Raw genomic sequence first — 51754 nt, 5'->3', positions numbered from 1 at the left:
CTCTGTTGTCCCCATTCTGAAGCTAGATTCTCACGCGTTACTCACCCGTCCGCCACTAGGTATTGCTACCCCGTTCGACTTGCATGTGTTAAGCAGACCGCCAGCGTTCATCCTGAGCCAGGATCAAACTCTCCATTTGATACTATTGACTCTTTTCGCTTCTAGCTACGCTAGAAACTTTATTAATTTCTTTGACGAGCTTGGCTTTTTTTGGCTTTCAAACTATACTTTTTTCTAGGTTCGGGCGCTCTGGAGTGCTTCACTTTCGCTCGGCTTCCTCTCGACCGCTTTACTAATCTACCAACCTCACAATGGTTTGTCAACTCTTTGGCAAAACTTTTTTTGGGAAAGGCTAGAACTGTTTACTCACAAGGGTTTTAAGGGGTAGTAATGCTGCGAGTTGGCTCAGGCATTAGGCGGAAACCTGAATTTTTTGATTACCTGCTAGGCCAAAGGCGTTATGAATGATTTGTAAGGCGGTTACTCCTTGGTCTTGGGCGACTACGCAACTGAGTTTAATTTCTGAGGTGGCGATCATTTGGATGTTGATTTGGTTTTTGGCTAGGGCTTCAAACATTTGGGCGGCTACTCCGGGTTGTCCTTCCATGCCTGTGCCGACGGCGCTGACTTTGGCGATCGCATAATCCACCACAACCTCCCCGCAACCCCATTCAGTCACAACTTCTTGTAAAGTGGCTTTGGCTGCTTCGGCATCGCCTCGATGCACGGTAAAGGCAATATCTCGGCGGGGAAGCCCGTCAATTATTCGACAGCGTTGGGATTGAATGATCATATCCACACTTATATTTTGGCTGGCGAGTTGCTTAAATAGGCGTGCTGCCATGCCTGGTCGATCGGGAATGTGTCGAATGGCTATGCGTGCTTGATTCAGATCTAGGGCGACTCCTCGCACTGGTGGTAAGGGGTATTCGTCGGTATTATCTTGGGTGATTAGTTTTCTATTGATCCATGCTGGAGAAGTGTTCACATCAAAGGTTTTGCAGAGAGCAGAGATTGCCCGATCGCATTCTCCCGCCTCAACTACACAACTGACTTTCACCTCTGAGGTAGAAATCATCAAGATATTGATTTCTGCTTCTGCTAAGGTGGCGAACATTTCGGCGGCAATTCCCGGTCTTCCGATCATGCCTGCACCAGCTATACTGACTTTGGCGATTTGTGGATCTACCATGACTTCGGCTTCGTCTGGTGCGGGTGTAGGATGAGTGCGTAAGACGGGTGCGATCGCAGCTGTTACGGCTTCAGCCTTTTTCACTACATTTTTGCTGACAGTGAAGGCGATATCATTACTATTACCTTCGTGAATTGACTGAATAATCAAGTCAACATCTAAATCTTGGTGGGCTATTTCCCCAAACAAACGCGCCGCTACACCAGGACGATCGGGTACGCGCAACAAGCCTACTTTTGCTTGATCGGTATCAAACTCTACGGCATCGACAGCTTTTACTAATTCCAAACCTTCTAAGGAGCGAGCTTGGTATGCTGGAGAAACTACCTTTGTACCGGGTTCATCTGTCCAACTCGATCGCACTACTAAAGGTACTCCATAGTTCCGGGCAATTTCTACTGCACGGGGATGCAATACTTTTGCGCCCAAGCTAGCTAACTCCAACATCTCATCAGAGGTGATTTCTGTCATTAGTTGGGCATCTGGTACTAAACGGGGATCTGCCGTTAAAATGCCGGGAACATCTGTATAAATTTCGCAAAAGTCAGCCCGCAAAGCTGCTGCTAAAGCAACGGCAGAAGTATCCGATCCGCCACGTCCCAAGGTGGTAATTTCCAAGTCTGCTACGCTGGTAATGCCTTGGAATCCTGCGACTACTACCACTTTACCTTCTTCTAAATGCCGCGAAAGTCTTTCGGTTTCAATTCGCAAAATTCGGGCGCGGGTGTGTTGTGCTTCGGTGACTATTCCTACTTGAGCACCTGTGAGCGAGATTGCTGGTTGCCCCATCTCCTGCAATGCCATACTGAGAAGGGCTATGGAAACTTGCTCGCCAGTGGAAAGGAGCATATCCATTTCCCGACGACTTGGGTTAGTGGAAATTTCATTAGCTAGCTTAACTAAACCATCGGTAGTTTTTCCCATTGCTGAGACTACTACTACCACCGAATTACCAGCTTTAGATGTATCTATAACTCGTTGGGCTACTGCTTTGATGCGTTCTACTGAGCCAACTGAGGTGCCGCCGTACTTCTGGACAATTAGAGCCATGACCGATTTTCCCCTTGAGCCTCTGGTTAATTTTGACCCGTTGAAAAGGGATTTTTAGAGGCTTTACATTATATAATGAACTTTTTGAATTTATCAGAGTTTAGTAAAAGTATGAGTTAAACTTTACACTCCTTTAATTACTATATGCTGTGTGGGTATTGTGTAACATAAGTAGCAAATTAGTGATTTATGAAGGATTTTTTAGAGATATAGCAAAATGTTTGTCAGGCAAAATAACGTTTATGCAAGACAGCTATTTACTGAGATTAAAGAGGGAGATAGAAAAGATGTGTACACGGTTGAAAAAGATCGATCGCACATTCCCCCCTCCATCAAACTAAGTTATTTTGGATTGTGCGATCGCACTTTAACTTTCTGAAGATAGCTGAATTTCAATTAATTCATTACCTAAAAGTTCACGCCAAATTTTCCAACCAAACAGTTAAATCATCTGGGGATGAAAAATCTAACAACGCTTCTGCTAATTCCTCTAATTGAGTAATTGATAAAGCACGAATTCTCTCTTCTGTGCTGGGTGAAAGTTCTCCCACCCGTCGCCGAAGTAGGCGCAGAATTACTAACACTTCCCGTTGTAAACCTTGTTGTAAACCTTGTTGTAAACCGCGTTGAACGCCTTTTTGAAGTATTTCTTGATAAAACAAAGATTCTTGCATATTATCCTCCCGAAACAACTGACTAATCAGATTTGGTTTATGCAGTAATCCTGACATTACTGCGGTACAAACTAATATTTCTCGACGCTGTGAGGGGTCTTGAATTAATTCTACTCTTGCTGCTACTTCTTGCAACAATTCTCTTGGTGATTCGCTGCGAGTTAGAGGTGCTAAAGGTAGCAAGGCGGGATCGGCTAGAAACACTGAAGAGTCTTCTTCCCATAAGCGAATTACTCGATAAGGATGTATGGTGTTTCCGACTTGAAATCGATCGATAAAAACTAGGGGTGAGTCAATGGGTTTTAAGTAAATTACTACCTGTTCTATTTTACATCTGTATTTTCCATAAAGGCGCACCCAGTAGTTGAGCATTCGTTCGGGAATTGGTGGGTCTGAATAAGGTAATTTTTCAAATTCTAGGTGTAAGATTGTGTTCCCGAATCGTAATAAAATTAAGGAATCGGCTCTAATTGGTTCGGCGGGTAATTCGGTTTTGAGGATTTCGACTGTGGTGAATTCCTCATTGGGTAATAACCAGCGAACGAAACTGGCTGGATTTTGGGATGCGATGTATTTGCAGGTGTTGTCGTAGGCCAAGGTTTTGCTTTTTTGTGAGCGGAATTTACCGTTTTTTTAGATTATACTTGCTGGCGATAAACTTGGAAAAAAAGGGGGGTAATTTTATGTATTGCTGTGGCGATCGCACTTCCTCCCCTCCATCAAACTAATTTGTTTTGGATTGTGCGATCGCATTTTAGTTAATTTACCAAACTAAACTCTTTGATTAATCATATCTTTGCTGCTACTTTCTGTAATGATTTTAATGCTTGTAAGGAACCTTTAATTAAGTTAAATGTTGCTATTGGTTGGGTAATCATTTCTCTTGCTAAAGATAGAGGTTGTAAATTTCCCTGATTATCAATTGCTGCGTTAAGATTAGGAATATTATGTTGGGAATCATCACTGACTACTCTTAACATTGCTACGGAAATTCCTCTTTGACTCAAAATTTTTAAAGCGGGAAAACCTTCCATATCCACAACTTCGACGGGAAATTTTTCGGCTAATTCGCGTTTTTCGGAAGTTGAGTAAACAACTGAATTACTGGTTAAACTTTTAACTAAAGGAACTTTGGTTTTGAGGTGGTGGTAAAGTTGAGTGGTGAAAGAGCGATCGCACTCCAAAACCTCCCCTTCATACCTACAACTTTCATACAAAACCACATCTCCCACGCCAAATTTAGGTGAAAGACTACCACACAAACCCATAATTAAAACTTGAGATGGCGATCGGGAGAAGTCTTTTTCCAAATATTGCGTTAAAGGTTTTACACCCATAGGAATTGAGAAAACTAAAGGCGCAGAACTTGCAGCTTTTACCCCTCGACAAACAGCATTATATTCTGCACCTTTAGGAACTAAAATTATTAATTCGTTTTTAGTCATTTGTGATTTATGATTAATGGAATGGTGCGTTAGTGATAATGTAACGCACCCTACAATTTGTAAGACAGGCATCTTGCCTGTCACTAAGATGGTAAAAGTTTGAGAGTATTGTAAGCGGTTTTTGTAGCGGATAAAAGAAACTCTGGACGCAATAACTCTGGTTCAAAAACACTCATTCTTTTGTCATATTCTTGAATGCAAGTATTGAGGAATTTTTCTAAGGTTAAACTACCAGTTACAGAATTAGCACCACTGGCGGTAAAACCTTTGCCACTGCCTTTTTTCGTACCTTTAAAACTGCCCAAACGTCGCTTTAAGGCGTTGCTATATTGCCACAAAGAATTCGCACCTCGGAGAATTTTTGCACCTCTACCTTCTTGGACTTGTTTATAGGCGATCCAATTGACGAAAAAGACAATGTGACGGGCTTCTTCGTGAATTACTGGATCGAAAATGGCGAAAAATTCATCGGGGAAAAAGCCGGAGTTTCGCGCAATACCAAATAAACCAAAAGCAAAGTAGGAATCAAAGCATTCACCATAACCAAATTTGACAAATTCCGGTTCAATATTTTCCGGTACAGGTTTTGCTGGACGCATTGGAGTTTCAATTTGATAATGGTTTACCATGTATTCTATTAGTTTGGCATGGCGGGCTTCTTCTATTCCTTGTAAAGCGATCGCTTCATGAATTTTCTCATCTTCGATCGTATCAGCAAAAGCTTTCACCATTGTCCCAGCATTCCGTTCTGTAGATAACGCTTCTTCCCAAAATGGAATTCCCCGCAAGCGTTGTAAAGCCTCCTCATCCAATTTGGGCCAAGGTAACTCTTCTGGTTGATACTTTAAATGGCTATCCATGAAAGATTGGCAAAATAGCTGCTTATGCGCTTCAGAACCGATTTTCATTCCTCACACTCCGTTATTGTCTCTCTAGTCTATTCCTTTAGGTAGAGTTGTTAAACTACATGGCAGATTATTACAGATTATCAAGTGTCACGCAGGTAGGATGAGAAAAAAAGAATTGCCAGTAAGCTTATTCACTGTGGGCTAATTTCTCCTTATGCAACAGCCAACTCGCAAAGTGCAAATACGAGAACGCTTCAACATTTCCAGGGTAGCGATCGCTCATCCCCGCCTTACCATCGGCTTTTGGATCGCCGTTGTGGTAGCGGGACTTTTGGCTTTTAGTTCCCTGAAATATGCTCTTTTCCCTAACATTACTTTTCCGGTAGTGGTGGTGAGTGCTTCCTCCTCTCTCCCGCAAGCGACAGAAGTAGAAGCCAAAGTTACTTACCCGATCGAAAAGTCTGTAAAAGATATTCCCAAATTGAGAAGTACAAACTCTTCTTCTTTTCCCCGACAATCATTAGTTAATTTATCTTTTCATGTAGGGACAAATTTATCAGATGCGGAACAGGAAGTAAAAGCTGCACTTCAACCTTTAGCTTTTCCATCGGGGACGAAGCTGAATGTATATCCGATAAATTTAAATAAATCTGCTGTTGTCAGCTACGCTATTGATAGCCCAAAAAGAAATCTGACGCAGTTGACAGAAATAACCAAAAAACAGGTTGTTTCCAGTATTTCTAAATTACCCGGAGTTGAGGAAGTTAATCTGTTAGGCGGAACAACGGCGAACACCAACAAACGTGCTTCCGCAGTTAGATTTAATGGACAAGATGCACTAGCTTTCCAAGTAATCAAAAAAGGTGACGCTAACGCTTTAGAAGTAACAGCGAGTGTGGAAAAGCAAGTGGAGAATTTGCGATCGCAATTACCAGATGATGTAATTATCACTTTAGCCGCCACACAAGCAGATTATATTAAAGCTGCTACTCAAGCTACGATCGATTCCTTAATTGAAGCAATTATTTTATCTGTAATCGTAATTTTCCCCTTTTTGTGGAATTGGCGAGCTACTTTTATTTCCGCCTTGGCGATCCCAATTTCTTTGTTGGGAACTTTCATCGTTATGGCATTTTTTGGCTTTAATTTAGAAACAATTACTCTGTTAGCTTTAGCCTTAGTTATTGGCAGTATTATTGACGATGCGATCGTTGATGTGGAAAATATTACTCGCCATATTGAAATCGGTGAATCTCCGCGTACTGCTGCTTTAAATGCAACTAAAGAAATAGGTTTAACTGTAACAGCAACAACTTTAACAGCTGTGGCCGTGTTTTTGCCGATCGCTTTTATGAGAGGTGTGATCGGTCAATTTTTCCAGCCTTTCGGTATTACCGTCTCCGCTGCAATGATCGCTTCTTGGCTAGTTGCTAGAACATTATCGCCTGTTTTAGCTATTTATTGGATCAGACAACCATCGGGAAATTGGCACCGTCGCGAACAAAAAGTTTGGTTACATTTTGCTGGAAGTTATCGGCAAATATTGAAGTGGTCTTTAACTCATCGGCGGATTGTGATCGGGATAGCAACTTTAAGTTTAATTGGAGGAGTAGCGTTAATTCCATTTATTCCCAAAGGTTTTATTCCAAAACTCGATCGCGGTGAATTTAATATTACTTACACTGCGCCTTTATCAGTTTCTTCTTTACTTCCTTCTTGGCTACAAGTTCCCGGAGAAGAAAGCGATCCTTTGCAAGAATCTTTAGATGTTGCTAAACAACTGGAAGTAGTAGTATTAAAAGCGCCAGAAGTTGAAAAAGTATTTACTACTGTTGGGAGTCGTCCTCAACAACCAAATCGCGGTACTATTTACGTTAAATTAAAACCAGACCGCGAAGTTACTACCGCTGAATTTCAAGATGAAATTCGGCAAAAATTACCAGAATTACCAGGAGTTTCTACTAGCATCGAAGATATTCAATTTGTCGATACTGGCGGACAAAAACCCCTACAAATTGGATTGATTGGCGAAGATTTAGCGGCTAGCAGTAAAGCAGCCAGGGAAATTCAAGCCGAAATTACTAAAATTCCTGGTTTAGAAGATATTACTTTAACTGGTGCTACTGACGAACAAGGTGCGATTTTTCAGATTGAACGAGACGATCGACAAAGAGTAGTTTTTATTACTGCTAATTTAGGTCAAGGAATTACAATTGGTGAAGCAACTGATAAAATCCTCGCTATTGCTAAACCAATTATTCCACCTGATGTTGAGTTGAGTTTAGGAGGAGATTCAGCACGTAGCAATGAAATCTTTACCAGTTTTGGTACTACCTTAATTTTGTCGGCTCTTTGTATTTTAATATTATTAATGTTGCTGTTTAAAAGTTGGAGCGATCCTTTTGTCGTTGGGTTATCTTTGCCTTTAGCATTGGTGGGTGCTTTATTAGCATTATTCTTAACTAACAGCGACTTTGGCATGATCTCTTTAATTGGGTTTGTGTTTCTGTTAGGAATTAGCAACAAAAACGCTATTCTCTTAGTAGATTACATTAACCAATTGCGAAGAACGAAAATGGACAGAAATGAAGCAATTTTAACCGCAGGGCCAGTACGTCTTCGACCAATTATGATGACAACAGCATCGACAATTTTAGGGATGGTACCTTTAGCTTTAAATATGGGTGCAGGTTCCGAATTACGTTCGCCAATGGCAATTGCGATCGCAGGTGGTTTAGTATCATCAACTATACTTAGCCTAATCGTAGTTCCCGTAGTTTACACTTTGTTAGATGACTTTCGCTCTAAGTTTAAATTAAAATAACCAATGAGTAAAACAGCTTTTGTCACAGGCGGAACAGGTTTTATCGGTGCAAATTTGGTAAGATTACTTTTGCAGTCAGGCTATCAAGTCAAAGCCTTAGTTCGTCCAACTAGCAAATTAGATAACCTGCAAAACTTAGACATTGAAATTGTCAAAGGCGACCTCAATGATGCTGACTTAGCTGATAAAATAATTGGTTGTGAGGTATTATTTCACGTCGCCGCCCTTTACTCTCTTTGGCAATCAGATAAACAGCCACTTTATCAGCAAAATGTGTTAGGAACTAAAAATGTTTTAACCGCTGCTAGAAAAGCAAAAGTCGATCGCACCGTTTACACCAGTTCCGTCGCCGCAATAGGAGTAAAAGAAGGCTCAATAGCTGACGAAACCTACCAAAGTCCGATCGATCGGCTAATTGGCGAGTATAAAAAGTCTAAATTTTTGGCAGAACAAGAAGCACAAAATGCGGTAAAATTAGGACAAGATGTGGTAATTGTTAACCCTACTTCTCCCATTGGCCCTTGGGATATTAAACCTACTCCGACAGGTGATATAATTTTAAAATTCCTGCGGCGACAAATGCCTTTTTATTTAGATACTGGATTAAACTTTATTGATGTGGGTGATGTTGCTCAAGGACATTTGCTAGCATTAGAAAAAGGTAGGATGGGCGATCGCTATATTCTGGGAAACCAAAATCTCACCTTGAAAGAGTTATTGGATCTACTCTCTAAAATTACCGGAATACCAGCACCACAAACTACTGTTCCTTCCTTCTTACCTTTAACCGTAGCTTGGATTGATGAATATGTGTTAGCACCATTAGGTAAACCCCCCTTTGTTCCCTTAGATGGCGTGCGAATGTCTACCCAAAAAATGTACTATGATTCCTCTAAAGCTGTCCGAGAATTAGGTTTACCCCAAACCCCAATTCCCACAGCATTAAAAAATGCGATAGATTGGTTTGATAAGAATTTTGCGTTAAATTTAAAGTATAATTCCGCACGGTGACGAGGAGAAACACACTCAATGGCAATTAACTTACTGCAAGCTTTTGAAGTCGGCAAATATATTGTCAGTCAGCGTTTAAAAGGGCGCAAACAATATCCCTTGGTTTTGATGTTAGAACCCCTTTTTCGCTGTAATTTAGCTTGTCCGGGATGCGGGAAAATTCAGCACCCAACCGATATTCTTAAGCAAAACCTTACCCCCGAACAATGCTTTAAAGCTGTCGAAGAATGCGGCGCACCAGTAGTTTCTATTCCGGGCGGAGAACCACTTTTGCACCCAGAAATGGATCGAATAGTTAAGGGTTTAGTAGAACGGAAAAAATTCGTTTACCTTTGCACAAACGGGATTTTACTGGAAAAAAACTTAGATAAATTTACACCTTCACCTTACTTAACTTTCAGCGTTCATTTAGATGGTTTGAGAGAATTACATGATAAATGTGTCGATCGCAAAGGCGTATTTGACACCGCAGTAAAAGCCATTCGCGCCGCCAAAGCCAAAGGCTTCCGAGTCACAACAAACAGCACAGTTTTTGAAGGTGCAAACCCTCAAGAAATGCAAGAGTTTTTCGACTTTCTCGAAACTCTCAACATCGACGGAATGATGATTTCTCCCGGTTACAGTTACGAATGGGCACCAGATCAAGAGCACTTCTTAAAACGCGAACAAACTAAAGCCTTATTCCGGGAAATATTAGCACCCTACAAAACTGGGAAAAAGAAATGGAACTTTAACCACAACCCGCTATTTTTAGACTTTCTCACAGGTGAAAAAGACTACGAATGCACTCCTTGGGGAAGTCCGAGTTACAGCGTTTTAGGTTGGCAAAAACCCTGTTACTTGTTAAATGAAGGTCATTACGCCACCTTTCAAGAACTGCTAGATAACACAGACTGGAGTAAATACGGACATAAAAGCGGTAATCCCAAATGTGCAGATTGCATGGTACATTGCGGCTATGAACCGACAGCAGCAGTTGACGCAATGCAGCCTAACAACGTAGGACGCGCCATCACCAGTGTCTTAGGAATCTAATGTCATAAATACACCGTTTGTTGTGGCGACTTTAGTCGTACATTCCTCTATAAAAGGACTGAAGTCCTCACAACGAACCAAAGAATTTCTTACTTCATCCCCACAAGTTTACTGTCTACAAATCGTTCTTCAACTAATGCTAATTGATAAGCTTGTTTCGTCCGGCGTTCATCTAAATAAGCTAAACCTGCGCCAATAGCTTCCGCCAAAATAGTGACTAACCGAAACACAGCAACTACACTCAAAACGACTCCAGGTGAAAATGATTTGCTTAAAATCATCATCGCTGCTGCTTCAAAGACTCCCACACCTCCAGGTGCTCCCGGTAATACCAAAGCAGCTAACCAAGCTAAACTAAAACCACTCACTAAAAGTGGAATTTGACTTGGTGCAACTGGATGTAAAGCCATGAAAGTAAAGATAAAGCCGCTAGTTCTCAAAGCGACAAAAATTAGTTCGGCAATTAATAGTTTGATCGGATATCTTTCAATTCGGCAATGTTTCAAATCTACACCAGGACAGTCTTTTTTGTTGCCTTTAAATTTCCCCAACATTCCCAATGCTGGGTTTAAAAACTGAGGATGTACCATTAACATTACTCCCATCAAGGAAATAATTTGCAAACCCCAATTATTGAAATGGTCAACATTTCTGGTTCCTTCTCCCGCTAACTGACAACTGACGATCGCAGTTGTCAAAGCTGCCGCTATCATCAAAAAAGGTTCAATAATTACGCTGAGAGTAGCAATTTCTCCGGGCACACCCACTTGTTTAACGCCCCAAATTCTCCCACAATAATGCCAAACGTGCCCCGGTAAATATTTGGCAATATGAGTTTTTAAGTAAAGTTTGACTAACCAAAATGGTTTCAGTTTTTGCTTAAATTCCCCTAAAGTCCAATGCCAGACTACCCCAGACCAGGCAAAAGCTATTAAGCTAAAAGTAACACCTAATCCCAAAAACATCATTCCCAAACCATCTATTCTAATCGCTGCTACTTCTTGCCAGTGACGGCTGAATGCTTTAGCGAAAAAAAACAGCACTCCTCCCAGCATTACCCATTGCAAGTAACGCTTTGCTTTAGACCACACTTGGTTCATGATTTTTAATTGAGTTGAATTCTACAGAGTTTTGCCAATTTTTACTAACAGACCTTACCACAAATTGGAAAAAATATCCAGATTTATAGTCGATCTTTCATAACTCGTACTGCGGTTAAGCTGTTAGTGCTTAACTTTAATTCGCAGAACTTTAACTATTTGTAACTATTGATTTTTTCAGTTCATCTATCTTTAGGAATAGAAAGATAACCGAGTGAAATTTGGTCAAAATCAATACTAGACTCACCCCTTAAATGAGTACTAAGCAACAGGGAGTAAGCTTTAACATTCCTTATCAATAGGTAAAGGAATGATTAATTGGTTACTTACTATGTTTCTAAGATTAACTTATTCCTGGCTAGAATCAAGGATTTTTATAGATTCTTTAGACTAACTTAAGGACTAGCAATACTATGTATTGTTTACCTGTTTTTTAAGTATTTGCTTTTTTGTACTTCTGGAGCTTTTCATCTAACCAAATCATACCCACAGCTAAAGTTTCAGCAACAATACTGATCAAACGGTAAAGTGCGGCTGTACTTAAAACTACAGCTGTGGAGAAAGGTTGTGCTAAAAGTGCGATCGCAGTTGCTTCAAAAACCCCAATTCCTCCCGGTGCTCCTGGAACAACTAAAGCTGTCACCCAAGCAATACTAAAAGCACTCAATAACATGGGTATTTGGTTTAAATTGTAGGGAGTAAAAGCCAGTAAGATCAAACAGAAACCTAACCCTCGCAAACTCAAAAATCCCAGAGATCCCACTAAAGGTTTAACTGGATAACTATCAATTTTCCAACTCAAAGACTCGATATTTTCTGAGCCTTTTGGTTGTTTTTCAAACTTACCCAAAACTTGTAAAATTGGATTGAGAACCCAAGGATGTAAGAGCATTAAAATTGCGATCGCTCCCAAAACCTGCCAACTTAAAATCCCCGTTTCATCTAGAATTGAGCCACTAATTTGCCGCCCAATTATAATCATTAAAACCGCTGCTGCTGCTTGTAAAATTGGCTCAATCAACACACTTAAAGTAGCCGTGGAAGTAGGAACTCCCGAATCTCTTAGCTTTTTTACCCTTCCATAATAATGCCAAACATTACCCGGTAAATACTTGGCAATATTAGTTTTCAAGTAAACATTAATAATCCATAAACTGTTTCTAGGTTGTTTGAACTCCCGCAACATCCAACTCCACACCCAACCTGCCCAAGTTTGAGCTAACATCGTCACTACTAGCGCACTAATTAAAAACAACCACCCTGATTTATCAATCCGAATTTCTGCTACTTGTCGCCAATTTTCTCGCAGCATTCCCATTAAAAAAAACAGAATTGCCCCGACAATTAGCCAGCGAATAAAATATTTTATCTTATTAAAGATAAATGTATTTTTGGTAAACATCACCCGAATTGCTGCACTAATGCCAGAGATAAACTTTTTCATTTTTTTTTTCATTTTTGGTGTTATTTCCCGCTATCGAGAACCAACTTTGATTTGCGATATTTCCGCTTTGCGGATTTTTTGAGAATAGAAAGAAGCAGACTCTTGACCTTTACCGCACTCTTGAGCAAAGGTAATTAGATGATGGGCAATTAACCCAACATGAATTACACTTTCAATTTTTTTGGCTTTTAAAGCTGGATTAGCAAAATTCCAAAAAGTCTCCCGATAATTACCAAAGACACCAACCCGTAACAAAATATTTCCCAAAGCAAACAAACCTTTTTTAATATTTGTCCAGGAAGCACGTTGCGGGCTATTTGGGGGTGTAATTCGATTCGGATAAGTATGTTTCATATTGTAAGCAAATCTTTGATATAAAAACTCAGGTTCGTAAGCAGTGGTAATGCAGCGTCGCCACATTTGCACCACTTGTTCGTAAGGCATTAAAAACTCAATATTCGATTCTCGTTTTTGATCGAAGACTAATCTACCTTCTGCCTCTAACCTGCGCCACAAGGGAGTTTTCGGTAAGGCATAAAGTAAATTAATTGTCAAAACTGGGATATTAGAAAGTCGGATAAATTCTAAAATTCGATCGCCCGTCTCAGGAGTATCAGTATCCAAACCCAAAATAATCCCCGATACCACTTCCAAACCGTAACTATTCAAAATCTTCACCGCTTCTAAAATCGGCATACTCAAATTTTGCACCTTAGAAATTGAATGCAAAGCTTCCGGATCGGGCGTTTCAATTCCGCAAAATACCGTAGTAAAATAAGCCTCTCGCATCATTGCTAAAATCTTCGGACTTTGGGCTAAATTCAAAGTTGCTTCACAAGCAAATTGCACGGGATAACCATTGCGTTTTTGCCAATCAATTAAAGCAGGTAATAACTGCATTAACGCTTTGCGATCGCCCACAAAATTATCATCAACAAAATAAATTCCCCCCGGACTTCCCACCTGTAACATTGCATCTAATTCCGCCAAAACTTGTTCGGGGGATTTAATCCGCGGATTTCTGCCATAAAGTTCAGGAATATCACAGAATTCGCAACGATAAGGACAACCGCTAGAAAACTGAATATCCCCCATAAAATAATTTCTTAAATCTATCAAATGATAAGCCGGAATCGGAAACTCGCTTAAAGGCAAACGTTCCTTAGACTCAAAGCGAATTTGGCTTTTTGGACGTTCTTTATATCGATCTAAATACTCAATTAAGCGATCGGTCCCATCACCCAATTCCCCCAAATTTAAAATATCAAAATCCGGGTAATATTCTGGACAACCAGAAACCGAAGGCCCGCCCAAAACCGTAATTTTACCTGCTTGATGCGCCCGTTCATTTATATAATTAATTTCCTGCCGCTGAATGTGCATTCCACTGACAATTACCACATCCGCCCATTGAAAATCCGACTTTTTAATCGGACGAACATTTTCATCAATAAAACGAATTTCCCACTCTTGGGGCAAATAAGCCGCCACAATTAAAAGACCTTGAGGAGGCATCATCGCCTTTACTCGACGACCTGAAAGTGGATAAGCATGGTAAAAAGTACCAAATGAAGGTGCATACTTAGGAAAAGCACAAAGAATCCGGCGATGATTTTGGGGAACGTGGCGCTTTCTCCCAGCAGTCATCTCCGGCACAGGTGACTCAAAAGATTTTACTTTAGCAGTCATCTAAAATTTTCTCCTCACAAATGATGATGCTATTTAGATTGCTAGCTCAACAAAACTGCGAATGGCTTTAGTTTATCGCCTTTTTCGGCTTTTAGCTGCGGGGGCAGGGGCAGAAGGAAAAAGGAGATGGGGAGAAATTTACCCTTGTGCCTTCCGCCTTCTGCCTTTTGCACTAGCTACTACTTTTTCAAGCCAGTTACCTGCTCAATAAGGGCCATAACTGCACTACGAGTCAGCTTACTTTCACCATGAGCCAGCACATCTAAAGTCCCGTAAGCTAAAGCCAGAGGAATGCGGCAAAAATCCAAAGCTGGGCCAGCGGGTAAAGAGCGAGTGTAAGCATCAGCCAGCTTAAGATTGCGACGAGCATAAGCTTGCAGATCGTCAACACCCCAGCCATTGGGAAAATAACTTACTCCGCGAAGTAAATCTTCCTTGTAGTTGCGAAGAATGTTGACAGCTTGTAAACCCCGACCAAAACCGATCGCATAACTGCGGTTAGTTTGAGTGCCATCGTACCAAGCCCACAAATCAGAAAGCAGCAAACCCACAGCACCAGCCACGCTAAAAGTATAGCGATCGAGATCCGACTCAGTGTGAATTTCCCAGTTCCGTTCCGCCCAGTAAGCCATGCGATCGGCCATAGCCGCAGTCGCATCCCAAACACGAGGCGCAATACTTTCAGGTGCCAGCAAAGCCCATTCTTTTACCCGCAGGGAGACTTCTGGCAACAAGACATCCTGAGAGTGGAATTCCAAAGAAAAATCATCAGGAATCACCCCGTCAGCTGCACCCTGTAAACTGACGCTGATACTGCGTAACAATTTTGCCTTGACGGAATTTGCCAATTCTGGATGATCTTCAATCTCATCAATGGCACGCATACAAAGATAAGCAGAAGCTACAGCTGCTTGTAGTTCTAGCGGTAGACGACTAATTGGGATATAGAAAGTCCGGCTGGTTTCTTTAAGAATCTCCAAAGCATCTCTACGTAAATCCATTCTGTTCACTCCTCTGAATATGTATGGAGTTTAAACCAATGCCGAAAACTTACGCAGCCCAAATTGCTGGTAGTTAGGAAGCAAGCCGATCTCGAAAGGCAGGAATTGCCCGAAAATTAAGGAATTCAAGAAAAATAAAATCATGTTTTGATGACGCAATGTGACTCCCTTTATATACTTAGTGTCCCATTAGTGGGAGAAATTCCCGATCGAATTGTGCCAGCAAACTTTCTGCACTAGAGTCAAAACCAGGGGGATAAGCGCGAGAATTTACCAAAAAACCTGCTGATGCGCCCCTAGCTTAAGGTATAGGGATAAAACGCACCTAGCGGGCAAATTAGTTAATGAAATTCTCAGTTTTGGGAGAGCCAGATAGAGGCATCACAGCCATGAGAAACCCCGTCCTGTTAGGGCTGGGGTGGTTTCAGATTATCTAGATGATTACTTGCTAATTTCCCGAACTGATGGTTTACCGTCTTTCACTTCACCAACTAATACTAAATCGGTGACATTTACGAATAAACCGTTCTCTAAAACACCGGGAATATTGTTCAGAGTTTTTTCTAATTCGACAGGATTATCTATTGCATCAAACTTGACATCAATGACAAAATTTCCTTGATCGGTAACTACTGGACCGGCTTTTTTTACACCCATTCTTAATTGTGGTTTACCGCCTAGTTTTTCGATCGCACGCATCACAGGCGAGTATGCCATCGGAATCACTTCTACTGGTAACAAAAATGTCGAACCAAGTTTATCTACTAACTTGGAACTATCCACAACTACAATGAATCGATCGGCTAAACCATCAACAATTTTCTCACGAGTATGGGCTGCTCCACCGCCTTTAATTAAGTTTAAATTCGGATCGACTTCATCAGCACCATCGATCGCAATATCAATATGGTCAACTGCATCCAGCGTTGTCAAGGGAATGCCGTGTTGTCTGGCGAGTACGTCTCCTTGAAATGAGGTGGTAATGCCAACAATATCTTTGAGTTCGCCAGATTTCAGCCGTTCTCCCAAAGATGCAATCATGAAAGCGGCAGTCGATCCAGTGCCCAAACCGACAATAGAACCTGATTTTACCCGATCGGCTGCGGCTTTGCCGACCATTTGTTTCATCATTGTAGTAGCGTCCATCTCACTCATGCGGTAAACTCCTGTAATTAGTCCTTGGCGATCGGTCAATTTCCATCACAATTGACAGATCGCAATTGACTGTTTAGTGTTAACTTTACTAGGGAATGGGAATTTCTCTAAGTGTTTTATCGCTAAGAGTATCAATTCTCAGTCCTCATCCTTAGTCATTACTCCTTATTTCTACCAGATGCAATCGCAAGTAAATTCCCCAACAGCTGAAAATTTCTGCAATACTGGCAATCAACTGAAGACAGAAAAAAGACTCGATGAAGCTATTGCCAGCTATCAAGAAGCTTTGCAACTGCAACCAGATTTTGCAGAGGTACACTACCAATTAGCGGAAATTTATTTTTGGCAGCGGAAGTTCCGGGAGGCGATCGCATCTAGCAATAAAGCCATTGAACTGCAACCAGATTTTGCCCCAAGTCACAAGATTTTAGGTAATATTTTGCAAACCCAAGGCAATATGGAAGCGGCGCTAAATGCTTACGACAAAGCGTTAGAATTAAATCCTGAATTTGCCGAGGCTTATATCAATAAAGGTAGTATTTTTTCTAAGCTTGGACGCAATGACGAAGCAATTGATTGTTTGGAAAAAGCAATTGCGATTAAACCAAATATTGGGGCGGCTTATTGGAATTTAGCAAATATTTATTTGCAATTAGAAAACTTAGAAAAAGTGGTAGAGTACCGCAAGCAAGCTTTTGCATTAGAACCTAAATTGGTGAATGCGGAAACTTTAAATGATTTAGGAACCGCGATCGGAAAATTGGGTGATTTTGCCGCCGCAATTCCCTATTATCAACAAGCGATTGAATTACAACCAAACTATCATTTAGCACATCTAAATTTAGGAATCGCTTTCCAAAAAACTGGGCAAATAGATGCTGCAAAAGAGGAATTAGAAAAAGCAATTAGTTTAAAACCAGATCATGCTGAAGCATACAATTGTTTAGGCAATATTTTAATTACCGAAAACCAAATCGATCGAGGAATATTTAATTATCAGAAAGCAATACAATTGCAACCTGATTCGTCAGAATATCATTTTAGTCTGGGAACAGCTTTAGCGCACAAAGATAAGTTTATTGAAGCGATTAAAGAATTACAAAAAGCAGTTGAGTTACAACCAGATTTAGGTGAAGCTTACAGCAATATTGGCGCGATCGTTTATCGCAAAACTAGAAAAGATGGTGAAATTAGTGGTGATTTATTTAACATAGCAATTAATAGTCTTTTAAAGGCATTAGAAGTTAATTCAGACCTAGAACTTCCCCATATTTATTTGGCACAATTAATTAGTAGTCCAGTTAGGGCTTCAAATTTTGCTGCTTTAAGACAAGCATCAGAGATATATGTAGAGAAAAGTAAAGATAAAAATCGCTTAATTGCAGCATCTACTTATATTGGTACTCATATCAAATCAGGATTAGCCCAATTAGCTAAAGAAAAGTTTCTGGAAATTGAACCAGAAATTTACAATAATCTCGAAAAGATGACTAGCACAGAGTTAAATGTTGTTTATAGTCATGTCTTGTTCAATCTTCATTATTTACGGGATGATTTAGCCGCAAATAGTCAACTTTATAAGGAAGTTGGAAAGAAATATGCAGAGAAAATTATTATCCCTAAACAAATTGAAATCAGCCAATTTGAGAAGAAAAAACTACCAACAAGTAATTTGAAAATTGGCGTAATGTCTTCTCATTTTGCGAGACATTCAGTAGGTTGGTGTAGTGGAGATATTATTACAGAGTTAGGGAAATTAACGCCTAATTTATACTTGTATTTTATGGGCGATCGCCAACCAGACGATCGCACCAAAATCTTTGAAAGCGCCGCTGCCAAATTTTATCGTCCAAAAGCTAATCCAAACGGAGAATTTAATATTAACCAAATTCTCCAAGATATTTCCCAAGACGAATTAGATATTTTGATTGAATTAGACTCTTCCACAGTTCCCTTACAAGTAGAAGCTATCTATCATCAACCAGCATCAGTTTGTTTATCTTGGTTAGGTTTTGAAGCACCATTTACCAAAGAAAATAATTACTTCCTCTGTGATTGGAATAGTCACCCAGAAGGGAGAGAAAACTACAACTGCGAACAGTTAGTTAGAATGCCAGATTCTTTCATTGCTGTGGGTGGTTTTAAATCTGCACCCGTTGATAGAAAAGTACTACGAAAAGCTCAAAGAATTGCTGAAGATCAGATAGTTTATTTGTGTGTTGCGCCCGGTTACAAATTGAACCCGGAACAAATTCAAGCCCAAGTAAAAATTCTCAAACAAGTCCCTGATAGCATTTTATTGTATAAAGGTCACACAGGTGATATTAACATAATTGAATCAGCTTATAAAGCGGAATGCCAAGCGCAGGGAGTAGGTGTTCAACGGATTAAATTTATGCCTCGTAGCGCCACTGAAGAAGAACATCGTCAAGTATATCAAATAGCAGATATTCTGTTAGATTCTTATCCCTACAATGGCGGAACTCACAACTTAGAAGCATTGTGGTTTAACTTACCAGTAGTTACAAAAAGTGGTGAAACCTATCTTTCGAGAATGGGTTACTCTTTCTTAAAAACTCTCTCTTTGGACGAATGTATTGCTAATAATTGGGAAGAGTACATTGAGAAAGGAATCAAGTTAGGGAACGATCGAGAATTTCGGCGATCGATTAAAGAAAAATTGGTACAATCTAAGCAACCAGAAACTCTCTCTCCTTTGTGGAATCCGCAAAAATTTGCTCAAGATATGTATCAGATTTTTGAGCAACTTTTGGCTGAAAAATTGGGTAATGAGTGATGAAAAATCAAGAACAACAGCATCCTTTGTATAAGGGCGATCGCGAAATTCTAGATAAGCTATTACAAAACGATCCAACTGATTATAACATGGCAGAATTAGCCCGATTAAAAATTCGCTATCGCGGTTTTCCCGGCGCGAAAGATATTCAAAGCGACTTAGAAAAAGTCTTGCAAAAATGGCAAATGGATGAAGAACAACTATTTGCGACAACTCGGCAAATTCATGCTAAAGGACTAGTTTATAAAACTCGTGATAATGATAGCGAAGATTGGGCTTAATTAAAAAGTTATCCAGATATTAAATGAATTATAAAAACACCTTCTTCTCTTTCTTTGCGTTCTTCGCGTCTTTGCGGTTCAAAAAATGACTTATACCCCACGCAAACTACTAACCTTTGAAGAATTTATTACCCAATATGGTGATAATACCCGCTACGAATTAATTGACGGAGAACTAAGAGACATGGAACCTACAGGCCCTCATGAAGCAGTTGCTGGGAGTCTTGCAGGTAGAATTTATGTCGAAATTTTTCGTGCTAATTTTAATTGGTTAGTACCAAAAAATTGTTTAATAAAACCATTATATGCTGAAGCTACAGCATTGCGTCCTGATGTAGTTGTTTTAGATAAAGCAGAACTTAATCAAGAACCACTTTGGCAAAAAGAACCAGTAATTTGTAACGGTAATACTATTAAGCTTGTTGCTGAGGTGGTTAGCAGTAATTGGCAAGATGATTATGCTAGAAAAGTGGAAGAATACGCTTTTTTGAATATCGCTGAATATTGGATTGTAGATTTTCGCGGTTTAGGTGGTATGCAATTTATCGGCAATCCCAAACAACCTACTTTCACAATCTGTCAGTTAGTTAATGGTGTGTACCAGCAGGAAAAATATCGATTGGGAGATCCTATCTTTTCTTACCTTTTCCCTGATTTACAACTGCAACTTGATGACATTATGCCAAGTTAACTGTTACGACTAAAGTCGCTACTACGAACGGTTAATTAGTAGTGTGAGATGATTTTTGAACAAAAGGTTTTCTATCTTTTCTATTAGCTGTAGTTTCTGGTGTAACGACATTAGGTTTGTTTGCTGATGGAAATTTATCGGTGGGAAAGTGACCTATAGTATTAGGTAATGGTAATTTTGTGGCTTCTTTCATTGGTTGTAAAAATTGGGCTACTTCTACTTGTTGTTCTAATTGTTCGGTAGAAGAAACTAAACCGCTTAATCCATTAATCAAATTACGGAGATTTTGGCGAATTTTTGGATCGCCGATTAATTCATCTAAATCAGAGGTGATTTTTTGGGCGTTTTGAAATGTGACTCTGGCGGAATCTAAGGTTTGTTGCAGGGATAAAATAATTGTGGGATCGCTTAAGGAGTTAGAAACTTTGCGTAGATTAGCTGATGCTTCTGCGGCGTTAGCTGAGAGGGTTTCTAAGTTTTGAATTAGTTGTCCTTCGGCTATTCGATCGATCGATGGCCCCAATTTCCGCACAGCAACCCGCAAATCATCGCTAGTTTCTTTTAAATTATTTAAAGTTGCAACTAAAGCCCCCTGGTTATTAGTAATTAAACCATTTAAATTACTCACTAAACTATTAACTTGATTAGTTGTAGACCGAAATTCATCTAAACTTGTATTTACTCTTCCAGCAGTTTCGGTGAAGGAAGAACCCAATTGATTGGTAGTTACAGTAATTTGGTCGGCAGTTCGACCAATTTTATTTGCAGTTACGCCAAATTGATTAGAAACTTTGTCAGCAGTCTGACCAACTCGATCGGCAGTGAGGTTAAATTTATCAGCAGTTACACTTAGTTTATCAGCAGTTACACCGAATCTATCTACAGTGCGACTAATAGAATTACTTGCATTAGAAATATTTCCTAAATTCTGTCTTACTGATTGAGATAAACCTGATAAATCGCGAGTTAAACTAACAACTCCTTCCGCTGCTTTTGAGGTATTACTAAGGGCTGAATTAATATTATTAAAAAATTGGGGATCGGTGTAAATATTAGTGAATTTAACAGCAGCATTAATTAATTGGTCGATACTCGCACCTGTTTGTCCTTCTAAACGAGCATTGTTACAAACAATTAATTGTTTCTCTTTACAGTTTGGATCGAATGGTTCAATATTTGGGACAGTAGCAGTTACTTCTTGATTAGGAATAATATTAATACTGTTTTCTCCAATTAAACCTGACTGTTGTGCTTCAACTCTCACATCACGAGGTATTACTAAATCTGGTTCGGTAATTTCCACTAATATATCTACACCATTTACATTGGGGTCAATTTCTACTACGCGACCAACTCTGACACCTCGATAACGCACAGGTGTCCCTATTTGGATTCCTTCGGCGTTTTTAAAAGTGATAGTAAATTGATAGTCACGTTTGCCAAAATAGATACCTTGCACCCACAAAACTAGCCCAGCAAATAACCCTATTCCTAATAATAATAATAAACCAACGGAACCTTCTCTCATAGTACGCGATCGCATATTCCCTCTTCAATAATCTTGCAAAGTTTTCTTTAACCAGCTACTTGAATCGGCCCTTCTACACTACCGCTAAAAAATTGTCGCACCAAAGCATTTTCGGTAATATCAATATCATCAACTACGCCCTCCCATTGCACTTTACCTTGGTAAAGAAATACAATCCGGTTACTAGTGCGGCGAATAGTACTATCTTGGTGAGTGACGATCGCGTAAGTATTACAACCTCCTGTTTTTGATTGTAAATCTCGAATTAAATCTTCAATAACAGTAGAAGCAACCGGATCTAAACCTGCTGTAGGTTCATCGTACAACAAAACTTCAGGATTATCCTTTGGGTTGTCTGGATTGGACATAATCGCCCTAGCAAAACTCACTCGTTTTCGCATTCCTCCTGATAATTCTGCGGGATAGCGATCGCCTATTCCAGGCAATCCTACCATCTCCAATTTCTCTGACACAAGTTCCCGAATTCTTTGTCGCGACAATTTAGAATGTTGATACAGTAAAAAACCTACATTTTCTTCCACTGTCAAAGAATCAAATAAAGCAGCTTGCTGGAAAACTAAACCAATTCCTACCGGACTTTCTCCATCTTCAATTAACCCTTGTCGCTGTTTTCCTTGAATCCAAATTTCCCCAGAATCAGGGGCGAGTAATCCCGCAATTATTCGCAAAATAGTTGATTTTCCTGTACCAGAAGGGCCAATAATACCTAAAGCTTCGCCTTGATAAATTTTCAGGTCAACTTCGTCTAAAACCTTATTGTCACCAAAAGTTTTAGAAATTCCTTTTAATTCAATTATCGGTTCAGCCATAGAAGTCATGACTTATATAGATCTTGGTAAATATTTTACCTTGTTCTTTTGGTAGAATTTATTTGTTGAATGTAGAGAAATTTCATGAAACTTCTCTACATCTTTAGGCAGAATTTTAGCGATCGATCCTACACATCCTCTTCTCGACCGAGAACATCTTGTAACAATGGTGAAAGTCGTTCATTTAACCAACCATTGCGAATTAATTCGGCATAAGTATCCGCCTCAATATCTAACAGTTTGTCGCGTACTTGTTCATTAACTGTATCTCTTAATTGTGGGTGTTTAACGATCATTTCGTAAGTCTCTTCTTCCAGAGATTTCAATTGACCTTCCACTAATTCTGCTTGGTAACGGAAAAATTCTGGATCGACTTTGCGGAAATCTTCTCCCTCCGCCAGAAAGTTCATTACTCTAGTTAAAGCAATGCGACGCGCCACCATTTCCGAGTATTCTTGCTGCAATTTGCGATCGCCAATTAAACCCAATTTTTCCAAAAGAAACTGAGTAGTTAAACCTTGCACTAATAGAGTGAATAAAACCACCCCAAACACAATATCAGTGATTTCCTCCCTACCAACTAAAGCAACTGGTAAACTCAAAGCCAAAGCAATAGAAACCGAACCCCTTAAACCTCCCCACCAAAGCACCAATAACTCTTGCCAACTGAGATCGACTTTAGTGAATAAATTACTGATAAATCCCAAAAGAAAAATCGACACAAACCGAGTTAACAATACTGCCCCAATTGCCAACACTATTAACCCGAAATCATTTGCCAAACTATCATAACGGACTTGATCGCCAATCAACAAAAAGACAATTGAATTGACAAAGAAAGCCAAAAAATCCCAAAACTCAGTTACTAGCAATCTCGTGCGAGGATTCATGCCAATTCGCGAGCCGAAATTACCCAAAATTAAGGCAACAGTTACTACACCAATTACCCCAGAACCACCTAATTTTTCAGTAATTAAATAAGTTCCGTAAGCAGCAACTAAAGTCAAAGATTGTTCGACCAAAGGCAAATCAAATCGTTGAGTTAAATAAGAAATACCAAAACCAATTAAACTGCCAACTCCAATCCCAACACCAACAAAAACAAAAAACCGAGCTACACTTACAGGTAAATCGAACTGTTCAATTCCTAAAGGAATTCCCACTAACAAACTAAAGGCAACAACTGCCACCCCATCATTAAATAAACTCTCTCCTTCCATGATGGTTTTTAGCTTTTTACTTGCCCCTAATTCCTTAAACAAGGCAATTACAGAAACCGGATCTGTCGCGGCTAAAGTTGTCCCTGCTAATAAAGCAGTTGCAAAAGGAATCGCGGCAAATTGATTTAAGGCAAAACCAATACCAACCACTGAAATCATTACGCCAACAATTGCATAAAGTACCACTGGAACCCAATTTTCCAGTAAGTCTCGCCACTTCAAATTCCAAGCAGCTTCAAATAACAAAGGTGGCAAGAAAATTTCTAAAATTAGCCCTGGCGAAAGATTGACTAATCTAACATTTACAAAAGCTAACCCTAACCCAACAATTACTAATAATAAAGTGTAGGGAATTTTCCGAAACCAGCTAAAAACTCGTGATAATGTAGCGACGCTTAAGGAAACTGAAAGTACTAAAAGAAACTGTTCCAGATTTTGTTCAATAGCTGATGTTCCAACGTTTTCTATTGCCATGAAATAATGTCCTACAGAAAGTGTACTATGGAAAGGTTGTACCCAAATTCAGGAGAAAAAAACTGCTTCTATGCCAAATATTACTCAGCTATTGTCGGATATTCAGCAAGAAGCTGAAAGTGTTAGCTTTCCTATTGATGAACCAGTTTATCTCGCTGCTGGATTAAAACCGACCCAACCTATTCTCTATGCAGGTAATCTCAATAGTCAACTATGCTTTTTTGCTAGAGATTTGGGTAAAGATGAAGTTCATGCCAGTCAACCATTAATTGGCGCTGCTGGCAAGCTTGTTCGTAGTGGTTTATACCGTGCCATCACCCAGGAAGCACCAACAAAAACTACTGATTTGCAAGTAGTTTTAGATCGGGTTTTGCTGACTAATACAGTACCATATAAACCACCAGGAAATAAAGCATATAGTCAAGCAGTCAAGAAAAGATTTCGCCCTTTTATTGAGCGTTTGTTAGTTTTACATTGGCAAGGTGATAAACTTATTACTTTAGGCAATGAAGCTTTTAATTGGTTTACTCCATACTCGGAGAAAGGCGTTTTGCAAGAGTTTTTTCAGAGAAGCGATCGCTATTCTAACTCGATCGAAGTGACTGTTACCGCTAAAGATAGCACCGAAAATTTACACAAAAAATCAGTAACGCTAATGCCATTACCTCATCCTTCCCCATTAAATCAAAAATACTATTCCCAGTTTCCCCAACTACTTCAAGAAAGGTTAACCGGGATACTGTAAAAGTAAAAATTCCCCCAGATTAGGGGGAAGTATATCAACTATTCACACTTAAGTAAATTGGATTGCTGCGCCAATTATGCAAACAAGAATTGTGCCATATTAGTAGGAGCCAAATTTTGACTGATATTGTCAGCAGTAAACCCAGTTACATCTTCTAATTTCGCCAATAGTTCACCAGAACCAAAATCAGCATTTCCTGAAATTCCATCACTGGCAACTAACCAAGTACTGCCATCATCAACTACAACATCAACTGCATCAATCCCTTGGAAACTGAGGATATCTCCTCCATGACCACGGCGGAATTGATAAATTACATCACTACCGTCACCATCACGATATATTACTTTGTCAACATTGCGATCGCGTCCCAAATAAATTTTATCATCTCCTAATCCACCAATCAAAGTATCTGCACCACGATCGCCAAATAATACATCATCTCCTAATAAACCGCGTACTAAATCATCACCACTTAATCCGCGTAAAGTATCATCTCCTCTTTGTCCATTAATCACATCATCGGAATTGTTAAAACCTTCAACCTCGTTGTCAAAACCATTCAGAAATGTCACCGTATTAGAACTAAAAACCCGATCGGGATTAGCATCAACATTGATAATATCAAAACTGTCTTGAACCGTTGTGTCACCATCAAATAGAATGTTTCCAACGCCATTTACTAAATTGTCTAAATTCTCGATCGCAAAATCTGACAAAATTACCTTAGTACCTGGCTTACCATCAAAAGTCAATTCCAAATCGTCGCCATTTTGAAACAGAATGAGATTTTTAGCAGTTAAGCCTTCTCCGACAAATTTAATAGTATCTAATTCATCAAGAGTAGCTTGATTAGGCTCTATTCCTCGACCGATACCACCAAAATTTGCGATCGTATAAGTACTATTTTTGGGCACTGTAAAAGTATTGTTTCCCCCACTACCATCTAACGGAGTCAGACTTTCCGCATAAATTTTAATTCGCGCCACTTGGTAATCTGGAGTTGTAAAATCAGCATTAGCAAATCGCGGATCGCTAAGAATATTTCCCCCTGGTTTAAATCCATTAGCGAGCAAGGCTACACCATTTTCATCTAAACCTGTATTGGGAGTTTGTTGCCCAAAAAATGCTGTATTTTCAGGAAGTTCGTCATTAACTTCTGTACCTGCATCAAGAACTTGATTGCCTTCAATAGTAAATTCTGTATTAATAAACTTGCCTTCATCATTAAGAATACGATGAGCACGTTCATTACCATTAGCAATAAAGAAATCATTGCTAGGAATAATCATCGAGGCATAATTGAAAAACTGGCTGGTAGGATCGGTGCTATCTAGTTGAACTGTAAAAGTTGTAGTTTCACCCGGATCGATCGGTCCCGGAGTACCATTTAAACCTGTAATTGTACCTTGAACTTTGCCAAACCCTGATAAATCAAATTCTTGAGAAATTAAGTCTGTTGCCCCATCTTCAGCTAAACTTTCTAAACCAGGAGAAACAGGTCTACCGCGATCGTAAGTATCAAAGTTACCATTATGAAAACCAAACCAAAGAGGAGTTAAAAATGTACCCTTTTCTGGTGCTAAGTTTTCCACAGAAACGGTGACGTTGTAGAGTGCCATAGTAATTTGCCTCAGTTAGGTAGATGTACAATTACGCTGAAATATTCCGCCAACAATTGAGTTAGCTAAAGGTTATCCAAAGGTGGAAAAAGTTTTCCTAGTGCTTCAGCTTTACAGCTAATAAAAAACTTTTGATGAACTCAGAGAACAATCAAATATTGAACCGTAACTATGTCTTTATTTGTAATTGCTAAAACTGCATAAGTCGATACAGAAAAGTTAAGGAACTTATCTTACTTAACTTTCCATAAGTTATTGATTTTTTACTATCTACTAACAATGATTGACTCGTTCTAGTAAACTTAGCCATGCTGCGGTTTCAATAGTTCGGGGAAACATTGCTGGCAGTCCTCCTCTAGGAATCGGATAACTGAAGAATTCATCAAACGAGGTCATTTTTCCCTGTTTTTGCCAACCAACTTTCGCCACAAATTGATCCCACTGAAATCGATCGCCTGCCTCTGAATCGTAACCTGTAACATCCAGCACCACATCTACACACCAACCTAACCAACCGATCGGATCGCTTCCCAACTTATTTAAATGAGCATCAACATCAGGTAAATCTGCCACACTCAACCAAATTTCACGTTGCACAGAAAACCCGTAGCGTCCTTGACTGTAGTGTGTCCACAGGCGATCGATCGTATTCAAATCTGCACAAGGTAACATTTGGAACTGTTCAATACTGTAGCGGCTTAAGTTAAGTTGATTTGGTTCCAATCCCATCTGCAAATTTAGCACTCTAATTAACAAACGAGTGGTTAAGCGATCGGCTTCCCGCCATTGTTGAGTAGACAAAACAGACTGAAGCGGTTGATAATCTACTGCAAATGCAGATGCTAAATCACCAGAGAACATAACTTAAAAGTCCTTTAGATTAATTTCTTGCTCATATTGTGCGATCGCTTCTTCAATTATTTCATTACTTATATCTGAAATATCTGATTTAGAATAAATTGTAGCCAGGATGATTTCTCGTTCATTTTTCAGATAATAAATGACTCGATAGCCTCCACTTTTTCCTTTTTGAATGTTGCTATTTTTGAGACGAACTTTAAAAAATTGATATTTAATTCCAGCAATTCTTTCTCCAGGAATTTCACTTGCTTGAAGTTGGTCAATTAATGGTTGGAGATCGCTACGAATTGAACGATAGCGTTTAGCAAGTTCTCGCAAATCCCTTCTAAAACGAGGAGTAAGAGCAATTTGGATCGGTAATGGTTCACTCTGCATCAATACCTTCCCACATTTCTGAAAGAGCTATAGTTTGTCCTGTTAAAGCTTCATGTAAACCTTGGCGAATTCCTTCTATAACTATTTCTGTTGGTGTTTCATCAGTATCTATTTCATCTTCTTCAGAAAGTAAAACAATAATGCGAACCCGCTGTGGTTTGGTAACTTCCAGTGATTTATCTAGTGTAAGTTCCCCTTTTTCATTAATTGTGGCTGTGGTTTCAATTGCTTTCATATAATAATCATGCTGATAGTTTTGTTTACACCCAATTTACACCCTAAATTACCCAATACCACCTAATTTAAGAACAAAGGTACTATTACATAGTAACGACGAATAGCTTAAAACCCTTGTATTGCTTATATTTCAACTGTTTTAGCTGGTAAGCGGGTGATGGGACTCGAACCCACGACATTTAGCTTGGGAAGCTAACGTTCTACCACTGAACTACACCCGCAGAGCAATTCTTATACAATAGCATTTTATTTGCCGATCGCAGGAGTTACACCCATCTACCCAGAAACCAGTAAAAAAGCTAACTTTGATCTTAGCTAGGTTGCGTTACTATATGAGTCACTAGTTACATTTAAAATGAAATTATTGAGTAACTCAACCATAATTAACAGTAAATACCTGTAAATCAATACCAAAAACAGGCGGGAAACTAGAATGTTCAATGCTACACAAATTCTCATAGATGCCTTCGTCGAACAACTGCGAGAAGGATATCACCGCACCTACGGAGGATTAAAGACTGACTACGAAGATATTATCGGCTGGGCTGGTAGCATGGCACTAGAAAATATAGCCAACAGCGATGCCCTTTATCATAATGTAGAACATACAATCTTAGTTACTTTAGTCGGTCAGGAAATTTTACGGGGTAAACATATCCGGGAAGGCGGAGTTTCCTGTGAAGATTGGTTGCACTATATCATTTCTTTACTGTGTCATGATATTGGTTACGTTAAAGGAGTTTGCCGTCAAGATAAAGACGAAGAAGGACTTTACGCTACTGGGAAAGATGGAGGAATGGTAAAATTACCTCCGGGTGCTTCTGATGCTAGCTTGACACCTCATCATGTCGATCGGGGAAAATTATTCATCACGGAACGCTTTGGCGGACATAAATTAATTGACGCAGAAGCAATTAAGCGTAACATTGAACTGACTCGTTTCCCCGTACCTTCAGCCGAAGATCATCAGGATACAATTAATTATGCAGGTTTAGTCAGAGCAGCAGATTTAATCGGACAACTTAGCGATCCCCGCTATCTGAAAAAAATTACTTCTCTATACTATGAATTTGAAGAAACAGGCGTTACCAAAGCCCTCAATTATCGTCATCCCGGAGACTTGCGGCGCAACTATTCTAAATTTTACTGGAATGGAGTTTATCCTTACATCAAAAGTGCTCTCCGTTATCTACAATTGACACAGCAAGGGAAGCAAATTATTGCTAATTTATACTCCAATGTGTTTGTAGTAGAACATGAAAAAGCTGAAGAAGACAGAAGGCAATTAGTAGAACAATTGAATTAAATTATGAATTGGTGGCAAAAATTACAAACTAACTTTCTGGCAAAATGTGGCGCACTGTTGTTGTTATTATTTTATTTGTCAGTAATAGCAGCAGATTTTGTTGCGCCTTACGATCCTTATGCTGCTCAGCCTAATGGATCTTTACTACCACCGACACAAATTTATTTACGCACTCCTCAAGGTGAGTTTATTGGCCCTCATGTCTATCCCACAACTCAAGGGCCAGTACAATTAGAAACAGGCGATCGCAAACTCACCGTAGACTGGAAAAACCCCTCACCTCTACGTTTATTTGTTCGCGGTTCAACCTACAATTTATTTCGCCTAAGTTTACCTTTGCCACCACCACGCGACGAAATCGTAATTTTCCCCGGAATTCCTTTAGATTTACATTTATTTGGCACAACCGGAGAAGCCAAATTTAACCTTTTAGGCACCGACGAACAAGGACGAGATCAATTTAGCCGTTTGGTTTTTGGCGGCAGAATTAGCCTTAGTATTGGTTTAGTGGGAATTGCTATTTCCTTCCCTTTGGGAATGTTAGTTGGGGGAATTTCCGGTTACTTTGGCGGTTGGGTAGATAGCATTTTAATGCGGATAGTAGAAGTGTTAATGACTATTCCCAGCATTTATTTGTTAGTCGCCCTCGCCGCAGTATTACCACCAGGTTTAACTAGTTCGCAAAGGTTTTTACTCATAGTTGTAATTACCTCATTCGTTAGTTGGTCTGGTTTAGCTAGAGTAATTCGCGGACAAGTGTTATCACTTAAAGAACGGGAATTTGTTCAAGCTGCTAAGACAATGGGCGGTAATCCTTTTTATATTATTCTCCGTCATGTCTTGCCCCAAACTGCAACTTATATCATAATTTCTGCTACTTTAGCAGTTCCAGGTTTTATCGTTGCTGAGTCGATTTTGAGTTTAATTGGTTTAGGAATTCAGCAACCCGATCCTTCTTGGGGAAATATGTTGACCTTGGCGACAAACGCTTCTATTTTAGTGCTGCAACCTTGGTTAATTTGGCCCCCAGCTTTACTTATTGTATTAACAGTTTTGGCTTTTAATTTATTAGGAGATGGATTGCGCGATGCTTTAGATCCTCGAACTCAGCAAAGATAAAAATGTTGATGATTAGTTAACATTTTTATCTTTGGCGATCGGCAATTACAAATTTCAACCAGAAAATCGAAAATCTAATGACTCAAGATCCTGATTCTTTTGCTAACCAACCTGGTTCTAATTCCTCAATAGAAAGTCCTAATGGTAGTAGTAATAGTCAAGTTGCTCAAGTAGTTAGGGCGCATAGCGAAGCAGATTCATTGTTGTATAAACCCTACACATATCTACCACCTGTTACATCAGGAAAAATTAAAACTTGGACTCCTCCACACACCTCAATATTAGGATTAATTTTGATAGCGATCGCCCTGATGATCGTCGGATTAATTATTAACAATTTCTGGGTAGGAATCTCCGGTTCAATAGTCGCTTTGCTAGTATCAATTCGGGTATTGTGGTCGCCTTTAGGCAACTGGTTAAATCAATTTCTGCCCCGGCAAGAAAGAATCATCTTTTTTGTGGGAGTTTCTGGAATATTAGCGATCGCCGGATTACTAGAATTCCTGGGAGTTTATCGCTATATTGGAGCATGGTTTAGAACAGTTGACTGGGAAGCTTCCGGCGCGTTAGCAGAATGGTGTGGTGCATTAGGACAAATTTCGATCGCAGTTCTCGCCGTCTACGTCGCATGGCAACAATACGTAATCTCTCGCGACTTAACCATCGAACAAAACCGTCTCACCAACCAACAAAACTTAATCACTCAACAACAAACAATCGACGCTTACTTTCAAGGAGTTTCTGATTTAGCATTAGGTGAAGAAGGCTTATTAGAAGATTGGCCCCAAGAAAGAATCTTCGCCGAAGGTCGTACCGCTGCCCTACTTAGTAGCATCGATGGTACAGGTAAAGCCAAAGTTCTGCGGTTTTTGTCCCGATCGAGGTTACTTACGCCACTCCGTCGAGATCAACATTTAGGTCGTCCCATCTTAGATGGAATGGGTGGTTATCAAGAAGACCGCCAAGAAGGAGTGCGAGTCATCGATTTAGGAGTAATATTAGCAGGAGCAGATCTTTCTGGTACAGACCTACGTTGGACAGATTTAAGTGACGCTAACTTAGTCAGAGCTAATCTTAGCCGCTGCGATTTAGTTCATGCTAATTTTGCCCGGACAATTTTATTTGAAGCTAATCTTTCTGGTGCAGATTTGAAAGGAACGAAATTTTTTTACGGTAAACTAGAAACAGCTTCTCCTCGGAGTCGCAGCTTAATTCCTGACTTTCAAACAGGTGCAAATACTGGGGCAGTAGTAGAAAATGCCGACTTTACCAATGTCCACAGATTATCAGAAGAACAGCGTTACTATTGCTGTGCTTGGGGAGGAGAAAAAACTAGAAATACTATTCCCGGTGGATGTGAAGATATTCCGAATTTATTGGGACGTTAGTTGAAACAAAACTAGTTAATCCCAAATAACCAACTGTTAAACTTTAGCAGTTACGATCTAGGCTCATTGAAAAATTAAGCACTTTTAGGGTGCTAAACACCTAATTATGAAACTCAGCCCAGAAGATAAAGTTTTAATTCAAGGTATCAACGAACCACTCGCAGCTGTCCATGCTGTTCGGATGAAAGCTTATGGGACTAATGTAGTGGCTGGAGTGAGTCCTGGAGAAGGGGGACAAACATTAGATGGGATTCCGATTTTTGACTTGGTAGAACAAGCAGTGTCAGAAATGGGGACGATCGCAACTACAATGATCTTTGTTCCGCCTTATTTAGCTTTAGATGCGGCACTCGAAGCGATCGCAGCTGATATTCATCAAATTATCATCATTACACAGGGAGTTCCACCCCTGGATATGGTTTGTTTGCTGCGAAAAGCCGAAGCAACAAATACCTTAGTTGTCGGACCAAATTCCCTCGGAATTATAGTACCAGGAAAAATTTTGTTAGGAACCTATCCAGTAGAATTTTATTCTCACGGTTCCGTCGGTATGATTAGCCGCAGTGATACCCTAACTTCCGAAGTTGCATTAGAACTGACAAAAGCAGAGTTAGGTCAATCAATTTGCGTCAGCATTGGTAATGATACTATCATTGGTTCTTCCTTATTGGAATGGTTAACAATATTGAATGAAGATAAAAATACAAAGGCGATCGTTTTAGTCAGTCAAATAGACGATGGCATTGAAGAAACCGCCGTTCAATATATTAAAGAAAAACTAGAAAAGCCCGTCATTGCCTACGTCGCCGGACGTTTAGGTCCACCACGCAAACGTCAACTTCACGCCAGCGACTTAATAGTTTCCCTACCAATTTTAGGCACAGATCCCGAAAGTACCGAAAGCATTATTGCCAGCTTCAGACAAGCCAAAATTCCCATTGCCGATCGTCCCTCCCAAGTCCCCGAACTAATCAAAAAAGCCCTCAAAATAAAAACCTAAATCTTCAGATCCCTTAGATCCCCGACTTCTTGAAGAAGTCGGGGATCTAGATTTATTTGAGTAAAGCCTTAGTTTCCGATTTCCCAACTACCTTTAACTGTCGATTTAACAGCCCATTCAACACCGCGAAAATTCCCAATTGACAGACAAAAGCAGTAAAAATAACTCCTACTAACGCATCTGACGCATTCTGAGTAACAGCCCAAGGGAAAACAGTAAACAGCCAAAGCAGAGGAAAATTATCAGGAGAAACTGATAAAACACCCAGAAAAATTGGCGGCAAAACTACTAAAGCGATAACTACAACAGCCGCCCATTGCATCCGTTTTTTAGCTCGCATCAGCAGTATTAATTGTACGATCGTTGCATAAATTAAGATCAAACTCATGGTAACTGCCAGAAGAGGTAATGCCAGAATTGAATTCCAATTACTAGAACTGAAAACAACCCAAGCAGACAATATTACAAAAGTCACAACGAGATTAATTGCTATTGCCAAAATAGACGGACTCTTTTCCGCCCAAAGCAAATCTTTGATTAAATCCCGACTCCAAAAACCCCAACGATTTCCGATTCTTTCCCGGCGATATCTTGCCCAATCTTGTAAAGCTTGTCGCTGCACAGATAAAATCGCAATTAAACCCAAAAATAGTAATTGGTTCAAAATCAGCAGAATCAAAAAATTGCTTTCCGTTGAATCTAGCCTTGAATATGACTCATTATTCGCTTGTAGCGCAAAACCTAAAAACATGATTTCCACACAAACTACAAGTGAATAACTTTGACCTTTGTTAAGAACTGTCTTAGTTGGATTATGGAAACGACGCTGCAAACCTTGCCAAATCCAGTAACTCCAGAGAGCATAATTAAACAGTGAAAAACTGATAGTTGCCACAGCATTGCTACCTAATGGGAAGTAAAACCATTGCCAACTATCTAAATTCAAATAGGAAAAAGAAAAACTATTTTCTACTGGACTAGCATTCACCACATAAGACAAAATTGTATAGGGAGAAAACAGATTTATCCAATCTGTTGGCAGGTTAGCTATTGGCAGTGAACAAGTTGCCAAAAGAAACATTAAAACTAAACCGCTACCTAACCAAGGTTGAACCCCACTAAAAGCCGAACTAAACAAACCAAATAGCAAACTTGTGCTGTAAAAGAAAAAGCAACTAGCAACAATAACCGCCCAATAAATTAGAATCCCCATAAAAGGAATGCCAGCAGAAATACCCGCCCAAAAATGTAAAGGTAAAGCGAAAGCAGCGAAGACATAAAGTAAAAACGGAACACCAAGAATTTTACCGAATAAAATGCTTTGGCTAGTGCGAGGACTAAGGCGAATAAAATTCAAAGTTCCATTTTTTTCTTCCTTTGCTAAGTCAATGATTAGCATATATGTACCTGCAACTAACAGAACAAAAATGCCAATCACACTCAGAACTGTAAATATTTCTATCCACCAAAGTTGCCAGTTAATGACAAAGTTACCTAAGCCATCTTGGAGACATTCTTGAGAAATTCCTGTACAATATTTGTGATAATTTTTTTCAGTTGAGCCTGGGTTACGATCGTCAGTTGGCAATCCTCCCATCGCCATCATTAACAGGGTAAATTGCCCCAAAAGAGAGATGATAGCGGCAACAATTAAATTTCGGGTTTTAAAGCGTCCTTTAATTTCTCGCCACATTTGCGGATTTAAATCGCCTATTCTATCTAACCAGTTTGATTTCATGATGTTTCCTCAAATTTATAACTGGTAATTTGCGAGTAGCTATTGGCAGAAATTTTTCCACCAATAATCATTGTTTTTTCACAGGTTTCTTGCAGGTAAAGCTTTTCGTTCTTGCAATAAAGCTTTAGTAGCAGATTCTCCAGCAAGTTGCAGTTTTCTGGTTAACTGTACAGTTAATAATCCAATTACAGTCCACTGTGCTAAAGCTGATACAAAGATTTGTACTACTGGGGTTTCTTCCCAATAAGTTGCTAGGGGTGCTAACACAGAAAAGTACCAAAGAAAACCTAAACTTTTATCAGGATTAACTTGGAATACTGCTAACCCAATTAGGGGCAGAAAAATGCTGGCGCTTAATGCACCAATTGCCCAAATAATATTGTTTTTGATGCGAACAAACAACAATATTTGAGTTAGGACAGCATAAAGCATGACTAAAGTAAATGCGAAAGCTAGACTGACTAGGGTAGCAGCTTTATACTTAAACTCTGCTGCGGAACTTAAACTCCATAAACTGATAGCAGTAATTGCTATTCCCAAATTAATTGCTATTGCGACTAATGCAGGGCTTTTTTCACCGAATATCAAATCTTTAATCAGTGATTTACCCTGGTTTTGATGTCGGTAACGTGCCCAATCATGTAACACTTGACGATGGGGTGAAAGAATGGCAATTAACACTAAAAACAGCAGGAAGTTTAAGGCACATAAAAACATGAAGTGTTGAAACAGCCAGTCTTTTGCTGAAAGATAATTAGAAGTATATCCAGGTACGGTAAATCCGATTAAGGAAATCTGGAAACAAGCTGTTAATAAATAGCTTTGACCCTTGCTGAGAATAGTTTTATTGGGGTTACGAAAAGAGCGATTTAAAGCTTGCCAAATCCAACAATTCCACAGGGCAAAATTTAGCAAAGAAAACAGACGTAAAAATGCCCTAGTTTTTCTAAAAAACCCAATTTCACCAATTGGTAAGTTGTACCATTGTAGATTAAGACTAAGTGATTTGCTCAAATACTGGTAGTTATACCGATAAAAAGAACTATGCAATACATCAGGAATTAAATCAAATGGCGTGAGCAATCTTAGCCAAGAAAGGGGAGTATTTAGGGGAGAATAGGTAAGTAAGTAATTCAACCAAAGAAAACCTAAAACTACTCCAGTACCTAACCAAGGTTGAAAACCTCCTAACCAATTACTCACTAAAGAATAGAGTAATGCTGCACTATAAAATAGAATGCAGCAAGCAATAACAACACAGTAAAAACACCCTATCTGACCTAATGGATAAAGACCGAAGTTGAAGTCTTGATCTGAGTAATCCTCAAAATTTCCAATTCCTGATATCCCTGTCCACAAGTGCAAAGGTATTGCTAGCACAATGGCGAGATAAAGTAAAATGGGAACGCCGAAAATTTTGCCTATTAAAATGCTTAGATTGGATTGAGGACTGAGGCGAATAAAATTTAAGGTTCCGCGCCGTTCTTCCTGAGATAAATCGTTGATTAGTAAATAAGTTCCTATTACTAACAAGGAAAAGATGGCAACAAAACTTAAACAAACAAATACATCTCGATTCCAAAGTTCCCAGTTGATGATGAAGTTACCAAAACTATCTCGAATACAGACAACATTTGAGGAATATTCATAAGTACGTTTTCCTGTACAATAAGTGTTGTAAATAGGAGATCGAAATTTTCCTGAAATAGGTTCAGAGGGAAGTTGAGTTAAGAAATACTGAACAAGCAAAAATTGGGTGAGTAGGGAAATAGCTACGCTGATTACTATGTTTCGAGGTTTGAGGCGACCTTTAATTTCGCGCCACATTTGGGGATTTAAATTGCCGATTTCGTCGATCGCATTCCCGATCATTTTTCCTCCTCCATTTATTTTATGCTTAGGATTGGTGACTATTAAGATGCTTGTTTGTGACCCATTTTTAAGAAGATGGTTTCTAAATCTTCTTGAGTACAATGGAATTCATTTAAGGGAATGCCAGCTTTCACTAGCGATCGCAACAGCTTAGCACAATCTTTTGCAGTCCCGCTAAAATCAACCCTGACTTGATTTGTTCCTAACAAAACTTCATATCCTTCAACTAAGGGAGAGTTTTTCAACTCTGATAACAGCGGATCTAAATTTCCCAAAGTAGACATGATGATTTGCTGGCGACTAAGGCGGCGATAAAGTTCTGCTAAACTCGCACTTTCCACTAAATATCCCAATTCCATAATTCCTACCGAAGTGCAAAGTTCTGCCAAATCAGTTAAAACATGGGAAGAAATTAAAATTGTCATTCCCGCTTCTTGCAAAGTTTTGATAATTTCTCGAAACTGCATTCTAGCGATCGGATCTAACCCCGAAACAGGTTCATCTAACAAGAGTAAAATTGGTTCGTGAATAATTGTTCTTGCCAAACTAAGCCGCTGTTTCATCCCTCGCGACAAAGTGTTAATTGGACTATTGCGCTTATTGGTCAGCTGCACCAATTCCAAAACTTCATATAACCTTTGTCTGCGCCGCGGTTCCCGCAATCGATAAAGTCGGGCAAAATAATCTAAATAATCCCAAACTGTCAAATCATCATAAAGCGGAAAATCATCAGGAAGATAACCAAGTCGCTGCTTTAAAGTTGGGTTACTTTGATCGCGTAACAACCTCTCGCCATTAATGTAAATTTCCCCAATACTCGGTTCTTCCGCCGCCGCCAACATTCGGATCAACGTCGTTTTCCCCGCCCCATTTGGCCCAATTAAACCATAAACTTCTCCTACTGCTACTTCTAAATCAACATCATTGACAGCAATATAGCGATCGAATTGCTTAGTCAGTCCGCGAGTACAAATTGCCAGTTCTTTTGACATGATTGTTTGGGACAAAAACTTTTCTCTACCTTATCTCAGCTGAGGATGCCCACCTGAATTGACATCCTCCCTGGCGTAAACGCACAGGGATTCCAAGAATCACTTCTTGGGCTTCCTCTTTCTGTGACTCGGCTTACTTAAAGGAGTTTCCTCACCTAAGCAGAGGTCGATATCTCCAGAGGCGTTCCCTTCGACTAAGCTCAGGGCTAGCGTTCCCGTATGCCCTACGGTACGAAGTGCTTTTTCTAGTATGTTGATTGCGGCGTTCCAATCGCGGTCTAAGATGAACCCACAATCAGGACATCTATGAGTTCTTTGCGAAAGAGACTTCTTCACAGGCTTTCCACAGTGGGAGCAATCAGCACTAGTGTAGTGAGGTGGCACGGCAACCGTCACCACTCCAAATACCTTGCCAAAATATTCCAACCATTGACGAAAATTTGTCCATGCCGCATCAGAGATAGATTTTGCCAATCTCCGATTCTTTACCATGTTTCGCACCTGCAAGTCCTCGTAGGCAACCAAGTCGTGAGACTGGATGACGCATCTTGCCAACTTCACGGCAAAATCTTGACGCTGCCTGCTTACCTTCAGGTGCTTTCTACTCCAACAATTTCTCGCTTTGGCTCTATTTTTCGAGCCTTTGGCAGTACGAGAGAGTTTTTTACTCAGTCGTCTGAGAGCCTTTTCGGACTCTCTCAAATGACGGGGATTTTCCACCGTCCGCCCATCCGAATCGGTATAGAAATTAGTCAGTCCAACATCCAACCCAATGTTTTTACCTGTTGGTTCTCGTCTCTCTACCCGTTCCACATCCAGGCAAAACTGAGCGTAGTACCCGTCAGCACGACGGACAACTCTAACTCGCTTAATCTGCTTCAATTGATAGAAGTGCAAGTCGCGAGTTCCCCACAATTTAAAACATCCTGCTTCAAACCCATCGGTGAAGGTGATATATCGCCTATCTTCCGAAAGTTTCCAGCCTGTGTTTTTGTATTCCACAGAACCATGAGTTTGATGCTTTTTGAATTTGGGAAAACCTTTTTTTCCTGGCTGACTTTTTTTACAGTTGTCATAGAACCGAGCAATGGAACTCCATGCACGTTCCGCCGATGCCTGTCGAGCTTGAGAATTAAGTTTTCTCGCCCAAGGGTATTCTTTGGCAAGTACCGCGCAATAAGCACTCAACTCGTATTTGCCAATTCTCTTATTGTCTATCCAGTATTTGATGCAACTGTTGCGAACAAACCTTGCTGTACGAATGGCTTCATCCAGCTTTTCATACTGCTGTTTTGTTCCCTGAAGTTTGGCTTCAAATACCAACATATTTACGCTGATTGATTTGGCATAAGTATATCATGATTAACGAAAGCCGTCCTACAAGGACGGGGCTTTAAACCCATTTTTTTTGGTAAGATTTTTGTCAACCAAGGTTGACAAAAATTTCCCCAATCCTCACCTCAACAGGTAAAGCATCAGACTTGCTCTACAGTTTGCGATCGACCTATTCCAGAAGAGGTAGAAGTGCTTTTGGGGAAGTTGATGTAGGGGCGGGTTTAGTAGACAACCTTTTTCGCTGACAAATAATCTTTAGGCAAAACCCGCCCTCACAGAGAGTCGGGGCGAGTTTGATAGACAACCTTTTTCGCTGACAAATAATCTTTAGGCAAAACCCGCCCTCACAGAGAGTCGGGGCGGGTTTTGTCGTTAATTCTTCTGCTGTGAACACAGACTCGTCTGCTAAACCCGCCCCTACAACTCAAAACTTTCCCCAGTCCCAAATCCCTTACTTATGAATGAAATTTAAACTTGGTATCGCCAAATCATTGCTCTGTTCTTCATATTTTGTTACAAAGGATGAAGATCCTCTGTAGACACAAATCTTTATGTTAGGTGGTCTGACTGGTTTTAATAATAATCCTGGCACTGACTGGGGCGAAAAAATGCTCAACACGGTTGCCAGCCAATCCATCCGCCACTTGTTCAGTAAGAGCGAGTCTGTGGAGGTATTTGTCCGCTGCTCTCCTTCCAACAAACTGTTACAAGGTAGCATCGACAGTTTTAAAATGAATGGTCGGGGCTTGGTGATTCGGAGACAATTTCCGGTTGAGGAGATGTCTTTTGAGACGGATGCTGTCTCCATTGACTTCAGTTCGATTTTGAGTGGTAAGATTTCTCTGAAACAGCCAACACAGGCGATCGCTCAAGTTACCCTTTCCGAAACTGGCATCAACGAAGCTTTCCAAGCCGAACTAGTTACCAAACGTCTGCAAAATCTCTCCTCTGACTCTTTAAGCGAACTTTCGGGAGGACAGCCTGTTTCCTTCAACGAAGTGCATATCGAACTCGAAAACGGCAACCGGATTCGTCTATTTGCCAAAGCTGAACTTCCCAATCATGGCACCGTACCAATTTCCATGCTGATGACTTTAGCCGTAGAACGTCGTCGCCGCATTGCTTTTCAAAACCCTGTATTTCAATCTGAAGCCGTTCCTGAATCTCTCCGAGAAATTTCCCAATCTCTGGCAAATGCTTTGGCTGAAGTGTTAAATAACATGGTCGATCTCGATCGCTTCGATCTCGACGGCGTAACCATGAGAATTAACCGTTTAGAAACTCAAGGAAAAAAATTACTCTTCAGTGGTTATGCTCAAATTGAACACTTTCCTAAAACTGGCTGATTTTTAGTTTTGAGGTAATTGGAAATTTAAAAGGCAAAAGGAGTACAAACTAACTTCTTTTGCCTTTTGAATTTTGACGGTCGATCGTGATTTAGACTGTCGTTTCATCGTTACTATCGGAGGCTTGCATTTGCCGCAAGATTGCTGCTTGAATTTTGGTATCAAAGTCGGGGTCGTCAACTGTTGTAATAATATGAGGTGGGCGATCGCTCAGTCTATCCAAATAAGCTCGAAGTGCCTTTTTGTCCTCTCGATGTCTGAGAAAATATTGTCTTAATTGATCATCGGACATAGCAGCATAGTTAACTTGACTCATCAGAATAAAAACCTGGAAGGTGAAGAATGAGCTATCACTACAGCATGGTAATTCAATGGTCGGAAGAGGATCAACTTTTCTTGGTTCATTTGCCGGAATTTCCCTGGCAGCAGTTTCATATTCATGGTAGAACTTATGAAGAAGCGGCTAAAAATGGTCAGGAAGTAATCGAGACTTTTGTGGAAATGCTTCTGGAAGAAAATCAACCATTACCAGAACCGAGAATGCTTCCTGAAAAACCTTTGTTGGTTGCTTAGTTGAGTGTTGGCGATCGCATTTTGAGCCTTTCATTGATGAGCGATCGCACTTCCGCTGAGTTAAAATCTTTTCACCAACCAATTCGGTTAAAAACTCCACCTAACTTAACATAATATTGTGAAATGTTGATAATTAAGATGCTTTAGCAGGAGAGGGATAAGAAAAAACATCAACAGCAATAGATTTAATTGGTTTTGTTTCTCCATGCAACATAACTCGAATTTTCTCTGTTGTTTCTCGGCTAAAAACTTCTTCCCCACAACTTTGTTATCTCTGATTCTATTCGGGAAACTTGAATATGTAATGCTCTTTTGGCTTCACTTATTAACGAGTAGGGTGCGTCAGACGGTAAAGCCTATGTAGAAAGGAAAATATCTAAATCTGACGCACCCTACAATATGACTTTTAAATGCGTAACAGCTTATTGCTACACAGACAGAGAATTTTGCTAAGTTTGGCTTAACTGATTGTGGAATAATCAATGTGGCTAGAGAGCAATATTTAGTGTTAACAGACGATCTGAAATTAGCCAATTACCTACAAAAACATGGATGAAGGGCGGGTTTTGATTTCAATGTTGTTTGTGGGAATTTAAAGATTTTGGCTAAACCCGCCCCTACGGATTTTGATCGATCGTTGGCATCTCAGTGTTCATTGTATCGTAGTTATCAGGTAAAATATTTAACAAAAATAACGGCAAAAATTCCTACCTGTAATCTTTAGAAAAACTTAAGATTTTCAGTAAGAATTAATGCCGATCGCAAATCCAATCAACCAAACATCAGTCTAAAATTACACAGTAAAACTGAGCCTACCTCCTTAATTTTCCTCTTCATAATATTCGCGATCGCCTTCTTCTGAATAATCACCAGGAGGATAAGAACCTTCGCTGGGGTAAGGTTCGCCTCTTTCTGGTGCAAAACCAAAATTACCAGCCGCCCGAAATCTAGCCCGACAGCCATTTTCTACCCAAACAAAACCATCTTCAAAACCCCAATTACCCTCACAAACTGCATTGGAATACTCTTTATCTAAAACCACACCTCCGCGAGTATCCAAGGAACAAGTTGCAGGTTGATAATTAACGCTGTGGCAAACAGTGGTAGTTTGAGCATTAGCGGGTTTAACTGCTAGGGTAACAGCGATCGCGATCGTCGCCGCTGTACCTACAGCAGCTTGAGAAAAAAAGTTAATCATTAAGTAACACTCCTTGATGAAAATCTGCCCAAATAACAGACTTATGCGTGTTATTTCAAGATTTCCCTATGCAACGAGTAATTTCAGGAAAAAGTTATGAATAACCTGACAATCGATCGACAAACGGAAATAGCAAAGTTATTTTTCAAACTAGGTATCATCGGATTCGGTGGCCCAGCAGTTCACATTTCGATCATGGAAGATGAAGTTGTCAAAAGGCGACAATGGTTAACTAGAGAACAGTTTTTAGACATATTAGGTGCAACCAATTTAATCCCTGGCCCTAATTCTACAGAAATGGCAATTCACATCGGTTATATTCGCGGTGGTTGGCTAGGTTTAATAATTGCAGGTGTATGTTTTATTGTTCCAGCAGTTACAATCACCGCTATTTTTGCCTGGATTTATGTCAAATTTGGTCAATTACCCCAAGTTACTCCTTTTTTAAGTGGCATAAAACCTGTGGTTTTAGCGATTATCTTAAATGCCATTTGGCGCTTGGGAAAATCGGCTTTTAAAAGTCGCAAAATGTGGTTAATTGCTATACCTGTAGCCGGAGCAACTTGGCTGGGTTTAAATGAAGCGATCGCTCTGCTTTTAGGCGGATTTTTGGGAATGTTTTGGTTACAAATATCCGATAAATTCAACCAACCAAATAATAACTTAAATAGTTTACTAATTACTCTTCCTTTTTCCACCCTATTAGCAAAAGTTACACCATTTCCGAAACCTGAAAATATTCCTTTGTGGCAATTAGGCTTATTTTTCCTAAAAGTTGGCAGTGTCTTATTTGGAGGAGGATATTTGTTAATAGCTTTTTTGGAAGGAGAATTAGTTGGACAATATCATTGGTTAACTAAGCAGCAATTGCTGGATGCGATCGCAGTTGGTCAATTTACCCCTGGTCCGATCCTTTCTACTGCCACTTTTATTGGCTATGTGATATCTGGAATTCCTGGCGCAATTGTGGCTACTATCGGTATTTTCTTACCTTCTTTTTTGTTTGTTTTGATTTTAAACCCCCTGATTCCTTTGCTGCGAAATTCTCAATGGACTGCTGCTTTTTTAGATGCAGTAAATGTTAGTGCAGTGGCGTTAATGGCAGTTGTAATTCTTAGATTAGCGACGGTTACTTTAGTCGATCCGATCGCCATATTACTAGCTATCATTGCGGCAATTTTAACTATTGGATATCACGTAAATCCTGCTTGGTTGGTTTTGGGTGGTGGATTTATTGGGTGGTTGTTATCGGTGTTAATTAAACTTTAAGGGTACGACTGAAGTCGCTACTACCAACTTTGATAAAAAAACGAACTGTAAAATACACTTACAGTTCGGAATTTGTAATGATTTTTGATTGAGGAACAAAATCTTATCTGCCGACACCTACGTAATGGAAACCAGCAGCTTCTAGTGCTTTGCGATCGAGGAAATTCCGACCATCAATAATTACTGGAGAGTTCATTTGTTTCGCCATTTTAGCGTAATCTAAACTCAAAAACTGTTGCCAATCAGTAATTAAAACCAAAGCATCGCAACCATCAGCTAAGCGATCGGGATCGGTTTCCACAATTACACCAGTTAAACCATGACGCAAACCAGTTTGGGAAACTAAAGGATCGTAAGCTTTAACTTTTGTACCTAAACGATTCAATTGTTCGATAATATTTAATGCAGGTGCATCGCGCATATCATCAGTATCAGGTTTGAAAGTTAAACCTAATAAACCAACAGTTTTACCTTTGAGGATTTTCAATTCATGCTGTAATTTTTCTACAGCAATTAAACGTTGACGTTGGTTAACACTCACAGCAGCTTTTAACAAATGAGCTTCATAACCATAGTCATCAGCAGTATGAACTAAAGCCGAAACATCTTTCGGGAAGCAAGAACCACCCCAACCAATTCCCGCTTGTAAAAACTTGCCACCAATACGAGAATCTAAACCAATACCTCTAGCAACTTGGGTAACATCAGCACCAACCCGATCGCAAATATTCGCGACTTCGTTAATAAAGCTAATCTTAGTTGCTAAGAAAGCATTCGCCGCATACTTAATCATTTCTGCTGAGTTAATATCCGTTTTCACCACTGGTACTGGTGGTAAAGATGTATCTTCAGCATACTTCCGCGCCGTGATCGGAGCATACAATTCTTCCATCATCGACAGCGCCTTTTCGCTATTGCTTCCCAAGACAATGCGATCGGGATTGAAAGTATCATAAACCGCCGAACCTTCCCGGAGAAATTCTGGGTTACTTACCACATCAAAATCTGCGGCAATTTTTTCTACTTCCTCATCGCTGATAACGCCACCAGCACCTACAAGCACTTTTTGCCGTTCTTTAATTCCATCCATGACAATCATCCGCACCCAGTCACCGGAACCAATGGGTACGGTAGATTTATTGACAATAACCTTGTAGCCATCATTCAAATTAGCGCCAATTCCTCTAGCTACCGCTTCTACATAACGAGTATCGCTTTCACCAGTTGGTAAAGGCGGAGTACCGACAGCAATAAATAAAATTTCTCCATGATTAACACCCGCAGCTAAATCCGAAGAAAATTCTAATCTTCCTTCCTTAGCCGCAGATTGCATTAATTCTGACAGTCCCGGTTCAAAAATTGGTGACTGTCCAGATTTCATTAACTTAACTTTTTCTTCATTGTTATCGATGCAGATAACATGATGTCCGATATGTGCCAAACAAACGCCTGTCACTAAACCGACATATCCAGTACCAATTACACAAACACGCATATTACGTTGAATCCTCAAAAGAAATTTTACAGAGTAAATAATCAGCCTTCAGTCAAATTATTCAGCCAACCTTAAAACTTTGGCATAGGAATTAAGCTGTTTCGGTATCAGGTGGGAATTGTCAACTTCAGGACTTATTTCATAGTACCCAGACCACCCAATCCGATCGCTATCATCGCTAAATCATTTGCTAACGGCTGAGGATGGAGAATTGTAGATGCGATCGCGAAAATCTTCTATAGTTAACTTCAAACCCTGTTCTAAAGCTATGGTTGGTTCCCATCCCAACCAATTTTTCGCTTTAGTAATGTCCGGTTGTCTTTGTCTGGGATCGTCCTGCGGTAGAGGTTCATACTTAATATCTGCATCTGGGTTAACCATCTGCTGAATTTTTTGTGCTAGTTCTAAAATAGTATATTCATCTGGATTTCCCAAGTTTATTGGGCCAGTACGATCTCCATTCATTAACCGCATCAATCCTTCTACTAAGTCTGAAACATAACAGAAACTTCTAGTTTGTGAACCAGTTCCGTAAACTGTTAAAGGAATTCCCCGCAAAGCCTGAACGATAAAATTACTCACCACTCTTCCATCATTTTCCAGCATTCGAGGACCGTAAGTATTGAAAATCCTTGCTACCCGAATTTCCACATTATTTTCCCGATGATAGTCAAAAGCCAGAGTTTCAGCAATTCGCTTACCTTCGTCATAACACGAACGAATGCCGATCGTATTCACATTTCCCCGATATTCTTCCGTTTGGGGATGCACGTCGGGATCGCCGTATACTTCCGAAGTCGAAGCTAACAAAAACCTCGCTTTTACCCGTTTAGCTAATCCCAACATATTAATTGTTCCCATCACATTTGTTTTTACTGTCTTGATGGGATTAAATTGATAGTGTACAGGCGAAGCTGGACAAGCTAGGTGATAAATTTGATCCACTTCTAACAGAATTGGTTCGGTAACATCATGGCGGATCAATTCAAAATATGGATGATCTAACCACTTCAGCAAATTACGTTTATGTCCGGTATAAAAATTATCTAAGCACAAAACTTCATGTCCTTGTGCCATTAAGCGATCGATAAGATGGGAACCAATAAATCCGGCTCCACCTGTTACTAAAATTCTCATAGTTTCTCTGTAAGCTGTAGGTTATTTTCAGCAGCTAAGACCGCCGTTATAACTATAACTCCAGAAATATCCCTCAGTCTATAACTATCTTTAACCTTAAAGATACTTATTGAGCTTGATCTTACTTCGGATTTATCGGCTGATAGCATAACTGCTGACTTCTTTTCTGACAAAATCAACTACACAAATAGCAAGATTAGCAAATTATGCCGCAAAAATTCACCTTTATTCATGCAATTCATTAAATCTTTATTCCTCACTGCCACAAACTAACAACTTCTTCACACTTCTTGATAAAGCTTAAATCAAAAAAAACAGATGACTTGAAAATCATCTGTTTTCTTTTAGTGGTTAATTCTCAGTTATTCTTTATCCAAGCGTAACACAGCCATAAAAGCTTCTTGAGGTACATCTACTGTACCAATAGCCTTCATTCGCTTTTTACCCTTAGCTTGTTTTTGCAGTAGTTTTTTCTTCCGAGAAATATCACCACCATAACATTTTGCCAACACATCTTTTCGCAGTGCGGGAATATGTTCGCTGGCAATTACTTTACTACCAATTGCTGCTTGCAAAGGAATTTTAAACTGGTGACGGGGGATCAATTCTTTTAATTTTTCCACCAAAGTTCGCCCGACATAATAAGCTTTTTCTCGGTGAACGATCATTGCTAAAGAATCTACGGGATCGCCATTGATCAAAATATCCAAACGTACCAAAGGATTTTCCCGATAACCAATCAAATGATACTCCATACTGGCATAGCCGCGCGATCGCGATTTCATTTGATCGAAAAAGTCAGTCACCACCTCCGCTAAAGGCAATTCATAACTTAAAGTAGTCCGCCCTAAAGTCAAGTATTTCATATCTTTGAAAACACCGCGTCGGCTTTGACCTAATTCCATCAATGTTCCGACATACTCTTCCGGGGTAATCATATCTACTTGTACATAAGGCTCCTCAATTTGCTCTCGAAATTGCGGGTCTGGTAAAGTGCTAGGATTATCGATTAATAACTCTTCTCCTTTATTAGTTGTCACTCGATAAACTACCGAAGGAGCAGTAATAATCAAATCCAAATTATACTCTCTTTCCAGCCTTTCTTGGACAATTTCCATGTGTAATAAACCCAAGAAACCGCAACGGAAACCAAATCCCATTGCACTAGAAGTTTCCGGTTCATAAGACAAAGCGGCATCATTTAACTTCAGCTTTTCTAAAGCTTCCCGCAAGTCAGGAAATTGATCGGCATCAGTAGGAAACATTCCACAAAATACCATTGGTTTTGCTTGAGTATAACCGGGTAATGGTTCCTTGGCAGCGGCATTTGCTAAAGTAATTGTGTCACCGACACGAGCATCTTCTACAGCTTTAATTGCAGCTGCTAGATAACCTACTTCACCAGCATGGAGATTGTCAACCTGAATTTGATTGGGAGAAAGTACACCTAATTCGTCAATTTCGTATTCTTTGCCACTTGCCATTAAGCGCACACGATCGCCCTTTTTCACCGTTCCATCCATCACCCGAAAATAAACAATTACCCCCCGATAACTGTCATAATAACTATCAAAAATTAACGCTCGTAAGCGTTCTTCTACAGTATCTTGAGGTGCAGGTACTAAATGAACGATCGACTCTAAAATTTCGGGAATTCCAATACCTTCTTTTGCCGAAGCTAAAATCGCATCACTACAATCTAAACCAATTACCTCTTCAATTTCTTTTTTTACTCGCTCCGGTTCCGCACCTGGTAAGTCAATTTTATTCAAAACCGGAATAATTTCCAAGTTACTTTCGATCGCTAAATAAACATTAGCCAAGGTTTGTGCTTCCACACCTTGAGAAGCATCTACCACCAGCAGAGCTCCCTCACAAGCCGCGAGACTCCGCGACACCTCATAAGAAAAATCCACATGACCGGGAGTATCAATTAAATTAAGAACGTAATCCTGCCCGTCTTTTGCTTTATAATTCATCCGGGCAGCTTGTAGCTTAATCGTAATCCCCCGTTCTCTTTCCAGTTCCATATTATCGAGGAACTGCTCCTTCATATCTCGTGCAGCTACCGTTCCAGTAGCCTGTAACAGACGATCGGCCAAGGTTGACTTACCGTGGTCAATGTGGGCAATAATACAAAAATTCCGAATTCGAGAAACGGGTACGTCAGTCATAAACTTTGCTCAAAGATGGGGCGGAGAACTTCAATCTAAAAATCGATATCTTGCTTAAGATATTTTAATATTTAATTAGCTCAGCGTCACAGAAATAACTAACCAGTTGAAAATAAGTGAAAAAGCCCGGTCGCTGCCTTCTTTCTTCCGAGTCTTTTTGTAGTAGTAAATTGCGGTTTGTTAACATTTACCAACAAAAGAGAAATATTTACTTTCCTAGTTAGCAACAAGCTATAATAGGATTTCAGAATTGAGGATAACTCAAATACAGATCTTCATAAGCAGCTAAGATTGTTAGAAAATATTAATTAGTTACTGCATGAATAGTTTGAACCGATCGCTTTGATTTAAAGGCGAGTCAGTCTAAACTGATGATAGCCTGTTTAGGGCTTGTAGTATAGTTCAGTATATACAGTTGCCAATGAAAGAACCAGTTCTTGATACCCGGCGTTCCGATGAAAAGGTAGAAATATCGATTCATCTAGATTCAGACTTGTTGAGTCAGTTGACCCATTTAACCAACGATCCCAGCAAAGTGATTGAAGCAGCGATTCGACAATGGTTAAAAGGAGGAGTTAACCAAAGAGATGATGAATTAACTCGCACGATTAATCGCACACCAGTACCTCCGCGTGGGGAATGGAATGATTAATACCTTATAGTACTCTAGTAGTACTCCAGAGAAAAATTTGGCTTTCTGGAGCGAAAGATATAAACTCGAATTAGTGAGGGAGAAATTACCAAAACTGATTCGCTACAGCGATAGGCGCTAGGCGCACGCTGGCAAACGATCGACTAGGGTGCTATTGGCGACATCTCCTGATTTTAAATTGACAAATTATTGTGACTGACTCCAATGAGCGTGCCTATCAAACTACAGAATTGGCAAGAAGTTTCTTACCGTAAATCAGATTCTGCTGTGACAAACGATGCGAGCAGTTTACAGGGATTGGGATCAGAGTTAGTATACGTTCAAGAGGTGACAGGTCAATACCTTTCATTTTACTGGCAAGAAGCCGAACGATATCAAATTAACTCAGAAGCGATCGTCAATAGCTGCCTAAATGAAACATTTGGCCCCGTAGCAGCTAACCCTTACTTAGAACAAATTCAACAAATATTAGACAATCAGCTACCAGAAAGGTTCTGCTGTGAATTCCAGTACCAAGAACATAAATTTAAGTTTGATTTAATAGTTAGTCCCATATTAGTAGCAGATGAATCTGCTACTAAAGTATTAGTTATGGGCAGGCAAGTGCAAGCCGAAATAGCCTGTAGCGGACAAGCAAAACTGAATACAGCCAAAGCATCAATATTACATTGGGGACAACACTATAAAAAACTAATTAGAAAAATCTCTCGTCATATTCGCCGCACCCTAGATTTAGATACGATTTGGCAAAGAACCGTAGATGACTTAGGCAAAGGACTAAACGTAAGTCGCTGTGTAATTTGCGCTTACAAAAGCGAGAGTATGGAAGCCTCAGTAAAGGCAGAATATCGCTCAGAATCAGTGAGTTCGTTGTTGGGGCAAAAAATCAAAATTGCGGAATCAGCTTATTTTACTCAGACAATAGAAACTCTAGAACCAAATATAGAACAAGAGTCAAATAATTCAGAAGAACCAGAATCTAAGCTAGCAGTTGCTACTTTTTATCAAGATAAACCAAATGGTTTGATCGTTCTTTACGACCATCAAGAAAACCGTCAGTGGAGTAATGATGAAATCGAATTAATGCGGGAGTTGGCAGATTTGGTAGGAAGTGCGATCGCTCATGCAACCTTATACCACGAACTAGAACAAGCCCGTCAACAAGCTGAAGAAGCCTCCCGCTTAAAAAGCGAATTTTTAGCCAACACCTCCCACGAACTGCGGACACCTCTAAACGGAATGCTAGGCTTCCTGAAACTAGTTTTAGAAGGTATGGCTGACGATCCAAAAGAACAAATGGAATTTATCCAAGAAGCCTACCGTTCCGCCTTGCATCTCCTCGACGTAATTAACGACATTTTAGATATTGCCAAAATTGAAGCTGGCAAAATGGAATTAGAATTAGGGCCAGTAGTTTTGGAAGAGTTATTAAGTAATGTCGAAGACTTTACCAAAACTCAGGCACAACAGAAAAACCTTAGTTTCCGCATCCAAAAACCCGCCACCAGAGACAAAATTATCCTTAATGGTAATTACCAAAGACTATTACAAGTATTGTTGAATTTAGTAGGAAATGCCATTAAATTCACTCACGAAGGCGGAGTGATGATTAGCGCGGAAGTACAGCGGAAAAAGTCTACGAACAACCAAGAAATTCCTGCAATGGCGATCGTCCGCGTCGTCGATACCGGAATTGGCGTATCCTTAGAAAAACAAGGTAGACTCTTCCAATCCTTCAGCCAAGTCAACGGCGGACATAATCGACAATACGGCGGAACAGGACTAGGACTTTACATCTCCCAAAAACTGATCGAAGCCATGAAAGGCGAAGTCGAATTCTACAGCATGGGTGAAGGACTTGGCTCAACCGTAACCTTCACAGTGCCATTGTATCAAGACCCAGTGCTGACAGTAGGGAGTGTGGGGGACTAGGGACTGGGGACTAGGGACTGGGGACTGGGGACTGGGGGCTGGGGGGACTAGGGACTGGGGACTGGGGACTGGGGACTTGGGGACTTGGTAAGTCAATTAACTTAAAACTTTCCTCCAACTCAAAACTGAAAACTCAAAACTGAAAACTCAAAACTTTACCCACCTCTCCAGTCTCCAAAACCCTTTAAACTAAGAAACAGTACAGATCTTCCAAGGAGAGTTCCGTGGCTGAGCAAAAGAGTGCGAAGGATTTATTTCGTAGTGCTTACGAAAACCGTTACACTTGGGACACTGCATTTCCCGGCTTCAGTGCTGATATTGAACTTAAGCAGGGAGATGAAGTTTACACAGGGAAAGTGCAGGTTAAACCTGACATGACTGTAGAAGTTAGCGGTGTAGAAGACGAACAAGTAAAAGAAAGCATCTATACTCAGATGCGGGACGTAATTACTCACCGCAAACGGGGTAACTTTGAACAAGCACACGGGAAAAACGAGTTTAGCTTAGGCGAAACTGACACTACAGGCGCAATGGAAATTTTGGTCAAAGGTGACGCGATGGGATCTAATTATAAGATTCGCGGCACAGAAATTTGCCAAGTTAGCCGGGTAATGGGTAGAGTCGCCTTTACCATTGATACTCATGAAAGTGTGAATACTGGCGAAGGTTACATTGCCTCTCGCTATGATGCCATTTTCCGCAATCCTCAGACAAACGAAGTAACTAACGAGTTGCAATTTGAGGATGACTACGAAAAAATTGGCAACTACTACATCATGACTCATCAGGTAGTGCGTTCCCATGAACAAGGAAAACAAACAACTACCGAGTTTAAGTATTCCAACGTTAAGCTATTGGAACCAGCTGTGGTTTAAAGGGATTGGGGATTAGGGACTAGGGACTGGGGAGAGTTTTGAGTTTTGAGTTAGAGGAAAGTTTTAAGTTAATTAACTTCCCCTTGTCCCCAGTACCCAGTACCCAGTACCCAGTACCCAGTACCCAGTACCCAGTACCCAGTACCCAGTACCCAGTACCCAGTACCCAGTACCCAGTACCCAGTACCCAGTACCCAGTACCCAGTACCCAGTACCCAGTACCC

The 51754-nt window shown here is 40.0% G+C and carries 44 protein-coding genes, 1 tRNA gene and 1 rRNA gene; 19 read left to right on the top strand and 27 right to left on the bottom strand.

Going from position 1 to position 51754, the window contains the following annotated elements:
* A 16S ribosomal RNA gene (locus tag ACE1B6_RS12610) occupies positions 1–139 on the bottom strand; the annotation flags it as partial.
* Between the two features lie 273 nt (positions 140–412).
* Positions 413–2242 carry an aspartate kinase gene (locus ACE1B6_RS12605; protein WP_413257581.1) on the bottom strand — a complete coding sequence of 610 codons (1830 nt, stop codon included), beginning with the start codon at positions 2240–2242 and terminating at the stop codon, positions 413–415.
* A 217-nt stretch (positions 2243–2459) separates the two neighbouring features.
* Here ACE1B6_RS12605 and ACE1B6_RS12600 point away from each other — a divergent pair, with 217 nt between their 5' ends.
* Entirely contained in the window at positions 2460–2621 is a 162-nt protein-coding gene (locus ACE1B6_RS12600) for a hypothetical protein (RefSeq protein ID WP_413257580.1), read from the top strand.
* 37 nt (positions 2622–2658) lie between these two features.
* Here ACE1B6_RS12600 and ACE1B6_RS12595 read toward each other — a convergent pair whose 3' ends face one another.
* From ACE1B6_RS12595 to ACE1B6_RS12585, 3 genes are all read right to left on the bottom strand, one after another.
* On the bottom strand, positions 2659–3513 hold the full coding sequence (locus ACE1B6_RS12595) for an Rpn family recombination-promoting nuclease/putative transposase (protein ID WP_413257579.1): 855 nt from the start codon (positions 3511–3513) through the stop codon (positions 2659–2661).
* Positions 3514–3704: 191 nt separating this feature from the next.
* On the bottom strand, positions 3705–4361 hold the full coding sequence (locus ACE1B6_RS12590; RefSeq protein ID WP_413257578.1) for a phosphorylase family protein: 657 nt from the start codon (positions 4359–4361) through the stop codon (positions 3705–3707).
* A gap of 83 nt (positions 4362–4444) precedes the next feature.
* A complete protein-coding gene (locus ACE1B6_RS12585; protein WP_413257577.1) occupies positions 4445–5269 on the bottom strand; it encodes a ferritin-like domain-containing protein in 825 nt (274 codons plus the stop codon).
* A gap of 154 nt (positions 5270–5423) precedes the next feature.
* Between ACE1B6_RS12585 and ACE1B6_RS12580 the strand changes: the two genes are divergently transcribed.
* Genes ACE1B6_RS12580 through hpnH form a run of 3 tightly spaced genes read left to right on the top strand, consistent with a single transcriptional unit; the run spans position 5424 to position 10079 of the window.
* Complete coding sequence (locus tag ACE1B6_RS12580) at positions 5424–8033, top strand: efflux RND transporter permease subunit (RefSeq protein WP_413257576.1); 2610 nt, start codon at positions 5424–5426, stop codon at positions 8031–8033.
* Between the two features lie 3 nt (positions 8034–8036).
* A complete protein-coding gene (hpnA, locus tag ACE1B6_RS12575) occupies positions 8037–9044 on the top strand; it encodes a hopanoid-associated sugar epimerase (RefSeq protein WP_413257575.1) in 1008 nt (335 codons plus the stop codon).
* 18 nt (positions 9045–9062) lie between these two features.
* Positions 9063–10079 carry an adenosyl-hopene transferase HpnH gene (gene hpnH, locus ACE1B6_RS12570; RefSeq protein WP_413257574.1) on the top strand — a complete coding sequence of 339 codons (1017 nt, stop codon included), beginning with the start codon at positions 9063–9065 and terminating at the stop codon, positions 10077–10079.
* Positions 10080–10168: 89 nt separating this feature from the next.
* Here the strand turns inward: hpnH and ACE1B6_RS12565 are convergent, their stop codons facing one another.
* The 5 genes from ACE1B6_RS12565 to rpiA all read right to left on the bottom strand — a co-directional run bounded on the left by ACE1B6_RS12565 (position 10169) and on the right by rpiA (position 16468).
* A complete protein-coding gene (locus tag ACE1B6_RS12565) occupies positions 10169–11179 on the bottom strand; it encodes a UPF0104 family protein (RefSeq protein WP_413257573.1) in 1011 nt (336 codons plus the stop codon).
* Positions 11180–11612: 433 nt separating this feature from the next.
* The gene (locus tag ACE1B6_RS12560) at positions 11613–12623 is read right to left on the bottom strand and encodes a lysylphosphatidylglycerol synthase transmembrane domain-containing protein (RefSeq protein ID WP_413257572.1); all 1011 of its coding nucleotides are present in this window, start codon (positions 12621–12623) and stop codon (positions 11613–11615) included.
* A gap of 30 nt (positions 12624–12653) precedes the next feature.
* Positions 12654–14312, bottom strand: coding sequence for a B12-binding domain-containing radical SAM protein (locus ACE1B6_RS12555; RefSeq protein WP_413257571.1), 1659 nt, complete (start codon positions 14310–14312; stop codon positions 12654–12656).
* 179 nt (positions 14313–14491) lie between these two features.
* Entirely contained in the window at positions 14492–15313 is an 822-nt protein-coding gene (locus ACE1B6_RS12550; protein WP_413257570.1) for a squalene/phytoene synthase family protein, read from the bottom strand.
* A gap of 441 nt (positions 15314–15754) precedes the next feature.
* Entirely contained in the window at positions 15755–16468 is a 714-nt protein-coding gene (gene rpiA / locus ACE1B6_RS12545) for a ribose-5-phosphate isomerase RpiA (protein ID WP_413257584.1), read from the bottom strand.
* A 178-nt stretch (positions 16469–16646) separates the two neighbouring features.
* Here rpiA and ACE1B6_RS12540 point away from each other — a divergent pair, with 178 nt between their 5' ends.
* From ACE1B6_RS12540 to ACE1B6_RS12530, 3 genes are all read left to right on the top strand, one after another.
* On the top strand, positions 16647–19265 hold the full coding sequence (locus ACE1B6_RS12540; protein ID WP_413257569.1) for a tetratricopeptide repeat protein: 2619 nt from the start codon (positions 16647–16649) through the stop codon (positions 19263–19265).
* Complete coding sequence (locus ACE1B6_RS12535) at positions 19265–19546, top strand: DUF3288 family protein (protein ID WP_413257568.1); 282 nt, start codon at positions 19265–19267, stop codon at positions 19544–19546. The genes ACE1B6_RS12540 and ACE1B6_RS12535 overlap by 1 nt, the downstream gene beginning before the upstream one ends.
* An 85-nt stretch (positions 19547–19631) precedes the next feature.
* Positions 19632–20237: a Uma2 family endonuclease gene (locus ACE1B6_RS12530; RefSeq protein ID WP_413257567.1), complete on the top strand. Its 606-nt coding sequence runs from the start codon at positions 19632–19634 to the stop codon at positions 20235–20237.
* 31 nt (positions 20238–20268) lie between these two features.
* On the opposite strand, the gene ACE1B6_RS12525 is transcribed toward ACE1B6_RS12530, so the two are convergent.
* From ACE1B6_RS12525 to ACE1B6_RS12515, 3 genes are all read right to left on the bottom strand, one after another.
* Complete coding sequence (locus tag ACE1B6_RS12525) at positions 20269–21780, bottom strand: MlaD family protein (protein WP_413257566.1); 1512 nt, start codon at positions 21778–21780, stop codon at positions 20269–20271.
* A gap of 32 nt (positions 21781–21812) precedes the next feature.
* A complete protein-coding gene (locus ACE1B6_RS12520; protein WP_413257583.1) occupies positions 21813–22595 on the bottom strand; it encodes an ABC transporter ATP-binding protein in 783 nt (260 codons plus the stop codon).
* A gap of 128 nt (positions 22596–22723) precedes the next feature.
* Positions 22724–24289: a cation:proton antiporter gene (locus ACE1B6_RS12515; RefSeq protein ID WP_413257565.1), complete on the bottom strand. Its 1566-nt coding sequence runs from the start codon at positions 24287–24289 to the stop codon at positions 22724–22726.
* Between the two features lie 70 nt (positions 24290–24359).
* Here ACE1B6_RS12515 and ACE1B6_RS12510 point away from each other — a divergent pair, with 70 nt between their 5' ends.
* Positions 24360–25034, top strand: coding sequence for a uracil-DNA glycosylase family protein (locus ACE1B6_RS12510; RefSeq protein ID WP_413257564.1), 675 nt, complete (start codon positions 24360–24362; stop codon positions 25032–25034).
* Between the two features lie 74 nt (positions 25035–25108).
* Here the strand turns inward: ACE1B6_RS12510 and ACE1B6_RS12505 are convergent, their stop codons facing one another.
* The 5 genes from ACE1B6_RS12505 to ACE1B6_RS12485 all read right to left on the bottom strand — a co-directional run bounded on the left by ACE1B6_RS12505 (position 25109) and on the right by ACE1B6_RS12485 (position 28350).
* Positions 25109–26656 (bottom strand): spondin domain-containing protein, encoded by a 1548-nt coding sequence (locus ACE1B6_RS12505; protein WP_413257563.1) that lies wholly within the window; start codon positions 26654–26656, stop codon positions 25109–25111.
* Positions 26657–26929: 273 nt separating this feature from the next.
* Positions 26930–27517, bottom strand: coding sequence for a GUN4 domain-containing protein (locus ACE1B6_RS12500; RefSeq protein WP_413257562.1), 588 nt, complete (start codon positions 27515–27517; stop codon positions 26930–26932).
* Between the two features lie 3 nt (positions 27518–27520).
* Entirely contained in the window at positions 27521–27892 is a 372-nt protein-coding gene (locus tag ACE1B6_RS12495; RefSeq protein ID WP_413257561.1) for a type II toxin-antitoxin system RelE family toxin, read from the bottom strand.
* The gene (locus ACE1B6_RS12490; RefSeq protein ID WP_413257560.1) at positions 27882–28127 is read right to left on the bottom strand and encodes a type II toxin-antitoxin system RelN family antitoxin; all 246 of its coding nucleotides are present in this window, start codon (positions 28125–28127) and stop codon (positions 27882–27884) included. Before ACE1B6_RS12490 ends, ACE1B6_RS12495 begins: the two co-directional genes overlap by 11 nt.
* Before the next feature lie 151 nt (positions 28128–28278).
* Positions 28279–28350: transfer RNA gene (locus ACE1B6_RS12485), tRNA-Gly, on the bottom strand.
* Between the two features lie 212 nt (positions 28351–28562).
* On the opposite strand from ACE1B6_RS12485, the gene ACE1B6_RS12480 reads away from it, so the two are divergent.
* The 4 genes from ACE1B6_RS12480 (at position 28563) to ACE1B6_RS12465 (ending at position 32942) form a co-directional block, all read left to right on the top strand.
* Positions 28563–29435: an Npun_R2479 family HD domain-containing metalloprotein gene (locus tag ACE1B6_RS12480; protein WP_413257559.1), complete on the top strand. Its 873-nt coding sequence runs from the start codon at positions 28563–28565 to the stop codon at positions 29433–29435.
* A 3-nt stretch (positions 29436–29438) separates the two neighbouring features.
* On the top strand, positions 29439–30554 hold the full coding sequence (locus ACE1B6_RS12475) for an ABC transporter permease (protein WP_413257558.1): 1116 nt from the start codon (positions 29439–29441) through the stop codon (positions 30552–30554).
* A gap of 77 nt (positions 30555–30631) precedes the next feature.
* Complete coding sequence (locus ACE1B6_RS12470) at positions 30632–31942, top strand: pentapeptide repeat-containing protein (RefSeq protein WP_413257557.1); 1311 nt, start codon at positions 30632–30634, stop codon at positions 31940–31942.
* Between the two features lie 106 nt (positions 31943–32048).
* A complete protein-coding gene (locus tag ACE1B6_RS12465; protein ID WP_413257556.1) occupies positions 32049–32942 on the top strand; it encodes a succinate--CoA ligase subunit alpha in 894 nt (297 codons plus the stop codon).
* Positions 32943–32994: 52 nt separating this feature from the next.
* Here ACE1B6_RS12465 and ACE1B6_RS12460 read toward each other — a convergent pair whose 3' ends face one another.
* The 4 genes from ACE1B6_RS12460 to ACE1B6_RS12445 all read right to left on the bottom strand — a co-directional run bounded on the left by ACE1B6_RS12460 (position 32995) and on the right by ACE1B6_RS12445 (position 38870).
* The gene (locus ACE1B6_RS12460; RefSeq protein WP_413257555.1) at positions 32995–34680 is read right to left on the bottom strand and encodes an ABC transporter permease; all 1686 of its coding nucleotides are present in this window, start codon (positions 34678–34680) and stop codon (positions 32995–32997) included.
* Between the two features lie 78 nt (positions 34681–34758).
* Complete coding sequence (locus tag ACE1B6_RS12455) at positions 34759–36552, bottom strand: hypothetical protein (RefSeq protein WP_413257554.1); 1794 nt, start codon at positions 36550–36552, stop codon at positions 34759–34761.
* 41 nt (positions 36553–36593) lie between these two features.
* Positions 36594–37544 (bottom strand): ABC transporter ATP-binding protein, encoded by a 951-nt coding sequence (locus ACE1B6_RS12450; RefSeq protein ID WP_413257553.1) that lies wholly within the window; start codon positions 37542–37544, stop codon positions 36594–36596.
* Positions 37545–37643: 99 nt separating this feature from the next.
* Positions 37644–38870 (bottom strand): RNA-guided endonuclease InsQ/TnpB family protein, encoded by a 1227-nt coding sequence (locus ACE1B6_RS12445; RefSeq protein WP_413257552.1) that lies wholly within the window; start codon positions 38868–38870, stop codon positions 37644–37646.
* 107 nt (positions 38871–38977) lie between these two features.
* Here ACE1B6_RS12445 and ACE1B6_RS12440 point away from each other — a divergent pair, with 107 nt between their 5' ends.
* Together ACE1B6_RS12440 and ACE1B6_RS12435 are read left to right on the top strand one after the other, a co-directional pair.
* Complete coding sequence (locus ACE1B6_RS12440) at positions 38978–39124, top strand: hypothetical protein (protein ID WP_413257551.1); 147 nt, start codon at positions 38978–38980, stop codon at positions 39122–39124.
* 306 nt (positions 39125–39430) lie between these two features.
* Positions 39431–40225 carry an LmeA family phospholipid-binding protein gene (locus ACE1B6_RS12435; RefSeq protein ID WP_413257550.1) on the top strand — a complete coding sequence of 265 codons (795 nt, stop codon included), beginning with the start codon at positions 39431–39433 and terminating at the stop codon, positions 40223–40225.
* Between the two features lie 91 nt (positions 40226–40316).
* Here ACE1B6_RS12435 and ACE1B6_RS12430 read toward each other — a convergent pair whose 3' ends face one another.
* Complete coding sequence (locus tag ACE1B6_RS12430) at positions 40317–40541, bottom strand: DUF6887 family protein (protein ID WP_413257549.1); 225 nt, start codon at positions 40539–40541, stop codon at positions 40317–40319.
* 26 nt (positions 40542–40567) lie between these two features.
* Here ACE1B6_RS12430 and ACE1B6_RS12425 point away from each other — a divergent pair, with 26 nt between their 5' ends.
* On the top strand, positions 40568–40798 hold the full coding sequence (locus tag ACE1B6_RS12425; protein ID WP_413257548.1) for a type II toxin-antitoxin system HicB family antitoxin: 231 nt from the start codon (positions 40568–40570) through the stop codon (positions 40796–40798).
* Positions 40799–41618: 820 nt separating this feature from the next.
* Here ACE1B6_RS12425 and ACE1B6_RS12420 read toward each other — a convergent pair.
* Positions 41619–41996 (bottom strand): DUF3011 domain-containing protein, encoded by a 378-nt coding sequence (locus tag ACE1B6_RS12420; protein WP_413257547.1) that lies wholly within the window; start codon positions 41994–41996, stop codon positions 41619–41621.
* A 96-nt stretch (positions 41997–42092) separates the two neighbouring features.
* On the opposite strand from ACE1B6_RS12420, the gene chrA reads away from it, so the two are divergent.
* Complete coding sequence (gene chrA / locus ACE1B6_RS12415; protein ID WP_413257546.1) at positions 42093–43265, top strand: chromate efflux transporter; 1173 nt, start codon at positions 42093–42095, stop codon at positions 43263–43265.
* 103 nt (positions 43266–43368) lie between these two features.
* On the opposite strand, the gene ACE1B6_RS12410 is transcribed toward chrA, so the two are convergent.
* The 3 genes from ACE1B6_RS12410 to lepA form a co-directional block, all read right to left on the bottom strand.
* On the bottom strand, positions 43369–44760 hold the full coding sequence (locus tag ACE1B6_RS12410) for a UDP-glucose dehydrogenase family protein (RefSeq protein WP_413257582.1): 1392 nt from the start codon (positions 44758–44760) through the stop codon (positions 43369–43371).
* Positions 44761–44943: 183 nt separating this feature from the next.
* Positions 44944–45897: a UDP-glucuronic acid decarboxylase family protein gene (locus ACE1B6_RS12405; RefSeq protein ID WP_413257545.1), complete on the bottom strand. Its 954-nt coding sequence runs from the start codon at positions 45895–45897 to the stop codon at positions 44944–44946.
* Positions 45898–46259: 362 nt separating this feature from the next.
* Entirely contained in the window at positions 46260–48071 is a 1812-nt protein-coding gene (lepA, locus tag ACE1B6_RS12400) for a translation elongation factor 4 (RefSeq protein ID WP_413257544.1), read from the bottom strand.
* 421 nt (positions 48072–48492) lie between these two features.
* Here lepA and ACE1B6_RS12395 point away from each other — a divergent pair, with 421 nt between their 5' ends.
* The 3 genes from ACE1B6_RS12395 (at position 48493) to ACE1B6_RS12385 (ending at position 51530) form a co-directional block, all read left to right on the top strand.
* Positions 48493–48723, top strand: a complete 231-nt coding sequence (locus ACE1B6_RS12395; protein ID WP_413257543.1) for a hypothetical protein — start codon at positions 48493–48495, stop codon at positions 48721–48723.
* Positions 48724–48927: 204 nt separating this feature from the next.
* Positions 48928–50655 (top strand): GAF domain-containing sensor histidine kinase, encoded by a 1728-nt coding sequence (locus ACE1B6_RS12390; protein ID WP_413257542.1) that lies wholly within the window; start codon positions 48928–48930, stop codon positions 50653–50655.
* Between the two features lie 224 nt (positions 50656–50879).
* Positions 50880–51530: a DUF3386 domain-containing protein gene (locus ACE1B6_RS12385; RefSeq protein WP_413257541.1), complete on the top strand. Its 651-nt coding sequence runs from the start codon at positions 50880–50882 to the stop codon at positions 51528–51530.
* Positions 51531–51754 lie beyond the last annotated feature (224 nt).

Source organism: Floridaenema fluviatile BLCC-F154, assembly GCF_041929135.1.
Taxonomy (GTDB): Bacteria; Cyanobacteriota; Cyanobacteriia; order Cyanobacteriales; family Aerosakkonemataceae; genus Floridanema; species Floridanema fluviatile.
Note: the sequence above shows the minus strand (reverse complement) of the source record. Positions and strands in the feature narration are given on the sequence as shown.

Coding starts and splice junctions, on each gene's coding strand:
- ACE1B6_RS12605 (WP_413257581.1), bottom strand. CDS start 2,242: ATGGCTCTAATTGTCCAGAAGTACGGCGGCACCTCAGTTGGCTCAGTA.
- ACE1B6_RS12600 (WP_413257580.1), top strand. CDS start 2,460: ATGTTTGTCAGGCAAAATAACGTTTATGCAAGACAGCTATTTACTGAG.
- ACE1B6_RS12590 (WP_413257578.1), bottom strand. CDS start 4,361: ATGACTAAAAACGAATTAATAATTTTAGTTCCTAAAGGTGCAGAATAT.
- ACE1B6_RS12585 (WP_413257577.1), bottom strand. CDS start 5,269: ATGAAAATCGGTTCTGAAGCGCATAAGCAGCTATTTTGCCAATCTTTC.
- ACE1B6_RS12580 (WP_413257576.1), top strand. CDS start 5,424: ATGCAACAGCCAACTCGCAAAGTGCAAATACGAGAACGCTTCAACATT.
- hpnA (WP_413257575.1), top strand. CDS start 8,037: ATGAGTAAAACAGCTTTTGTCACAGGCGGAACAGGTTTTATCGGTGCA.
- hpnH (WP_413257574.1), top strand. CDS start 9,063: ATGGCAATTAACTTACTGCAAGCTTTTGAAGTCGGCAAATATATTGTC.
- ACE1B6_RS12565 (WP_413257573.1), bottom strand. CDS start 11,179: ATGAACCAAGTGTGGTCTAAAGCAAAGCGTTACTTGCAATGGGTAATG.
- ACE1B6_RS12560 (WP_413257572.1), bottom strand. CDS start 12,623: ATGAAAAAGTTTATCTCTGGCATTAGTGCAGCAATTCGGGTGATGTTT.
- ACE1B6_RS12555 (WP_413257571.1), bottom strand. CDS start 14,312: ATGACTGCTAAAGTAAAATCTTTTGAGTCACCTGTGCCGGAGATGACT.
- ACE1B6_RS12550 (WP_413257570.1), bottom strand. CDS start 15,313: ATGGATTTACGTAGAGATGCTTTGGAGATTCTTAAAGAAACCAGCCGG.
- rpiA (WP_413257584.1), bottom strand. CDS start 16,468: ATGAGTGAGATGGACGCTACTACAATGATGAAACAAATGGTCGGCAAA.
- ACE1B6_RS12540 (WP_413257569.1), top strand. CDS start 16,647: ATGCAATCGCAAGTAAATTCCCCAACAGCTGAAAATTTCTGCAATACT.
- ACE1B6_RS12535 (WP_413257568.1), top strand. CDS start 19,265: ATGAAAAATCAAGAACAACAGCATCCTTTGTATAAGGGCGATCGCGAA.
- ACE1B6_RS12530 (WP_413257567.1), top strand. CDS start 19,632: ATGACTTATACCCCACGCAAACTACTAACCTTTGAAGAATTTATTACC.
- ACE1B6_RS12525 (WP_413257566.1), bottom strand. CDS start 21,780: ATGCGATCGCGTACTATGAGAGAAGGTTCCGTTGGTTTATTATTATTA.
- ACE1B6_RS12520 (WP_413257583.1), bottom strand. CDS start 22,595: ATGGCTGAACCGATAATTGAATTAAAAGGAATTTCTAAAACTTTTGGT.
- ACE1B6_RS12515 (WP_413257565.1), bottom strand. CDS start 24,289: ATGGCAATAGAAAACGTTGGAACATCAGCTATTGAACAAAATCTGGAA.
- ACE1B6_RS12510 (WP_413257564.1), top strand. CDS start 24,360: ATGCCAAATATTACTCAGCTATTGTCGGATATTCAGCAAGAAGCTGAA.
- ACE1B6_RS12505 (WP_413257563.1), bottom strand. CDS start 26,656: ATGGCACTCTACAACGTCACCGTTTCTGTGGAAAACTTAGCACCAGAA.
- ACE1B6_RS12500 (WP_413257562.1), bottom strand. CDS start 27,517: ATGTTCTCTGGTGATTTAGCATCTGCATTTGCAGTAGATTATCAACCG.
- ACE1B6_RS12495 (WP_413257561.1), bottom strand. CDS start 27,892: ATGCAGAGTGAACCATTACCGATCCAAATTGCTCTTACTCCTCGTTTT.
- ACE1B6_RS12490 (WP_413257560.1), bottom strand. CDS start 28,127: ATGAAAGCAATTGAAACCACAGCCACAATTAATGAAAAAGGGGAACTT.
- ACE1B6_RS12480 (WP_413257559.1), top strand. CDS start 28,563: ATGTTCAATGCTACACAAATTCTCATAGATGCCTTCGTCGAACAACTG.
- ACE1B6_RS12475 (WP_413257558.1), top strand. CDS start 29,439: ATGAATTGGTGGCAAAAATTACAAACTAACTTTCTGGCAAAATGTGGC.
- ACE1B6_RS12470 (WP_413257557.1), top strand. CDS start 30,632: ATGACTCAAGATCCTGATTCTTTTGCTAACCAACCTGGTTCTAATTCC.
- ACE1B6_RS12465 (WP_413257556.1), top strand. CDS start 32,049: ATGAAACTCAGCCCAGAAGATAAAGTTTTAATTCAAGGTATCAACGAA.
- ACE1B6_RS12460 (WP_413257555.1), bottom strand. CDS start 34,680: ATGAAATCAAACTGGTTAGATAGAATAGGCGATTTAAATCCGCAAATG.
- ACE1B6_RS12455 (WP_413257554.1), bottom strand. CDS start 36,552: ATGATCGGGAATGCGATCGACGAAATCGGCAATTTAAATCCCCAAATG.
- ACE1B6_RS12450 (WP_413257553.1), bottom strand. CDS start 37,544: ATGTCAAAAGAACTGGCAATTTGTACTCGCGGACTGACTAAGCAATTC.
- ACE1B6_RS12445 (WP_413257552.1), bottom strand. CDS start 38,870: ATGTTGGTATTTGAAGCCAAACTTCAGGGAACAAAACAGCAGTATGAA.
- ACE1B6_RS12435 (WP_413257550.1), top strand. CDS start 39,431: ATGTTAGGTGGTCTGACTGGTTTTAATAATAATCCTGGCACTGACTGG.
- ACE1B6_RS12430 (WP_413257549.1), bottom strand. CDS start 40,541: ATGAGTCAAGTTAACTATGCTGCTATGTCCGATGATCAATTAAGACAA.
- ACE1B6_RS12425 (WP_413257548.1), top strand. CDS start 40,568: ATGAGCTATCACTACAGCATGGTAATTCAATGGTCGGAAGAGGATCAA.
- ACE1B6_RS12420 (WP_413257547.1), bottom strand. CDS start 41,996: ATGATTAACTTTTTTTCTCAAGCTGCTGTAGGTACAGCGGCGACGATC.
- chrA (WP_413257546.1), top strand. CDS start 42,093: ATGAATAACCTGACAATCGATCGACAAACGGAAATAGCAAAGTTATTT.
- ACE1B6_RS12410 (WP_413257582.1), bottom strand. CDS start 44,760: ATGCGTGTTTGTGTAATTGGTACTGGATATGTCGGTTTAGTGACAGGC.
- ACE1B6_RS12405 (WP_413257545.1), bottom strand. CDS start 45,897: ATGAGAATTTTAGTAACAGGTGGAGCCGGATTTATTGGTTCCCATCTT.
- lepA (WP_413257544.1), bottom strand. CDS start 48,071: ATGACTGACGTACCCGTTTCTCGAATTCGGAATTTTTGTATTATTGCC.
- ACE1B6_RS12395 (WP_413257543.1), top strand. CDS start 48,493: ATGAAAGAACCAGTTCTTGATACCCGGCGTTCCGATGAAAAGGTAGAA.
- ACE1B6_RS12390 (WP_413257542.1), top strand. CDS start 48,928: ATGAGCGTGCCTATCAAACTACAGAATTGGCAAGAAGTTTCTTACCGT.